The sequence below is a fragment of the Piscibacillus halophilus genome, assembly GCF_900110685.1.
In the GTDB taxonomy this organism is placed as follows: Bacteria; Bacillota; Bacilli; order Bacillales; family Alkalibacillaceae; genus Piscibacillus; species Piscibacillus halophilus.
This window is the reverse complement of the sequence record NZ_FOES01000017.1, coordinates 1-50,257: the sequence shown is the minus strand read 5'-3', so window position 1 is coordinate 50,257 and position 50,257 is coordinate 1. Positions and strand designations below refer to the sequence as shown.

The window sequence follows — 50,257 nt, the reverse complement described above, 5'->3', positions numbered from 1 at the left end:
ATCATTACATGGAAGATGTTGAATCAGTTAATAAATGGAGGAGGTATGAGTTTGTCCCAGAAAAAAGATCAGGATAATTTGTTCGGAGACATCGATGAATGGTTAGAAGATGATCCTTTCGGATTGGATGAAGAAATCAAAATAGTTATATTTAAATGTCTTGACTGTAATGGAACTGATGAAGTACCTGATTATATCATCGGAGAGTTTAGTGTGGATAAAAATAATGATGAAGAGGTTGAGCTTCATTGCCCTCACTGTAATGGCACTATGATTAGAGCGAAGAATGTCCCAAGTGATTAGCACTCACTTGGGACGTAGTAAGTCGCGTTAGCGATTTTGTTCTGGGGTTGAATAAAAGGAAAAGTATGCATAAAATAAAAGTGAGTACTCACTCATTTTAAAAGAGAGGTGAAGCCAATGAGTTTTGTTGAAGTTAGGAATGTTTCGCATTCATTTGGCAGCGAGAACGTACTAAATCAGATTCAGTTAAGTGTTGAAAAAGGAAAAATCTTTGGTTTATTAGGACCTTCGGGTGCGGGGAAAACAACGTTGGTGAACATGATGATTGGTATTTTGACTCCGAACCGAGGTGAGATTTATATTGATTCGAAAAAAGTTCCTTCTTTTGATGTGATTGATATGACGGGATATATGGCTCAATCTGATGCTTTATATCAAGAGTTGACCGCTCGGGAAAATTTGGAATTTATCGGATCGATTTATGGATTGAAGTCTTCCGATTTAAAGAAACGAATCAATGCAGTTATGGAGACAGTTAACTTAATTGATCATTTAGATAAACCAGTTGAAAAGTATTCCGGTGGTATGAAAAGACGACTGTCTTTAGCGACGGCTTTGCTCCATGAACCTAAGTTATTAATTTTAGATGAACCGACAGTCGGAATTGATCCTGTACTAAGAAAAGAGATTTGGGATGAATTTAGAAATCTTCAACGTAATGGGATTACGATAATTGTCACGACTCATGTGATGGATGAGGCGGAAAAATGTGATGAGTTAGGTTTATTAAGGGATGGCGTGTTAATGGCTCAAGGAAGTCCTAGCGAATTAAAAGAAGAATATCAATCCGATTCTATTGAGGATGTTTTCCTATCCGTTGGGGGTGTGAAATAATGAGAGTGTTTGCGATTGTAAAACGTATTGCTAGACAGATGAAACGGGATCGACGTTCACTTGCGCTAATGATGATTGCACCATTATTTGTGTTAACTTTAATATGGTTAGTGGTGGATGGTGATGATTACGAGCCTAAAATTGTTTATGACAACTTGCCTGATCCAATTGTTGAAAGTCTAGAGGAACATACGGGGGAATTGACCACTGGGAGTGAAGAAGAAGCAGTTCAACTGATGCAGGATGGTGAATATGATGCCTATCTATCAATAGATGACCAAGCGCCTCATATTTTGTTAGAGGGTAGTGAGCCATCGATTAATTCTGCGGTGATGAGAGCCGTTCAAGACTCTTTAAAAAGTTTTGATTCATCCTCACAATTAAATGAACACGTGGTAGAATATTTATATGGATCGGCTGAATTAAATTTATTTGATCGTATTGGCCCTGTGCTTATAGGATTCTTCGTGTTTTTCTTTGTGTTTATTTTAGGAGGCATCTCTTTTTTAAGAGAACGAACCCACGGGACTTTAGAAAAATTATTATCCACTCCGATTAGACGGTGGGAGCTCGTAAGTGGCTACGTGCTTGGGTTCGGATTCTTTACGATAATACAATCACTCTTTATCGTGACGTTTGCCATTTATGTATTAGATATGTATATGGTCGGACTTTTTTGGGAACTTTTATTAGTTACGATTTTACTTGCGATGACCGCATTATCGTTAGCGACATTACTATCGACATTTGCCAAAAATGAATTTCAAATTATGCAGTTTATCCCGATCGTCATTATTCCTCAAGTCTTTTTTGCTGGTCTATTTAACCTTGAAACATTAGATCAATGGATTCAAGTAATCAGCAAATTTATGCCACTGACTTATGGGGCTGAAGCTTTGCAACAAATGATGATTCGCGGTGCGCATATACAGGATGTATGGTTTGAGATACTAGTTTTATTATGTTTTGCGTTTGTTTTCTTTGTTTTAAATATTAGAGTATTAAGAGGACATCGGACTTTATAATTGAGGTGCTTTTATGGATGAAAAAGATCTACTACACGAGCTCATGACCAATACAGATGATGAAATAAAATTAACTCCTAAACAAGCGAAAATTTTACAAGCAGCGATGGAAATATTTGCTGAGAAAGGCTACGCATCAACCTCTACAAGTGAGATTGCTAAGAGGGCTGGGGTGGCCGAAGGGACGATCTTCCGTCATTATAAAACCAAAAAAGAGTTATTGTTATCAATTGTGTCACCGATGATTACTAAGTTTGCGATTCCTTTTTTTGCGGACCATTTCATTAAAGAGGTATTCGAAAAAAAAGAAAATGAATCCTATGAGGAATTACTTCGTACTATTATCATTAATCGTTTTAATTTTGTTAAGAGGAATCAAAGCTTACTCAAAATATTGCTTCAAGAAATCAGTTTTCACGAAGAGCTACAAATAAAGTTTAAAGAAATTTTTATCGGAAAAGTTTATCCTCGTTTTACAAAATTAATTAAGCAATACACTGAACAAGGTGAGATATCTAATGACTTTAATCCTAATACGGTAATTAGGTTAATGATGACGACCGTCATTGGATTTATCATTACACGGTTCGTCGTTATGCCAAACCATGAGTGGGATGATGAATACGAAATTGAGCAAACGATTCGATTTATTCGTAACGGACTCCAATAATCGCCAACGACTTGTTGGCGATATAGTATTTTATATAAATGGGGTGAGAATATGGGACATTTTATTTTTGTTTATGGCACATTGCGTCATAATGAACGGAATCATGGACTTCTTAAGGATTCGACGTTAATCTCTCAGCAAGCTTGGACAGCTGGTAGATTAATAGATACAGGTCATGATTATCCAGCGTTACTTTTGGATTCTGACGAGCTCGTTTATGGGGAAATTTATGAAGTGGATGATGGAGTTTTAGCTAAGGTTGATGAGTTAGAAGGCTACACCGGACATCCTGAAAATGACCACTATCAGAGAACGGAACGGGTTGTTTTTAGTGACTTTGGTGAATTTAACGCGTTACTATATTATTATCCAAAAGAGGTTGAAAATGCTCCTGAAGTACCGTATGGCGATTGGCGATTAAAAACATTACTAGATAAAAAAGAGACACCGCTTTATTTTGCTTATGGATCTTGTATGGACCACGAACGGATTGACCAAGCTGGCATGTTGGATCAATTTAGGACAGTAGGAATGGGGCTATTAAAGAATCATGAAGTAAGGTTTACTGTTCGTTCGCATGATGGGGGTCGGGCCGATATTGTCGAAGCGCATGAGCACGAGGTAGAAGGCATTGTTTATGAAATTAGTGAACAAGCGATGGACTATTTATATGAACGTGAAGGGGTTTATATTGGGAAGTATCGCCCAGCGGTTATCGATGTGGAGATTCAGGACCAAATTAAACCTATGCTCACGTTCATTGTTAAAGAAAAGTTAGATGAAATCGCTCCACCTGATCATTATCTTAACGAAATCATTCGCGGTGGAACGCCACATTTAACGGAGTCTTATTTAAGGAAAATTGAACAGCGGGTCAATAGCTTAAGGGTGGGGGAATAGTGCATTATACATATATGCTGCGTTGTTGTGATCAATCATTATACACCGGTTATACCAATGATCTAGATAAGCGAATCGAAAAACATTTAAGTGGCAAAGCTTCAAAATATACTCGAGCTAGACTACCTGTTGAGTTAGTTTATTATGAGACATTTGAAACAAAATCAGAGGCGATGAGCCGAGAAGCACGAATCAAACAGCTTTCGAAAATAGAAAAGGAATATTTAATTAACAGTTTTCAAATGATAAAGTAGGAAAATAGTCATTTTTAAAAATCTATATTATTATTTTATGATGGTAATTGATAAAATTTGATTAGTAAAACGATTACATGATGAAGGGAGAAGGAAGAATGGATTTTTTAAGTACCCTGATTGATTATGGGAATACATTCTTTTGGGACTACATTTTAATTTATTTACTTATTGGTGCTGGACTTTATTTTACGTTCTTTAGTAAATTCGCTCAGTTCCGTTTATTCCCCGAGATGTTTAAAGTCATTACGGAGGAAGCGGTTGAACAGAGCGGGAAACGCGGAACGAACGCCTTCCAAGCATTCAGTATTAGTATTGCATCACGTGTTGGAACGGGTAACTTAGCTGGTGTTGCACTAGCTGTTGCGATTGGTGGACCTGGTGCTGTCTTTTGGATGTGGCTAATTGCTTTAATTGGTATGGCGACTGCATTTATTGAGAGTACGTTAGCTCAAGTTTATAAAGTGCCTGATAAAGATGGCTTCCGAGGAGGACCAGCATATTACATTGAAAAAGCGCTCGGTCAACGTTGGATGGCTGTATTATTCTCGGTTTTGATTACGATTACATTTGGTTTAGTTTTCAACGCTGTACAGGCAAATACGATTTCTGAAGCAGTTGAAAAAGCCTTTAATATTGAACATTATGTCACAGGAATTATTTTAGTTGTACTTGCTGGAATCATTATTTTTGGAGGTATTAAACGAATTGCCATTGTATCAGGTACGATTGTACCGATTATGGCGCTCATTTATATTGTGGTCTCACTCATTGTAGTTGTTATGAACATTAGTGAAGTTCCGCGTATTTTTGGTATGATTTTCTCTCATGCTTTTGGACTTGAACAATTTGTTGGTGGTGGGGTCGGTGCAGCCCTCATGCAAGGTATTAAACGAGGACTATTCTCGAACGAAGCTGGTATGGGTAGTGCGCCAAATGCGGCTGCAACAGCTGGTGTCAGTCACCCTGCTAAGCAAGGACTCGTTCAATCATTAGCGGTTTTCGTCGATACCATTGTTGTATGTAGTTTCACAGCGTTCATCATTTTACTTTACAATGATTTCGCTAGTCATACAGAAGATGGAATCCAATTAACTCAAACGGCTCTAAGTGAACAAATTGGTGACTGGGCAACGATTTTCTTAGCCGTTACGATTTTCTTATTCGCTTTTAGTTCTGTTATTGGAAACTATTACTACGGTGAGTCAAACATTGATTTCTTGAAGAATAGTAAAACTTGGAGAAACATATACCGTATCTTTGTATTAGGTATGGTGATGTTTGGTTCCATGGCAACGATTGATATTGTCTGGAATATGGCAGACTTATTTATGGCGATGATGGCGATTGTCAACTTAGTTGCTATTTTGTTGTTAAACAAAATTGCCTTTGCTATTTTATCGGATTATATGAAACAACGTAAGGAAGGAAAAGATCCATCCTTCCACGTGGATAATGTCCCCGGTCTGAAAAATGTTGAATGGTGGGGAGCGCAGGATCGCGAAAAATAATTATTAACATCAAACGCCCTAATTCATCAGAATAGAATTAGGGTGTTTTTAATACTTAAAGGTACGTTTATAAAAGTCATTGAAGAAAGTGAAACATTTATAATAGATGAGGATTTACATAAAATTTTATTACAAAATTATGGTTAAATGAGGGTAGTAGGTAAACAAAAATGAGTGAGGTCTAATTGAGTTTAATGAAGGCGAACCACGATAAAGCATTATTTGGGATTTGCGGTGGTATAGCGGAATACTTGAGCATTCCCTCTTTAGCTGTCAGACTCATTTTTGTTTTTACATTACCTATGTCGTTTATAATTTATATTTTTCTAATTATTTTAATGAACAACCGAAATCCTTATGAGGTGCGAGTGGCATTTTTTATTGTTTAAAATTGAAAGCTGTAAAATGTTTATTTTTAAGGGGGGTTCATAATGAGCGAGAATAAAGAGAGTCCCGAAGAAAGAAGAGAAAGACTAAGACAACAGGATATTAGAGAGTATGCTTCCAGCGCCTACAGTAGAGGTGGATTGCAAGATTTAGTAGGTGGTTTAAGTTGGAAAGCCACTGGGATGATCGTACTTGTATTGATATTAGGTTTTGTAATATATAACGTTTTCTTTCGCTAATAAAGAAAAATTGAATAAATCGTTTTCCATAATGAGGAAGTAGGAATGGATCCATTTTATTAGTGGGTCTAGAATTGAAGTAGAATAATATTGTTAATGAAAAAATGACAAAAAGACGATCGTTAAAATGATCGTCTTTTATTAAAATGGATAAAATCAAAAAAGAGCATTAAATTGCTCAACAATTTAATGCTCACTTTAACACACATAATATGACACTCTTAATTAACTGCTTCTTGCTCCATCCAATTGTCAGCCCAGTTTTGAATGGCGTTTAAAACGGGTTCGAGTGCTAATCCCTTTTCGGTTAAAGAATACTCAATTCTAACAGGCGTTTCATCGTAAACTGTACGTTTAACGATGCCCTCTTTTTCAAGATCTTTCAACCGCTCAGATAACACACGACCACTAATACCAATTTCAGATTCAATATGACAAAAACGTTGTGAACCGTTTAGTAATTGGAAAACAATTAAGCCGGTCCAACGTTTATTTAATATAGATAAAGCTTTTTCGAATTTTGGGCAAATGTTTGTATCGGCCATGATATTCACCTCTTTGTACCTATTATAACGTAAAAGACCTTTTTTTAAAATAGAAAAACCGACTTGACGTAACTAAATATAAATTGTATACTTACTTACATAAAGTAAGTTAATTATTTCAGAGGAGGAAATTTTAAATGGCTACAGTAAATTTAGACAAAGTACACAGTGCCGTACATTTTTCGGTAAAACACATGATGGTATCAAAAGCAAAAGGTGAATTCCAAGATTTTAATGTGGAGTTAAATGGCGATGTAAACAACCTTGAAGATGCAAGTGTTAAAGTTGTGATCGACGTAGCTTCAATTGAAACCAATAACGAAGACCGTAATGGTCACTTAAAATCCGGAGATTTCTTCGATGTAGAAAATCATCCGAATATCGTATTTGAAAGCAAGTCTGTAAAAAAATTAAGCGAATCTGAATACGAAGTAACTGGTGATTTAACGATTAAAGGAGTAACGAACCAAGAAACCTTCAAAGTTCACCACAATGGTGTTGCGAAAGATCCAATGGCAGGCAATATGGTTGCAGGTTTTGATGTGGAAGGTCAACTTAACCGAGAAGACTACGGTTTAACTTGGAATGCGGCATTAGAAACAGGCGGCGTTTTAATTGGCAAAGAGGTTAACCTAAATGCTTCGTTCGAATTAGTAATTGAAGAGTAAAATGGTAAAGCCAGGGTAAACCTGGCTTTTTTGATAATAAAGCGAACCTACTAATTAGGTTCGCTTTCATTTACAGATTCAAGTTATTTCCTCATTCCTTTTTCTTCTAAAATATCAATCAGCATATCTGGGCGGTCGGTAATAATACCGTCAACACCAGCATCAATCAGTTCTCTCATTGTTTCTTCGTCATTAATCGTCCAATAGTGGATATCCATACCAAGTCGTTGGGCGCCTTCGATAATTTCCTCTGTAAAAAAGTTAAAGAATTTATTTCTGACGGGAAATTGAATGGCATGTCCGTTCGGTTTGAAAAAGTTGCGTACCCATAATTTATTGGTAATGACAAAGTTAAATGCGGACTGTTCTCCTGTTCCTAGAGCGACTCGGCCCTCAGCGTGTTCATTAAATTCATCAATTATTTCTTGATCAAAAGATGAGACTAAGACTTTGTCTTCCATATCGTATTCTTGAATTAAATCCCAAAGTTTCAAGGCGATATCACCGTATAACTGTGGAGGGTTCGTGTGTTTGATTTCTAACATGTATTTCATGTCTGGATATTCCTGAAAAACTTCTTCTAATGTTGGTTTGTAGACGCCTAACCCTCTGAATGAATATTCCCCATTTAGGTCAAGAAAATGGAACCCAGCATCTAACATTTGGAATTCTTCTAACGTTAATTCAGACACAAGTCCAGATCCGTCTGTTGTTCGGTCGACAGAGGGGTCATGCATAAGTACTAAATGTCCATCTTTCGTTATGTGTATGTCGAGTTCAATTAAGTCAACACCGAGCTCTGCAGATTGTTCAATGGCTGCCATAGAGTTTCCAGGCGCGATTAAATCCCCGGCTCTGTGAGCGATGACCAATGGACCTTCATGTTCAGATTGTAATATGTCGTGCTGTACAACATTTGGTTGAGGTTTGATATAGAGTATATAAAAAGCTAAAGCGTAGACCAGAAAGATTGGTAATAGTATTTGGATGATTCTTTTTATCATATATTTCACTCCAGGAAGTTTACATTCGGGTCCAGTTTTTATATCTGTATGATAGCTATATACCTTTTTTCTACGTGATTATAACATTTTTAAATAATTTTTGGAGTTTCTTTAATGAATTGATGTTAAGGTAATGATAAGATATTTCTTAATAGATTAAAATATGAAAGGAGTTAGTCAATATGCAAGAGCAAGTTATTCAATATTTAAAAAACCATCGAGAAGAACATCTTAATCAATTAAAAGAATTTTTAGCTATTCCTAGTATTAGCGCTTTATCTGAACATCATGATGATGTTGTGAAAGCGGCTGAATGGGTAAAAGATGATTTATTAAAAAGTGGATTTGACAAAGCTGAAGTCATGCCAACTGATGGGAAACCAGTCGTATATGGTGAAGTAATAAAAAATTCAGATGCGCCGACAGTTCTAATTTATGGACATTATGATGTTCAACCGGTCGATCCTGTGGAGTTATGGGATTCAGAGCCTTTTGATGCAACGATTCGTGATAATAAATTATATGCACGAGGTGCAACAGATGATAAGGGACAAGTTTTCATGCATATGAAAGTAATGGAAGCTGTTCTGAATACAGTAGACACACCTCCTGTGAATTTCAAAGTATTAATTGAAGGGGAAGAGGAGATTGGAAGCCCGACTTTACCGAAATTCTCTGAAGAGCACCAGGAGATGTTATCAGCTGATTTAATTGTGGTATCTGATTCCGCGTTAATTGAAAAAGGCAAGCCAACCATTACATACGGTCTACGTGGATTAGCAGGTATTCAAATTGATGTTAAAGGTGCTAAAGGAGACTTACATTCTGGTGAGTATGGTGGAGGGGTGATGAATCCAATCCATGCACTCGTTAAAATTTTAGATTCTTTCCGAGATGAAAATAATAAAGTTTTAGTTGACGGGTTTTATGACAATATTCCTGAATTGTCTGGCGAAGAACGTGAAGCACTAGCTTCTGTTCCATTTGATGAGGAAAAATTACGTCAAGACTTAGAGGTTCCTGAATTAACAGGTGAAGCAGGTTACTCATATGTTGAGCGTACTTCTGTAAGACCTACGCTTGAGATTAATGGTATTTACGGAGGATTTCAAGGTGAAGGAATTAAGACGGTTTTACCTTCTGAAGCGACAACAAAAATTACGTGTCGTTTAGTCCCAGACCAAGATCCTGAAGAAATTGTTGAACTGTTAACTAAACATGTTGAGAAAAATAAACCTAAAGGTGTAGAAGTAAAAGTAACACCATTTGATAAAGGGAAGCCTTACGTCACACCATTTGATCACCCTGTGATTCAGACAGCTGCAAAAGCTTATGAAAAAGTTTATAACGAAGAAACAGCTTACATTCGAGGTGGGGGTTCGATTCCAATCGTGGCAGAGTTAGATCGTATTTTACAAGTTCCCGTTGTGTTAATGGGATTCGGTCTTCCTGATGAGAACTTACACGCACCGAATGAACACTTCCATTTAGAAAACTTTGATAAAGGAATGGAAACACTAGCACATTATTGGTTTATGTTAGAAGACGTTAAATAATTTAGTGGAAATAACACTCGATTTATTCGAGTGTTATTTTTTTGATCAATCAAAAGTATATGGATATTTATGTTAAAATAAATCTCAAGATTGCGATAAATGTGAAGTGGAAATATATCTTAGAAGTCGTGGATTATAGGAGGGTTAAAACTGTGAAAAGAGTAGCTGCTATTTATGATATTCATGGAAATTATTCAGCTCTTAACGCAGTTCTAGAAGAAATACAACAAAGTGACGCTGATGCGATAGTAGTTGGTGGCGATTTGGCTTGGGGACCTCAGCCTGCATTGGTTATGGAGCGGATTATGGCACTTGAGGAGAACATATTTATTATTAAGGGGAATGCCGATCGCGAAGTCGGAGAACGACACGGAATTGAAAAAGGGATTGATAAATGGGTTGCAGATATTAATCATTGGTGTTCAGATCAATTAACGGATGCCCAAATTGAGTTTTTAAATAAGTTACAAGATAATATTACTTTAAAGATAGATGGATTAGGTGATGTCTTATTTGTACATGGCTCACCTAGAAGTGATGAAGAAGCCATCCGTCAAGATACTCCTAAAAATGAAATTAAACCAATGATTGAGACAGTAAATCAAGATATCATAGTCTGTGGACATACACATGTTCAGTTTGATAGATCCGTATATGATAAAAGGATAATTAATGCAGGAAGCGTTGGGCTCCCAAGCGCCGCCAGTGGAGCTTGCTGGGTCATGCTTGGTCCTGAAGTGGATTTACGTGAGACAGAATATGATTATGAATTTGCTGCTAATCAAATCCGCCACATGAAGGACCCTGACATTTTTAACTTATCCTATAAATGAAAAGAGGAATCCGGGGAATTTAAAAAACGGGAGAGATTATGCATGAAATACTTAAGTGTGTCACTAGTTGTAGTAATCTTAATATTAAGCGCCTGTTCAAATGATGAAGAGGTTGTAACCTTTGAGAACAAGGATTTTGCTAATACATTAATAGTACAAAAAGTCGAAAACAGCTCATCCTCTAGTGATAAGAAAAAAACTGTAACCGATAAAGAAAAAATTGAAAAGGTATTATCGAAGGTCGAAGGTCTAAAAGTTAAGAAAATTAGCGTCGAAGATTCCATGGATCAATTACAAGGACAAGAAGTATATACGTTTGGTTTTTTTAAAGACCCTGAATCTGCTGAAAATGGGGAATATGCTTTTAACGTTTTAGAAGATGGAAAGATCCTGATTAATTACGACGATGTTGCTAATCCAAACACTCCTCTTATCACGCTGGACACACATTAGGATTTATTGAATGAAACAGTTATTAGAGATAGACTTTAAGTAAGATGAGCTATGTTCTATCCGGAAGTTTTTGATTAAAAAAATACATTTTCTACTGTAATTGAAGCATTATATAAATAAACATACAATGAATGGGGGGTAGTGACTATAAATAATTTAACTTCAGCAGAAATGGGAAAACTTTGGACAACATACAATGGCAATACGCTTGGAGTATGTGTGTTAAGTTATTTTATGGATAATGTCCAAGATAAAGAAATAAAAAAAGTTGTAGAGTTAGCCCTAGATTTATCTAAATCTTATAAACGAGATATTGAAAAAATATTTAATAAAGAAAGTTTTCCTGTTCCAATCGGATTTACCGTAGATGAAGATGTTAACTTTGAGGCACCACGGCTATTTGATGATGAATTTTATCTTTATTATTTACAATATACTGTTAAAGCAGGGCTGAGTCTTTATAGTGCTGCAATTCCGATAGTAACTAGGAAGGATATAAGAGAATTTTTTGTAAGAGTAGAACATGAAACAGCTAAATTGGCAGGCATTCTTCATGATGTTTTAAAGGCAAAAGGATTGTTAATGAATTCGCCCACTATGCCAAACCCCAAAAAAGTTGAGTTTGTAAATAATCAAAGTTTCTTAAATGGTTATTTCGGTGATAAAAGATCACTTCATGGACTAGAAATTGCACATTTATTTGATAATATTAACAACGACGTAATAAGTAAGGCACTAGTTTTGGCGTTTAGTCAAGGTGCTCAAGATCAAAAGATCAAAAAGTTTCTGGAACGTGGGGTAAAAATTAATCAAAAGCATATTGAAATGTTATCGAAAAAACTAACGGATGATAATTTGCCTTCTCCATCACTGCTTGATCATTTAGTTACGACATCAACCACCCCGCCATTCTCAGATAAACTAATGGTAGCTCATAAACTTGATATGTTTTCAATGAAAATAAGAGCTTATGCAAATGGAGCATCGTTAAACGGCAGAAGAGATCTTGGGGCATTATATTCACGTTGTATTTTAGATGTATCATTATATGTAGAAGATGCCGCTAACATTATGATTAATCAGGGTTGGTTGGAGCAACCTCCAATTGCGGTAGACAGGGAAAAATTGCATTAAATTAAGGTATGATTTATATGGACGTAGAAAGGCGATCATTATTTTGATCGCCTTTTTCTTTTGCCTTTTTACTATGAAAGATTCTCGACCTCATTCGGCGAAAATCTACAAATTTATCAGCATCATATCGTTCTTTTCGAGGTTTATCGACAGACCTCCCTATATCCTTCATTATTTTAAAGCGTTCATTCTTTACACCAAGTTCTTGCAGGAATAGAATAATTATTTAAACTGAAAATTAGGAATATTTATAAAAGGAGTTGGTGTTATGAATAAGCGTCGTACAGCGGAGCCTTACAAAATTAAAGCAGTAGAACCCCTTAATATGTTATCGAGAGAAGAGCGAGAGGAAGCACTAAAGCGAGCAGGTTATAATACGTTCCTGTTAGATTCAAAAGATGTTTATATTGACCTTTTAACAGATAGTGGTACGAGTGCTATGAGCGACCAGCAATGGGGGGCTCTAATGGTTGGAGATGAAGCGTATGCTGGAAGTAAGAGCTGGTATCGTCTTCGTGATGCCGTTCAAGAGATTTATGGTTATAAATATGTTTTACCGACCCATCAAGGTCGTGGGGCGGAAAATTTATTGTCTCAACTCATGATTAAAGAAGGCGATTATGTTCCTGGAAACATGTATTTTACGACGACGCGAACACACCAGGAGTTAAACGGGGGAACTTTCGTTGATGTTATTATTGATGAAGCTCATGACCCTTTTGCAGAACTAGATTTTAAAGGAAATATTGATATAACGAAATTACAAAAATTAATTGATGACGTCGGTGCAGATCGTCTTCCTTATGTTTGTTTAGCGGTGACGGTTAATATGGCGGGTGGACAGCCGGTGAGCATGGCTAACATGAGAGAAGTTTATGAACTTTGTCAGCATTACGGTATTTCTGTGATGTATGATGCCACGCGTTGTGTTGAAAATGCTTACTTTATTAAGGAGCGTGAAGATGGTTATCAAGATAAGACTATTAAAGAAATTTTAAAAGAGATGTTCTCTTATTCTGATGGTTGTACAATGAGTGGTAAAAAAGATGCTCTCGTCAATATCGGTGGTTTCTTAGCGATGAATGATGAGGAATTATACATTCGTTCTCGTGAACTCGTTGTGGTGTATGAAGGTATGCCAACTTATGGAGGTATGGCAGGGCGTGACATGGAAGCGATGGCACAAGGGATCTATGAAGCGGCAGATGATCATTTTATCGAACACCGTATTCAACAGGTACGTTATTTGGGTGAACAATTAATTAACGCTGGGGTTCCAGTTGTTCGACCAATTGGTGGTCACGCAATTTACTTAGATGCGAGACAATTTTTACCTCATCTAGAACAAGAACAATTCCCAGCACAATCGCTTGCAGCAGCTCTTTATTTAGACTCTGGTGTCCGAGGAATGGAAAGAGGTATTGTATCAGCTGGACGTAATAAAGAAACGGGTAAACATAATAAGCCGAAGCTAGAGTTAGTTCGCCTAACTATTCCACGTCGAGTGTATACAAATAATCATATGGATGTGGTTGCTGACTCGGTGATTGAGCTATATCAAAAACGTGATCAAATTACGGGCTTACAAATGGATTATGAACCACCAACGTTAAGATTCTTTAATGCACGCTTCTCACCATTAGTCGCGAGTAAAACGTTAATTTAAAGTTAAACGCCTCCCAAACATATTGGGGAGGCGTTTTTTAATGAATGGGACCCAATCATTCGTGTCACACTAAGTTCAAACATAGTAAAGAAGTGGTAAGTTTGGTAAAAAACAGTCATGTATTGTTTAATTGCTCTTTTCTTAACAGTCGGAATTATATTAGTAGATTATGATTATTACAATGGAATTGATCGTTACATACCTGAGTTTTTCTATACCAATGCCGAGCTTGGTAAGGATATCTTAGGGGTGATTGCTGGGGCACTTTTAACGATGACGGCGATTACGTTCTCCACGATCATGATTGTGCTGACGACTTATTCCTCTCAATTCTCACCTCGAACATTGCAAAATTTTTTAACTGACCGAAGAACATTAACGGTGCTTGGGGTATTTATGGGTGGCTTTCTATATTCAATTATTTCCCTTTTATTTCTTCGAGTCGAATTCGAAGATAAACAAATATTAGCAGCAACGTTTTCGGTTATGTTATCCCTTATTTGTCTAGGATTTTTTGCATTTTTCATTCAACACGTCGCCACGTTTATTCAAGTATCAAATCTTATCTCAAGTATTACTGAAGAAGCTAAGCGCAATTTAGAAACGTATCACCAAAAAGTAGAGAAATCCGAGGTAATTAAGGAAAAAGCTAACCCTATTATACCGAGCGAATTTAAAATAGTATCCAAAGTTGTTAGTCCAAGGTATGGATACCTTCAAATTATTGATTACGATCATCTTTTTGAAATAGCTAAAAAGGAAGATTGGATTATTCAATTAAAACAAGAAATTGGGAGTTTTGTTGTTGAATCGACAGTGATTGCAGAAGTTTTTCAGAAGGAAGAAAGTAGAGTTCCAGATGAGTTAATAAATGCGTTTACACTTGGAAGAGAGCGTAATGCGAGTGAAGATGTACAGTATACGATTCAAAAGTTAGAAGAAATTTCGCTTCGTGCGATTTCAAGCGGTATTAATGATCCTCATACTGCGATTGATTGTATTCAACATTTGGGAAAAATTTTATTACTTATCATTAAATATCATAAAGAACATTTGGTGTATGAAGATCATAAGCAGGTTAGGGTGATAACAAAGCAGCGACAGATGAGAGACATTTTATACCAGTCGTTTTATCAAGTCATTGATCATATGGGTAAAGACGTTTCAATCTTATTCGTAATTATGGATACGCTTATTTTAATTGGTGAGGAAAGTGATGAGAGAGTGAGGTTGATTATTCGAGATTTATATGATTATTTAAAATCTCATTTCAAAATGTCAGAACTGAAGGCATTTGATCGTTACTATTTTGAACAGAAGGAACATCGTTTGCTTCAATTATAGACAAAAGTTCTAAATATTCTAAATTGACTGTTTCTCATTTTCATCATTATAATACAAGTATAGTTATGTCAAAGCATATAGGTGATGAGAATGGGAATTGCGATGCAAGATGTCGTTCAGTTAAATATAATGGAAGAAGCAAATGTGATTACAGGTCATAACCATCTTCAGGACACAATGGTAGAGTGGGTATCTGTTATGGAAGTTCCTGTTGAGAACTTTGTACGTAAGCATGAGTTCGTGTTAACGACAGGGATTGGGTGTGCAGATGATCCTGCTCTATTTGAAAAATTTGTTCAAGATGTGATTCATTCGGGAGCTTCTGCTTTAACGATTTCTACAGGGCGTCACATTTTAGATGTGCCCGAGAGAGTTGTAGAATTAGCGGAGGCTTCTAATTTTATTTTAATAGACATCCCTTGGAAGGTTCGGTTTTCAGATGTGATTCAAGAAGTGATTGATGCGATAAATCGTGAGAATGAATGGGAACGTTTGAAAGCGGAAGAACTGCGACAACAGTTAACGGATTGTGTATTAAGTGGAGGTTCTTTAAAGGATATTCTTGCCCTTTTGCATCAAAACATAAAAATACCTGTTGCTATTAGTGACCAGAGGCAAATAGTTCGGGCTAATTATGAGTTTGACACGGAAGTCATTGATGTTTTAAATGGTCATGCGAATGGTGAAATTCAGAAGCTGGATAAACCAGAGGTCCCTTTAGATGAGCACCCTTTGTACCATCACCTTGATCAATATTATGTAAATGATAAAACGTGCTATGAGTTAAGTATTTTTTCGAATGATAAAAAACAAGGTTATTTATTGTTTGAACCAGAGAAGCCAGAGGATTTATCGTGGCTCACGATGAATGCGTTGGAACACGGTTTAACCGCGTGTGCTCTTTACTTTTTAACGGAAAATGCGATCGAGACAACGGAAATTAGACTGAAGGATAATTTTATATTAGATTTGGCAAAAGAAAAGCAAGAGCTAACGACGAAGATTTTATCTAAAGGAGAATTGTTGGGGTATGATTTAGCGAAGTCGTATGCGTGTATCGTAGGTGATTTTCGTACTATCGATTTGGAAGAACATGAAAATGACCGATCGATGCAATCCTCTCTACATAGCTTGAACTACTATGTTCAAAAGGAAATTACACATGCGAGCCAGCAGCTGAATCGTAAGACAATGTCCACGTTTGATGATGGGGAAGTCATCATTTTTATTGAAACCGATGATTTTGCTTATCAAGAGAATGTGAATCATTTTTTGGATATGGTGGAAAGACGGCTGCACGATCAGTTAACGAATTTAGACTTTGCATGGGGAGTAGGATTTCACCGTGGTGATGGAAATGTTTTTTATGAAAGTTATCAGCAAGCCAGAACCGCTTTGGATATTCATACGAGGCAATACGGTTTCGGTGAACGTACATTTTTTGAAGAAACTCGAGTCAATCGTTTGTTACTCATGTTGACGAAGGACAATCAAGTCGTGAATCACGTGCAAGAAATTCTGAAGCCTTTAGTGGAATACGATCAAAAAAGAAAGACTGATTTGATTCAGACCTTCATGACCTATCAGAAATATAAGGGGAATGTGAGTCAAACCGCACGAGCACTGAACTTGCACCGCCAGTCATTACTGTACCGGTTAAGAAATATAGAAAAATTGACTAAGCTGTCGTTGGTGGATGCCGATGATTCTTTTTTGCTGGAGTTTAGCGTTCGGTTGTGGATGTTGAATCAGTTTAAAGATTAGTGAATACACCTATAGAATGATGAGATACACTTATAGAGCTGAAAAATACACCGATAAAAAAAGAAACACACCCATAGAATTGAAAAATACGCTTATAGAAAACGAAAATACCCCTATTGGCTAAGGAAAAACACCTATAGAAGTAAGAAATCCCTCATAGAATGGCAAACATGCCGATAGAAAAAAGAAACATGACCATAGAAATTACAAACATGCCGATAGAATCGAAAAACATGACCATAGAAAACGAATACATGCCGATAGAATCGAAAAACATGACCATAGAATTTCAAAACATGTCGATAGAATCAGAAAACATGACCATAGAATTTCAAAACATGTCGATAGAATCAGAAAACATGTCCATAGAAAACGAATACATGCCGATAAAATCAAAACTTAAGTCCGTCATTTGGCGGGCTTTATTATATTATTCAAAGTGTATAAAACATGAGCAAAAAACTTCATACACTTTGAACATTACATTTATAGCAGGTTCTTCGTACAATATAATTAAGAAAACTAAAAATTCAGTCATTTAACGAAGGGAGGATGTTGGCGTGTTGGATTTTGATATTGTGGAGTATCAGCATCGGTTAGAGAGAACAAAAAAGAGTATGAATGAAAAAGGGATTGAGGTTCTGTTAATTACCGATCCCGCGAACATGAATTATTTATCTGGGTATGATGCTTGGTCGTTTTACGTACACCAAATGTTAATTGTCATCATTGATGAGCCACAGCCAGTTTGGATTGGACGGTATATGGATGCACCTGGGGCTAAGGCTAAAACATGGATGTACGACGAAAACATTATGGCTTATCCAGATTATTATGTTCAATCAGAAGATCACCACCCAATGGAGTTTATCGCAGAGATATTAGAACAAATTGGGCAAGGGAATCGGGTGATTGGAGTCGAGAAAGAACAGTATTACTTCACGGCTAAGGCATATGAGGTGTTAAAAGAAAAACTTCCGAATGCCACTTTTAAAGATGGGTCTTGTCTAGTCAATTGGGTTCGGATTATAAAGTCGCCTCAAGAAATAGATTATATTCGAAAGGCAGCTCAAATTGCTGAACGGGCAATGAATGCTGGTTTAAAAAGTATTCATACAGGTTCGCGTGAATGTGATGCGGCTGCGAGTATCTTTTTTGAACTGATCAGGGGAACAGAAGAGTACGGAGGAGATTATCCATCGATCGTACCAATGCTTCCAACAGGAGAAAACACATCTACGCCTCATTTAACTTGGAGTGATCAGTATTTTAAAGAAGATAATTCCGTCATTATTGAGCTAGCAGGGTGCTTTAAACGTTATCATTGTCCATTAGCACGAACAGCTCATATCGGACAGTCACCTGAAAAATTGGAACGGCTTGCACAAATTGTGGCGGAAGGAATCGAAGACGTCATGTCGATTGTGAAACCGGGAGTCGTATTAGAAGAATTAGAGGAGGCTTGGCGAAAATCAACAAGACGTTACGGAATCGACAAAGAATCTCGATTAGGTTATTCCATGGGGTTAAATTACCCACCTGATTGGGGAGAGCATACAGCCAGTATCCGTAAAGGTGATCAGACAGTTCTAGAACCTAATATGACCTTTCATTTTATACCAGGAATTTGGTTAGATCATTATGGTTTGGAAATGAGTGAATCATTCCGGGTGACTGAGACAGGAGTAGAGATGTTTACGGACTATCCGAGAGAACTACTCATTCAAAGCCCGTTTCAATTACCAGATGGAAGTGATGGAATTATCAGTTAGGGAGGAGATTATATGATGAAAGAAATTAATAAGGGAACTCAAGCACTGTGGGCTGGTGAAAAAGATCAACTCGTCCACGGTGCAACACAAGTACCGGTTGTGCACAGCGTATCGTTTGGTTATGACGATATGGACGAATGGTATGAAGTGGCTGTTGGGAACAAAACGGGTCACATTTACGGCCGGAACACGAATCCAACCGTTCAGGCATTTGAAGATAAGGTCAAAACGTTAGAAGAGGCAGAAGCGGCAACAAGCTTTTCTACCGGAATGGCAGCTATCAGTAACACATTAGGCACATTCTTATTCCCGGGCGATCGCATTGTATCGATTAAAGATACGTACGGTGGTACCAATAAAATTTTTACTGAGTTTTTACCGAAACAACATGTTGATGTGGAGCTTTGTGAAACAGGAAATCATGAAGCGATTGAAGAAGAAGTGGCTAAAGGTTGTAAGGTTCTTTATTTAGAAACACCAACGAATCCTACTGTAAAAATTACAGATATTGAGCGCATGGTTAAGGCAGGGCATGATGTTGGGGCTTTGGTCATTATAGACAACACATTTGCGACTCCGATTAACCAAAATCCAATTGAACTTGGTGTTGATCTAGTGATTCATAGTGCAACAAAATTCCTCGGTGGTCATGCAGATGCCTTAGGCGGTGTTGTCTGTGGACGCGAAGAATTAGTGGAACAAATATATCATTACCGTGAAATTAACGGTGCAACGCTTGATCCAATGGCTGCTTACCTTTTACTACGTGGGATGAAAACGCTTCATTTACGCATTGGACGTCAAAATGAAAACGCGCAAAAAATTGCAGAATACCTTAAAACAGTTGATATGGTGGATGATGTGTTTTATCCAGGACTTGAAGAACATCCAGGACACGACATTGCGAAAAAACAAATGCGAGGATTTGGAGGAATGCTGAGTTTTTCAGTAAAAGGTGGAATTGATACAGTGCGACACCTTCTACCAAAACTTCAATTTGCCAATCGTGCGGCTAACTTAGGAGCTGTTGAGACGATTGTTGGGCCAGCCAGAACCACGAGCCACGTGGAATGTACACCTGAAGAACGTGCGGCTATGGGGATTCCTGAAGGCCTCATCCGTTATTCAGCAGGAATTGAAGACATCGACGATTTAATCGCTGATTTAGAGCAAGCATTCGCATCATTACCAGAAAATATGTTAGCGAAATAAAGGGGGAGTTTGATGAAGGTCGCATTTATCGGATTTGGCGGCGTCGGTCAGGCGCTAGCTGAAATTCTACAAGATAAAAAAGAGTCGCTAAAACTCCAGTATGGTTTAGAACCAACTGTGGTTGCTGTGTCAGATGTGATGAAAGGGTCCGTGTATGACCCAGACGGATTAGACATCTCTACTTTATTAGATGCCGTTAGGGAAAAAGGGCGTGTGGATGCTTACCCCAATGCACAAGAATATGATTGGAATAGCTTAGAGACGATTGAAAAGTCGAACGCAGACATGATCGTAGAAGTCACGTTTACGGATGTTCAAACGGGCCAGCCAGCGATTGATCATTGTGTAGCAGCTTTTAAAAATGGGAAAAGTGTGGTCACTACCAATAAAGGTCCAGTCGCTTTAAAACTAGATGAATTACAAGCGTTGGCGGATGAAAACGAATGTTTCTTTGGATTTGAAGGAACCGTTATGAGTGGGACGCCAGCATTACGTTTACCGAGGACCACCTTAATGGGAAATGACATTTATGAAGTTGTGGGAATTTTAAATGGAACGACCAATTATATTATTACCGAAATGGAGAAAGGGTTATCTTTTGATCAAGCGTTAAAGCAAGCTCAAGAGTTTGGCTATGCTGAAGCGGATCCAACGAGTGATATTGAAGGTTATGATGTGCGATACAAAACGGCTATTTTATCTCATTATGTGATGGGCCAAAAAGTGAGCGCGTTAGATATTCCGTGTCAGGGAATTGCTGATTTAACAGGAGAGATGGTTCAAGAAGCATTAAGCGAGGGTAAACGTTGGAAACTATTGGCGAGAATTAAAAAAACAGAGGAAGGTATTGAAGCGCAAGTAGCACCGGAAAAAATAGACATAACTCACCCTTTAGCAGGTGTTCAAGGGGCTACAAACGCAATCTTATATGAATGTGATTTATCTGGCCCAATCATGTTAACGGGTGCTGGTGCAGGTCTTAAGGAGACGGGTTTTTCATTGTTAATTGATATGATTCACGCTTACCAAGTGAATCCAAAAATACGTGTATAGTGAGGTGATATCAGTGAAACAACTTCAGGTGAAGGCGGAAAAGATGTTGTTAGCTGGGAAGTGGGTAGATGCTGCGCAAACGTTTGGTGTGTATGACCCTCAAGATAATCGTTTAATTGCTCACGTCCCTTTATCAACTAAAGAGGACATGAAAAGAGCGATTGATGAAGCAGAAACAGCATTTCAACGACACAAAGATTGGCCGACACACGAACGTATTAAAGTTCTTAAAGCTACGGTTGAATATATGAACGAGAATAAAGATTTGTATGCTCAGACGATTGCCACTGAAGGTAGTAAGACGATCACAGAAGCTCGCGGTGAAGTTAAAAGGGCGATGCAAACCTTAGAAATTAGCGCTGAAGAAGCTCGGCGATTAAAAGGAGAAACAATTAATTTTGATCAAAATGAAGGAAGTGAAAATCGAGTTGGTTATTATTATCGGTTTCCTGTAGGTGTTGTTGGAGCTATTACTCCATTTAATGATCCATTAAATTTAGTTGCTCATAAGGTAGGTCCTGCAATCGCTTCTGGAAATGCTATTGTTGTGAAGCCAGCATCGGTCACACCTTTAAGTGCATTGTTATTGGCAGACGCTTTTGAAGCTGCAGGTTTACCAAAAGGAATGCTTAGTGTGATTACTGGATCGGGTAGTGAATTAGGAGAGACTCTTGTGCAACATCCAGCGGTTAAAATGGTGTCCTTTACAGGAGGATTAAATGCAGGTGAAAAAGTAGCTGAACAATCAGGAATTAAACATATAGGAATGGAATTAGGTTCAAACTCACCTGCCATTGTTATGAGTGATTGCGACTTAGATGATGCTGTTTCATCTTGTGTCGCAGGTTCGTTTGGAGCAGTCGGTCAAAATTGTATAGGAGTCCAAAGAATTTTTGTAGAAAGAAATGTGTATGATGAATTTGTTAAAAAAATGGTTTTTCAAACGAAAGCTCTAAAAGTCGGCGATAAATTATTACATGACACGGATGTTGGTCCACTGATCACGGAAAAAGAAGCGATGAGAGTCGAAGATTGGGTCAATGATGCTGTGGATCAAGGTGGTCAAATTTTGGCAGGCGGTGTACGGAAAGGAGCCTTTTACTCACCAACTATTTTAGCGGATGTGCCAGAATCGGCAAAAATAGTGAAAGAAGAAATTTTCGGTCCGGTAGTCTCCGTATTTCCAGTTGACTCATTAGAAGAGGCAGTTGAAAAAGCAAACAGTGTTGACTACGGGCTTCAGGCAGGGATTTTTACTAAAAATTTAGATCATGCTTTTTATGCCATTCAACATTTAGAGTGTGGCGGCGTTATGGTTAATGATACGAGTGATTATCGAATTGATGAGATGCCATTTGGTGGCGTGAAAAATTCAGGGTTAGGGCGCGAAGGCATTCGATTTTCGATTGAAACGATGACGGAGCCTAAAGTCGTCGCCATTAAGCTCTAATTGATTAGAGGACTCAATCTTAAAGGTTGAGTCCTTTTTATATATTTTTATCCATTTTTTATGCCATAATAAAAAGAAAATGGGTTAAGGAGAATACGTGATGAATAAAGTATATCAAGTAGGCATTATAGGACTAGGTGTTGTAGGTGAACGTGTATTAAAACAATTTATTGATCATCCACGTTTTAAAGTAACTGATTATTGTGAGCCAAATGAACAGCGTCTTGATCACATTCAAAAGAAATACGGAGAAGTTCAAACGCACGCTTCTCATAGTGATTTATTAAATCAAGATCATATTGATTTAGTTTACTTAGCTGTTCCACCTAAGTTTCATCATGAGATAGCTCTAAATATCATCTCACATAATAAACATATTTTATGTGAAAAGCCTTTAGCCAATAGCACAGATGAGGCAAGAGAAATGTATGAAGCGGCTGAAAACAAAGGTGTCATCAATGCGATGAATTTTCCATTACCATACCATCATGAATTTCTTAAAATGAAAGAGGTCATAGCTCAAGGTCAATTAGGTGAGATTAAGCGTGTTGAATTTCATATGTATTTCCCAGAATGGCCAAGAGCTTGGCAACAAAATAATTGGATTGCAACAAGAGAGCAAGGGGGATTCATAAGAGAAATTGGACCGCATTATTTGCATTTAACAACTCGTCTAATTGGAATACCTTCATGTAGACAATCTTTTGTCGATTTTCCTGCTGATCCTAAAAAATCAGAAGTCGGTTTCATGGCAAGATTAAATATTGAGAACATTCCAGTTTTGTTTAATGGGGTAAGTGAAGTAGGACAAAAAGAATATTTATCTTATAAGATTTATGGTGAACAGGCTGTATTGGAATTAAGAAACTGGCGTGAATTATATATTCGAACAAAAGAAAAAGGAAAAGAAAAAATTAATGTAAATATAAACCAACACGTTTCATTAATGGATGAATTAGCTAATGCTTTAGATGGTAAAGAGGCGCAACTCGTCACTTTTGAAGAAGGTTATCAAGTTCAAAAGGTCTTAGAAGATATCTTAAAAATGAGTTAACTACCAACGCTCCCTATTATTGGGAGCATATTTTTTTACCTCCGATTTAAACTAAACTCGAACATGAAAAAAGGAGGTAAGAAGTTTATGAAATTTCATATAAAGTGGTTCTTCGTCTTCATATTATTTGCAGGTATCTTAACGGGATGTAATACAGAGGATGGAGCAAATGATGCAAACGACGATCTACAAAATATCGGATATGGACCTGGTCAAAATAACCAAGGGGATCAAAATACAAATTTTAATAACCAAGGAAGAGATCGTAATGATTTTCCTTTCTTCGATGGAAACACGGACGATAATTTAGATTTCCCTTATAATACAGATCGAGGGTACAACCACCGAAATAATGAAGTGGAAGAAGATAACCGAGGTCAAACGACTCGTGACCGTCAAGGACAGCAAGGACAACAACAAGAGAATCAACCACAAGCTGAACAAAATGGTGAAGCCGCAGATCAAGCTGATACTGAGCAACCACAAGATGTTAGGCAAATCGTTCAAGAAGTTGTTCGTTTAACAAATGCGGAGCGTGAAAAGGAAGGACTAAATGCATTAGAAATCGACCAAGAACTTAACGAAGCAGCTCAGGCTAAATCAGTGGATATGGCTGACAATGGTTATTTTAGTCACACATCACCGACATACGGATCACCGTTTGAAATGTTAGATCAATTTGGTATTGATTACACAGTTGCAGCTGAAAATATCGCGGCAGGTCAACATACGGCTGAAGAAGTTGTTCAACAGTGGATGAACAGTGAAGGGCACCGTAAAAACATTTTAAATGACTCAGTTACTCATATTGGTATTGGTTATGAACCAAGTGGTAACATGTCACCATATTGGACACAATTATTTATTGCAAAGTAATGAAAAACGGAGAGCGTTTAATGACGATCTCGGTTTTTATTAATTAATCTAAAAACTTATGCTTATATTCTGGTCGTGGCAGCATGCATTCATTGCGCTTTCCGAACCATTTGTATCGATTTTTGGCTATCCAATTATAAATAGGGTCTCTCATAAATTTTGGTACAATAATTAACGCATACAAGAGCTTCCATAACCCACCTAAATCTCTAAATACACGTAATGCAGCTGATGATTTAGTAAATGCTTTGTTTTGATATACATAAACAAATGTTTCTAAGTTATGACTTAAATGATACTGTTTTAGTACATTTTGACTCGTATTGCTTTGTAATGACGAGAATTGAAAATGATCGTGTTGGTCTCGTTTTAAAATAAATTGTACAATTCCGTTACATAAATTACATACACCATCAAATAGAATGATTCCACGTTCTTTTACCACAACGGTTCTTCCTCTTTTGTTAATTTCGTGTATAAAGGCAATGTTAAAGTCAGTATCCCTAAGAACATTAGAATGATGAAGGATACAACTGTCATTGATAAGTTCAATAATTCACGAAAAATAATTATCGTAATGGGTGTGATAATCGTGACTAACGTCAATTTCTTTTTACTACTGGCTGACTCAAAAGATGTTTTTTGACAATTTGAACATTCGACCCCAACCCTACTACTCCAGGAAATACGTAACAATTGTTTATACATAAATGGTTGATGACAGTGAGGACATTTTGGCATAATACCACCCCTATCTAGTTATATGGTATCATACATTTGAGTGAAAATTAGACCTGAATGTTGAAAGAGGTGTTTGGATGTCAGACACAAGTATTTTAGTCATAGAAGATGAAGAAAAAATTGCTCGAGTTTTAGAGCTTGAATTAGGTTATGAAGGGTATACAGTTAGTAAAGCTCACTCAGGGTATGATGCTTTAGAACTGTATCGCTCTCAAACATGGGATTTAATTTTATTAGATATCATGCTTCCGGAAATGAGTGGGATAGAATTATTAAGACGAATTAGAAAAAATGATACTCATACTCCGATTTTATTACTAACTGCAAAAGGATCAACAGAAGATAAAGTAACAGGGTTAGATCTTGGAGCGAATGATTATATAACGAAGCCTTTTGAAATTGAAGAGTTGTTAGCACGTATTCGAGCGGCATTAAGGCAGGTTCAAACAAATCAAGTTGAAGCAGAAGATGAATGGTTAAGCTTTGAGAATTTAAAACTTAATCAAACGACTCGAGAAGTCTATAGAGGAGAGCGTTTTATCGAATTAACACCACGTGAATTTGATCTGTTAGTATACTTTTTGAATCATAAGCGACAAGTTTTAACTCGTGATCAAATTCTAGATCAGGTATGGGGCTTTGATTATGTAGGTGATACGAATGTAGTGGACGTATATGTTCGTTATTTAAGAAAAAAAATTGATGCCGAACAAGACCATGATTTAATTCATACAGTTCGTGGAGTCGGCTATGTTTTGAAGGATGCATATGAAACTAAAAAATAAGATTTTTTTCTACTCAACATTTTTATTTGTCATTTTAGTGATACTGTTGTCTGCCACGATTTATTTTACTTTCATAAATATTACATATGATCGTGAATTAAATCGAGTTGAATCGAATGCACAGAATATCCTTTCAGGGCTAAGAAATGAAACGGATGAATTCTCTGTCATCGATTTGATGAGTTTTTATGTACCGAATGATGGTATGCTAAGGATTGTCAATCAAGATGGGCAGTTAATGTCACCTGCTGTGTTATCAGGAGAAGTCCCTAATACCTTAAAGGATTATCAAATAAGTTTTGAACGCGGAAGACAATCAGGGGTTATTACCCATTCAGATGTCTCGTATGGTTTTGTCCAACTTCCTACGATATGGCGAGACGGTCAAGTTGTTTATATGCAAGTGTTTGAAAGCTTAGAAACAGTAGATAATAATTTAGATATTTTAAAACTGGTGTTATTCCTAGTAACGATCATTGCATTAATACCAGTATTTGTTTCAGGTAAGTTATTGTCGGATCTAATTATTCGTCCGATTCAATCACTCATTCAAACCATGAATGAGATTAAAAGTAGTCAAACGTTTAAACACATTCCATTAAATAAACAATCTAATGATGAATTATATACAATGGGGCAAACATTTAATGAGCTGATGGATTTACTTAAGGAAAATTACGAGAAACAAGAAGCGTTCGTTTCAAATGCATCACATGAGTTGAGAACGCCATTAACAGTGATTGAAAGTTACGCTAGCTTAGTTAAAAGACGTGGGCTTGAGCGGCCTGAGGTGGTCCAAGAATCGATTGACGCGATACATTTAGAGGCAGTACGAATGAAAGATTTAACGGAGCAATTGTTATTACTCGCGAGACGAGATCAAGACTGGAAATTAGATATTACAGAAATTCAGTTGAACCAACTCATAGAAGGTGTTGCGAAAAATATGGAGCGAGTTTATCGACGAAGCATTCACATGGACGCGGAAGAATCAATTATTATTCAATCTGATAAACAGAAGTTGAAACAGCTTATTTATATTTTCATCGATAACGCCTGCAAATATAGTGATGAACCAGTTCGTATTGAATTAAGTCATGGTTCAAAACCTATAATCAAGATAGAAGATCAAGGAATCGGAATTCCCGAAGATTCACTAGAAAAGGTATTCGATCGTTTTTATCGAGTCGATGAAGCGCGTAATCGAGACCATGGTGGAACTGGATTAGGTTTAGCCTTAGCTAAAGAGTTGGCTGATTCCTTAAATATTGATATTGAGCTCGATAGTCGTGTCGGTGAAGGTACAACGGTCATTCTAAGTTTAAATTCATTGAGTTCTCATTAAATTTTAATGTCAGATGTGTATGATATATTAATAAAATGATCATTTAAGGATGGATATAGATGAAAGAACGAATCATCTGGATGTTGGGAGGAGCGATTATTACCGTTGTGGTATTTGTGTTGGCACAACAGTTCTTATTCGGAACAACGTCCGCTGAACAAATATCACAAGAAGAAGCCGAACAAATTGTGTTAGATACCTATTCAGGTGATATAGAAGAAGTGATAGAAGACGTTAAACATTATTCAATTAAGGTCAAACTGCCTTCAGGTTCTTATATTGTCATCGTCAATAAACAAAGTGGTGAATTAGAGGAGATAAGATCTCACCAAACCGCTCAATCAGATGAGAAAGAACAAGATTCCGTTGGTGAAGAAGAAAAAACGGAAGAAGATGTGGAAGAACCAAGCAATGAAGATGAACAAGAAGAATCCAATAGTGTCCCCGATAAAGAAAATAATGGGGATCATGAAATCGTAAAGGAACCTGAACAAGAATTTTTAACCAAAGATGAAATATTAAAAGAACTTCAAGATGAATACGAAGGTGAATTTCAATCGATTGAATTTATGGATGAAGAACGACCTTACTATGGTGTAGAAATTGAGGATAAAAATGAGTTTATCCATTTAATGATTGATGCACAGACGGGAGAAGTAACTGACGAACAGATTGAGTTAAAAACTCAGACCCCAATATCACAAGAAGAGGCAATTGACATTGCATTAGATAAACAAAGCGGTGAAATTGAAGATTTTGAATACAAGGAAATTAACGGCACCTTATATTACATCATTGAAATTGAAACAGAAAATGATCAAGACGTTACCATGAGAATTAATGCATTAAATGGAGAAGTAACTGTAATTTGGGATGACAAAGATGATGACGATGATGATCAAGATCAAGAAGAAGATTAAGGGACAGAGCGATATGCTCTGTTCTTTTTTTAGCATCATTTCATGTTTGGTAGGACAAACATTGGAAAAAAGCTATTTTTTTAGGTCATAAATGCCTTTTTTGAAAGGTTAATTAATTTTTATGAAATTCTAATCGTTTTCTAATATTCTGTTCTAAGTTTTCTCAGATTGAAAAGATATATTAAGACTAGAAACATATTAGGAGGTATTTATATATGAGAAGAAAAATAATTGTTGGTGCTTTAGCTAGCTCAATAGCTGTTGGTGGTACTGTTGGGGCAGTATCATACAGTGATTCATTGTCATCCAAAACCTCTGATAAAGAAATGGATGTGAAAGGCGATATGGAATCCCAAGTAGCAGTAAATACAAATAAATTAATTGGTGTAGAAGAATTAGAGGACATTGTACTTAGTAAAGTTAATGGAACAATCGAAGAGGTTGAATTAGAAACAAAAGGTGAAGGTAAGGCATTTTTTGAAGTGGAAGTCATTAAAGATAAAAAAGAATATGAACTAATAATCGATGCCTACACCGGGAAAATTGTAAATGTTGAAGAAAAATTTGACGATGATCAAACCGAAAAAGATAGTGACCGAGATGAAGATGACCAAGACGATGATCATAGAGTTGATGTGGACCTTCAAGCAGAATCACAAACAGAAACAAGCTCTAAAGATGTCATTGGGAAAGAAAAAGCTATCAAACTAGCATTAGAAGTTGCTCAAGGTAAAATTTCTGAAATTGATTTAGATGAAGATGATGGTCATTATGTATACGAAATCGAAGTGATTGGGGAACAAGAAACGGAAATCACGATTGATGCCTATACTGGTAAAATATTAGAAGTAGAAATGGACTAAATACAATAACACGCGAAAAGCGTGATGAAATAAAAGAGGAGTGGCGAATAGTGCCACTCCTCAATTTATTTAAATAACTTTCTTAATGCTTTACCTGTTGTTTTTCCTGCGACACGTCGACCAACTCGCTTTCCAACGCGCCCTTTTTTAACGGCGTCGACGTCATTCCAAATTCTTAAAATCTTATAAATATTGGACTTTAATCCCAACGATTTCCGCCTCCCTTTGTAAAGAGGATTTACTTTAATTATATCATGCCGAGCGTTTAAATATAAAGAAGGCCTAGATTTTTGCTACAATATAATAAAGAGTTTAAAAGGCGGGATGGTATGGAGGAACTGGTTGGTTATTGTCACAGCTGTCATAAACCCGTGTATTGTGAAAATGGTTTCTTAAATGGGGTACATCATCATGGTCAGCTTTATTGTGATCATTGTTATCAAAATAAGGAAAAGAAGGTGTTTGAATGAGTGTATATGATTTACAAGTTGAAAAAAGTAATGGTGAAATGGAATCGTTAAGCGAACATAAAGGACAGATATTACTCATAGTGAATACAGCTAGTAAATGTGGTTTTACACCACAGTTTGAAGGTTTGCAGAAATTGTACGAGACGTATAAAGACGAAGGGTTTAAGGTGTTAGGGTTTCCATCAGACCAATTTATGAATCAAGAGTTTGAACAACAAGAAGAAATATTAGAGTTTTGTCAAACCAATTACGGTGTCACGTTCCCGGTTTATAAAAAAATCGATGTGAAGGGTGACCATAAAGCACCGCTATTTAAATACTTAACAGAAGAAAAGAAAGGGTTATTAGGTGGGGAGATAAAATGGAATTTCACTAAATTCCTAGTGGACCGAAATGGTAATGTAGTCGAACGTTATTCACCCCAAACAAAACCGGAAAAAATAGAAGAAGATATTAAAGCATTAATAAAAGGAAGCTAAAATGCTTCCTTTTTTCATGGTTTAAAATTCTTTTTTAATATCTTTATCTTTAAACATAATCGCGGAATCGTTAAAGCTTAATGTTACATGTCCACCGCTAATATTTAATTCGTCTTGAATCTCACTTATAATTTGATCGAGTTTTTCCTCATCATCATCTTCCTGTCCGCGGTCCAATGTAATGCGGATGACTGGCTTTAAATCGTGTTCGGTAACTGATGTAACATTTGTATGATCTAAGTTAAGCTGCTGACCGGCATCTTTTGGATAGGTTAGCCATAATTCTTGAACATTGTCTTCACCATAAGCTTCATTTAAAAGTGGCTGTAAAACAGATTCTAACTCATATTCAAAATGCTCAGCTACATAACTATCGGTCAATTCATTTGTTTCATTATGTTCAAAAACTAAAAACTTAAAACGATCGTCATTTTCTAATTCAACAATAGCAGCATAACTAAACGTATCGTATACATCTACATTATCGTATAACGTATCGATGATTTCATAATCTTGTTGAAAATGTTCTTCCATATATTGATTGGCTTGTTTTTCAACCTCATCTACACGATCAGAGTCTGGTGATAAACCTAAATAGCTTAAATATAAAATGATTGCTCCTAGTAATACGGCCCCGATAATCCCTGCGATTAAAGCCTTCTTTTTATTAGTCAAAATAGTTCACCTCAACGATAAAAGTAAATGTGGTCATTCCAATAATCGTCCCAGTTGATAGACTTATAATTAATAAGTTCACATACGTCTCCTAGAAAAATAAGAACAGACGAACGTTAATAACAATGTAATCGGAACTAATATCTAACCACAGTGGATTTATAAAGAATAACATTAATAATGCTAATGTAAATATGATGATTAAAGCTTTATATGTATCACCCTTAACCATTTTAAACGAGATTAAGAGTTTAAGGAAATAAAAAGGGTAATCGTTCATAAATTGTTAAAATGTCAAAATTTTTGTAATATAATAAAATAGATAAAAACATAATATCGGGGGAGAAGGTATGGAAACAGTACGAGAAGAACATATTGAGAAAAGTGTACATAAGAAAAAGATGAAACCATGGATTAAGTGGACTTTAATTTCATTAAGTGCGTTATTCATTATCGCCATTTCTTTATTCATTTATGTAAACGCTTACGTTAATCGGTCGCTTCCTCAAATAGAAGGGGAACAAATACTAGGTGGACTAAATGAAGATGTGACAGTATTGAGAGATGAAGATGGTGTTGCGCATATCTCAGCTCAATCGAATGAGGATTTATTTTATGCACAAGGTTATATAACGGCACAGGATCGTCTATTTCAAATGGAAATGTCGAGAAGGCAAGCTTCAGGAAGGTTGAGTGAAGTTGCTGGTGAGGCGGCATTGACTCAAGATAAGTATTTTAGAACGTTAGGGTTAAGACGTGCAGCGGAAGCCTCTTTAGAGTTATATGACGATGAAGCACAACAGGCTTTAGAAGCTTACGCGAATGGTGTAAATGAATATATTCGCGAGGTTGAAAAAGAGAATAAATGGCCGGTTGAATTTAAATTAATGGGAATGGATTCCATGGAAGAGTGGACGATTATTGATTCTTTAACAATTGGTAAATATATGGCTTACGATTTAGGAGGGCATTGGGAACGTCAAGCTTTTAACTATTATTTAATTCATCATTTTAGTGAGGAAGAAGCTTATGAATTATTTCCAACTTACCCCCAAAATGCTTTAACGAATATTTCAGATGAGGAATATGTGGACCTGTCTAAAAGCATGGCGCAAGCTCCTAAGACACATGAATTTAATGGGAGTAATAACTGGGTGGTAAGTGGAGACAAGACGGAAAGTGGAATGCCAATATTGGCTAATGATCCGCACTTAGGTCTGCAAACACCATCTATTTGGTATCAAGTTCACTTAAAATCCGGTGAGTACGATGTATCAGGTGTTATTTTTGCTGGAGTTCCTGGTGTCATTCTCGGACATAATCAAGATATCGCTTGGGGTGTCACCAATGTTGGCCCTGATGTTCAACAATTATATTTAGAAAAACGTCATGATGAAAACCCGCATCAGTTTTTATATGATGAGGAGTGGGTCGAAGCTGATGTGATTAATGAAGTAATACACGTCAAAGATGGTGAATCTGTTGATTTAGAAGTAGTGGAAACGGTCCATGGTCCAATTATTTCAGAATTTACGAATGGAATAGATCCAGAGGAAACTTCGACTGCTTTTTCAGTTGATTGGACGGCGTTAGATCCCACTCCCGAACTTTCGGCAATTTTAAGCATTAATAGAGCTTCTAACTGGGATGAATTCGAGCAAGCATTAGAAGATTTTCACGCTCCTGCACAAAACTTTGTGTTTGCATCTAAAGACGGAACGATTGCTTATAAAGCGAATGGTAAAATTCCGAAATATCAAGACCCAGATCACGCTTTATTACCTTTGCCAGGATGGGAATCGGAATATGATTTAAATGAGCATGTCCCGTTTAACGAATTACCGACTTTAATTAACCCAGAAAAAGGCTTTATCGCAACGGCCAATAATAAAGTTATATCAGATCAATACCCATATCATATTAGTCATATGTGGGCGCAACCTTACCGTTACACTCGAATCTATCAAGTATTAGAAAAACAGGATCAATTAACAGTTGAAGATATGATGAAACTTCAAATGGACCAAATGAACTTACAGGCAGAATGGTTAGTACCGATTATGGTTGATATTCTAGAAAATCAAGATTTATCAGAAGACGAGAAATCCGCGTTATCTTTATTAAAAGATTGGGATTATAATGACGATAAAAATGATCCACAACCCTTAATCTTCCATCAATTCTTTGATGAGGTAGAAGAGCAATTATTCTCTGAACATATCCCGGAAGATATTTATTCAATGTTTAGTGGAAAAGGGCAAAATGTCGATCAACTCATTGCTAATGTTTTGAGTGGCGAGACGTCCCTTTGGTTTGATAAAAACGGAGGATTAGAGAAAGTGTTTAAAGATTCGTTTACCATTACCGTTCAAAACTTAAAGGATGAATATGGTACTGATATGAACAATTGGGCGTGGGGGGATTACCACCAAGTATATTTTGCGCATCCTTTATCCAACATTTCATTTTTAGATCGTTTCTTTAATAAAATGGATCCTGTTCAAGTTGGAGGAAGCCATGTAACCGTTATGGCTACTTCATTCAGAGATGATGGCACGGTTGATCATGGTGCTTCATGGAGGTTCGTTATAGACATGGATCGTATTGATCAATCCTATCATATTGTGGGACCCGGTCAGGCAGGACATTATCGTAGTAAGTGGTATGATGATCAAATAATCGATTGGGTGGAAGGAAATTATCATTTAACCGATACAAAAGCTGATTCAGGCAGTACATTACATTTAATAGCCGATTAATATAAAAAGCTTTGGGGTAAATAAACATTGTCCCAAAGCTTTTTTATTTTACGACTAATAAAATTCGAGGTGTTGCTACAAAGTATAGTTATAGGTATTTAAAGGAGAGTATGCGATGAACCGAAAATTAATCGATTGGCCAACGTTTATAGCATCATTTGTTTTACTGCTTGCGGTTGTCATTCCGTTAGTTATATATCCTGAAGCTGGTGAAGCATTCGTTAACCGATTAAATGATTTTGTTGCTGGTAACTTTGGTTTCCTATATTTAATAATGGGATTAGGAATCTTCTTTTTCTTAATATTTGTAGCCTTTAGCCAAAATGGACATGTCAAACTAGGTGAAAAGGATGAAAAGCCTGAGTTTGGAACTGCATCTTGGGCTGGTATGTTGTTCAGTGCAGGGATTGGTTCAAGTATTTTATATTGGGCAACGATTGAATGGGCCTATTATTATCAAGGACCCCCATTTGGAATTGACCCATCTGAAGCACAAATCGAAACTATTCAGTGGGCATCAACGTACGGTATTTTTCACTGGGGACCTATTGCTTGGGCAATTTATACCTTACCTGCCATCCCGATGGCTTATTTCTTTTATGTGAGAAAAACACCCGTTATAAAAATAAGTGAAACTCTTAGGCCCATACTTGGGAATACATCAGATTCAATTATTGGTAAAGTGATCGATGTTTTATTCATATTTGGTTTACTCGGTGGTGCTGGTACAACGCTAGCTCTTGGTACACCTTTAATAACAGCTGGTGTATCTGATATTACTGGTCTAGAAGATACCATGTTGTTAAGAACAATCATCTTATTGGGTGTAACCGTCATATTCGGTATTAGTTCATATTTAGGATTAAAAGAAGGTATTAAACGATTAAGTGATTTCAACTTAGCATTGGCTGTATTTTTATTGGTTTTCGTCTTCATTACAGGTCCAACGTTATTTATCTCAGAAGCGACTACTAATAGTATTGGGTTAATATTAGATAATTTCTTTCACATGAGTACCTGGACGGAGCCGTTAGCCAATATATCTAACTTTGAAGAAACAGGCTTTCCAGAGGCATGGACCGTGTTCTATTGGGCATGGTGGTTAGTTTATGCACCCTTTGTTGGTCTGTTTATTGCTAGGATTTCTAGAGGACGTACAATTAGGCAAGTTATTGTCGGAACAATTGTCTACGGATCATTAGGGTGTTTATTATTCTTTGGAATCATGGGTAACTTTGGTTTGTACCTTCAATTAACGGGTGCTTATGATGTTGTCTCGGTATTAAATGATCAAGGGGCACCTATTGCGATTATATCGATTATTAACCAGTTACCATTAGCTAAACTCATGGTTATAATATTTGTTATTTTATCCATCGTCTTCTTAGCTACAACGTTTGACTCAAGTTCGTATATTCTTGCTTCCGTTACACAAAAAGAAGTTGATGATGGAGAGCCTGAACGTTGGAACCGTCTATTTTGGGCATTCACACTCTGTATTTTACCTTTAACGTTAATGTTCTTAGGTGGGTTAAGTACGTTACAGACCGCGAGTATCGTCGGTGGTTTTCCGTTAATATTTATCATGTTTATGTTAGCCATATCGTTCATGAAAGCTTCGACTGGTGACCTTAAAGCAGAAGATAAATTTAGACCGAAAACTGTTGTATTGGATTATAGACGAATTAGGGAACGACTGCGCAGAAGAAGGTTAAAGTTAAAAGAACGAGATGAAGAGAAAAATCAAAGAGATGAATAAAAAGAGGGCAAAGTCGCAGACATTCGGCTTTGCCCTCTTTTTATTCAGAACGCGTTAATTTTCGAAGAGCGTCGTTCGATTTTTCAATTTCTGTATGCAGTAAACGGTTGTGTTCAACTTGCTCTTGGACAGAGGCACTGATTTCTTCGATGGACGCAGATGATTGCTCAATTGTGTAAGTAAACTGGTCAATTGTTTCTTCTATAGCTTGAGTGTTTTCATCAGCGACTTGAGCTTTTTTTACAAATTGACTCAATTGATCTAGAAGTTGCTTAGATTGGTTTTCAAACTGTTGAAAAATGGAATGGTTCTGATTCACAGTTTCAATGTTTTCTTCTAATTTCTGGGTCATCGTCTTAATTTTATGTTCCGTTTTCTGATTTGTATCTTTTATACTAATTAAGTTACCTGAGATTGTTTTAGCAGTCTTGTCAGTGTGTCCTGAGAGTTTTCTGATTTCATCTGCAACCACTGCAAATCCTTTGCCGTGTTCACCCGCTCTAGCAGCTTCAATAGACGCGTTTAACGCAAGTAAGCTGGTCTGATCAGTAATATCTTGAATATCCTTTAATGAGTTAACCGAAGAGTCAACTTTATCACTTAGTTCACTAAATGTCATATTCACCGAGTTCAAACTACCTTTTAAATCTTCAATTTGAGTGATCAGTTTATTAGAACTTTGTAAGCCATGATTAGCATGATGTTCATTATCAATGGTTGATTGATGCAACGCTTTTAGCTCATCTGTCATTTCATTCACAATGGAGTATGTATCTTTTACCAATTGATGAATAGTGCCGATTGAATTAGAATGATGTTCCGTGCCGCTGGCGATTTCTTGAATGGCATGGTTCATTTCATCTAATGATTGGCGATGGTCATTCGATTGTTTAGAGATTTCTGACATGCTTCGTTGAATACGGTTTGCTTGATTTTCTATTTGTTCTTTTTGTTTTGCTTCTTGTAAGTAACTTTGCTTATTTAGTTCTTGGAGTTCTTCTAACTTCTCGTTCATTTGTTGTGCAACAATCTGTTGGCAGTACAAGACGATGCCAGCTAATACTAAAACCAAAACTGAGATTCCATAATCAAAATTAAATTCTTGTCCATATTTCATAATAAAAGAGATTAGTAAAATTGTACTGATACTAAATCCATAAATGAGAGTGCTCTTCGTTAAGTATAGGGCACTACTAATAAGTAAGAAATAAATAAGTGCGACATTTTGCCCTGAAGTGGATACTGATAAGATAATGGCTCCTATAATTGAACCTAAGCCTAATATGCTTATGTAAGGATAAATCTTCATAGCTTTATTAAGCTTTAATAAAATCCCTAGTATACAAATTAAAGTCAGTGATCCAATTCCAATAATAGAAATCACAATCAACCTTTGTCCAATAGCGATATTCACCACTAGACTTAGAGCGGTTACGATGGTGAGAAAAGCAAGCATAATCTTATTCTTTTTAATAAGAGATTCCAATGCTAAATCTGACTGCTGCATGAACGACCCTCCTGAAAATTCAAAAAATTTAATAATATTATTTTATCACATATTTTGTAAAATTGAGTACTTCTGATCATTCGATGTTTTTAAAAGCTATTTTATTGCGAGAAAATTTTAGAGAGGGTATGCTTATGAAAGTGAAAGGCGAGGGGAAAACATGAGTGATCAAAAAGTAGAAATACGTAATCCTAAAGCATTATTATTTTCGTTATGTTTTGTTTTAATGTTTTCAGTGATGAATGGGACGATGTTTAATATTGCGATTCCAGATATCGCAGAAGCGTTTGACTTAATGCCGTCAGAAGTCAGTTGGGTTATGACGGGGTATATTATGGTTTATGCTGTAGGGGCATTAGTATATGGGAAATTAACGGATTCCATTTCTTTAAAAACACTGATTACCTTTGGATTATTAGTATTTTCAGTCGGCTCACTATTAGGATTTGTGGCTCCTAATTATGCGGTGGTCTTAATAGCTAGAATGATTCAAGCCATTGGCGGTTCCATGATTCCGGCGATTGCATTTATTGCACCGATACGATATTACCCTAATGAAAGAGGAAAAGTATTAGGAATAATTGCATCTGTTATGGCATTTGCATCTGGTATCGGACCTATATTAGGTGGGATGATCGCTGGTTTTTTAAGTTGGCAATTTTTATTTTTAACATCAGCGCTCATTGTGGTGACATTACCGTTTTTAAGAGCGAATTTACCAGATGAGAAGACTGAATGGGTTAAAATTGATTATCTTGGAGGCGGATTGGTCGCAGGATTCATTGTGTCGTCATTAATGGGAATTACTTTAGAGCAGGTATGGAGTTTTGGAGTAGCCATCGTCTTGCTTGTATTAGTAATCTTAAGAATGAAATGGGCACGTCATCCCTTTATTCCGCCACATTTATTTAAAAATAGTCGTTATGGCGTCACGTTAATGGTTAGCTTTATTGCTGTTGCTTGTCTTTTTGGATTAATGTTTTCAGTTCCGATCATGTTGAGGGATGTCTATAGTTTAACAACACTACAAATTGGTATAGCAATGTTTCCGGGTGCAATGAGTGCAGCATTGATCGGTCGAAAAGGTGGTAAGTTAGTTGACCAAAAAGGGTCTAGAACGATATTTTTAGTTAGTTTATTATTACTATTAGCTGGATTCCTTATAGTTTCTACAACTGTGGGAACTCATCCGGTTATTTTAAGTGTAAGTCTTATTTTCCCAATGCTTTGTTTCCCGCTTGTTCAAGCTTCAGGTGCTGATATATTAGCAAATATTTTAAGCAAAAGTGAAACAGGAGTTGGAATGGGAGTCTTTAATTTATTAAACTTTGTTTCGGGTGCACTAAGTGGAGCCCTAGTTGGAAAAGCATTAGATCTATATCGACCGGAACACCCCATTAACCCACTAGGTATTTCTGGTTCAGGATCAGTCTATAGTAACGTGTTTATCATATTTATGACTTTAATTTTAATCGGGTTTGTATTGTTTAAAACATTACACAAAGAGAATTCAATCCAAGAAGCTGAATCGTCATAATTGACGATTCAGTTTTTTATTTAATAAAACAAATAATTAAACGTAAATTTTTTGTAAGAATTATTGCTTGTTTGTTTAATACCACTTACAATGTTTTTAAAATTATGGTTAGTGTTTCCTTAAATAGTATTGATTTTTACTTAATTAATAATAATATTATAGACAGTACTAATCTTTTAACTTCCTATTTTTCCTATAATGATGCAGAGTTTTAGAAAGGAAGGTTTTAAATGAAAACTTTTAAATTGATATCTATTGAAGTATTAGAAAAATCCGGAGATGAATTACATAACAAAGAAATAGACATCATAGACGGTTTAATTATTGATCGTGAAGTTAGTGAAGATCGTTGGTTAATTGAATGCTTAGTACCACGTTCTTATCTAGATTATTTTAAAGATAAACAGGAACAAAATCGTGAACTAGTGGTTCAAGTGAGAATTACGAAAGCCGCAAATCCCAAAGCGACTATTGTAGCTAAGATTAACTCTATAAATGATATAGAAGATGATATAAACCTTATTTTAAGAGGTAATTTAGTTAATCGTGAGCGTGAACAAGTCGAACAAATGCTGCAGGAATTAATAGAGGCAGGTTATCAAGGTGCCTCTTTATTAAAAAAGTTTAAAGAGAAAAACCAAGAAAGCTTCTTCTAAAACGACAATATTAAACAAATTTCTACTAAAATCGATCGATTTTACCATGTATATTGAACTATTAGGCAGGAATTGTAGCTTACAAAGGAGAAACAACTATGTATGGAGAGAAAAAAGAGATAAGGGTAAAAAGATTATTTGACAGACTTTCTGTCGTACAGCTAATTTCTTTGTATTACTTAGCCGCTGTAACACTTTTTACCATTTTACTGTCCTTGCCAATCGCACATAAAGACGGTGTTGACCTTACATTTATGGATGTACTATTCACTTCGGTAAGTGCAGTAAGCGTCACAGGACTCACCGTGGTGTCGACTGCAGACTCATTTAGCATTTTTGGAGTGTTTGTCATTGCACTAGCTCTTCAAATTGGTGGACTTGGAGTCATGGCACTTGGTACGATGATTTGGCTAATATTAGGAAGGAAAATTGGGTTCCGTGAACGACGATTAATTATGACGGACCAAAATCAACAATCTATTTCAGGCATCGTTCGATTAGTAAAAAATATGCTGTTTTTAATCTTAACAATCGAGTTTATTGGTTTCATCATATTAGGTACTTATTATTTAAATTATTACGATTCCATCCTTGAGGCCTATTATCAAGGGTTCTTTTCGGCGATAAGTGCGACTACTAACGGTGGTTTTGATATAACAGGAACATCATTGCATATGTTCCAACATGATTATTTCGTTCAGTTTGTACATATTTTATTAATCATAGCTGGAGCAATTGGATTTCCTGTCTTAATTGAAGTGAAGGAATATTTAAAAATAAATCCAGAAGAACGTAATTTGAAGCGTTTTTCCCTATTTACAAAACTGACAACCTTTACTTACTTTGTTTTATTAGCTTTTTCATTTGTCGTCATTATAATTTTAGAATTTAATCATTATTTCTCGGATAAAAGTTGGCACGAAATTCTATTTACAAGTTTATTTCAATCTACTACAGCTCGAAGTGCGGGATTATCCACCATGGATGTGAATGACTTTACTGAGCAAACTCAAATTTTCTTATCCAGTATGATGTTCATTGGAGCGTCTCCAAGTAGTGTAGGTGGAGGGATTCGAACCACTACCTTCGCATTGGTTATTATCTTTATTTTGACATTTGCGAGGGGACAAACCCACATTAAGCTTTTTGGCCGTCAAGTAGAAAATGAAGATTTATTTAAAGCTGTTGTTGTCACATTATTGGCCATTGTTATGTTTTTGGTTTCATTAATTATTGTGACAGCTGTTGAACCGTTCTCATTAACCAGTATTATTTTTGAAGTTAATTCTGCATTTGGAACAACCGGTTTATCCATGGGAATAACATCTGATCTTTCTAACTTTAGTAAAACGCTTTTAATGGCTTTGATGTTTATTGGAAGGATTGGTTTGTTAACGTTCCTATTCACTTTTAATAAACAAAAACGTAAAAGTAACTATCGCTATCCTAAAGAAAGAATTAATATTGGGTAGATATGAGGGGGCATATTTTTGGGAAAAAGGAGTCGAGGTAACTTAGATCAACCAATTCATCATTGGATTTTTGAACATATATCTGATGCTGTGTTGTTTATAAATAAGGATGGAAAAATAGAAGCGTCTAACCAACCAACCCATTCGCTACTTAAAATGACAACTGACAAGATCTTCATCACAGATTATCTGAAACTAAATACTTTAACACCAACAGATGGTAAAGAATTAATGGTTAGAACTAAGACTAAACCAGAACGACTTATATTATTTAGAAGCATGCAAATTGGTGAGTACGTTTGTATGATTTTGAGAGAAGGCGGAATACAAGCCAATAAGGAAGCAATCTATTACTCGTTAAATAATATGTTAAACGGTCCATATGAAGGGGTCGTCATGCACGATCGTGATCAAATTATCGATTGTGACCAAGCATTCGCCAGTCTTTCAGGGTATGAAAGAGAAGAGTTGTTGGGTATGAGTATTTTAGATTTAATTCATCCTAAAGACCACGGTAAGATGATCAAAAGTATGCAGTCGATTAAACATGCCCCTTACACGGTAAAAGGGATTAAAAAAGACGGTAGTATCATTTATGCAGAAATTGTACCAGAAACATTAGATGTTAATGATGGTGAATTGAGCATTGCGATGATCCGGAATATTACTGAACGTATTGAAAATGAAAAACAAATTGAATTTATGGCTTATTATGATGAGTTGACGGATTTACCAAACCGAAACTATTTTCAGAAAGTCCTCAATGATGAAATTAATATATCGAAGTTAAAAGAAAGAAATTTAGCGGTTCATTTTATTGATTTAGATTATTTTAAACATATTAATGATACGCTCGGCTATCATTTTGGGGATCAATTATTAAAAGCTTTTGCTAAACGACTTAAGAAGTTAATTTATGAAGATATTTTTGTTGCTAGAATGACTGGAGATGAATTTTTAATTCTTCAACGAAATATTGAGGAAAAAGAGGAAGCAACGAACTTTGCTGAAGAAATAATCAATAGTTTAAAACAGCCGTTAAATGTAAATGGATATGAAATTTATACATCAGTTAGCGTGGGAATTAGTATTTACCCAGAATTAGGTCAATCCGGTTCTCAGTTAATTAAACAAGCTGATACGGCTATGAAATTCATAAAGGAAGAAAATAAGAACGATTATGTTGTTTTTCAACATTCATTTACTGAAGGATTTAAAGAAAGATTAACGTTGGAAACAGAGTTACATAAAGCCATTAAAAATAAAGATTTTGTATTATATTTTCAACCTCAAATTGATATCAAAAATAATCAAATCATTGGTTTCGAAGCCCTTTGTCGTTGGGAACACTCTGAACGGGGATTAGTTGCTCCTAGTGAATTTATTCCGCTAGCAGAAGAAACGGGTTTAATTGTCGAATTAGGTGAGTGGGTGATTCGTGAGGCTTGTCAACAAAATAAAAAGTGGCAAGAATTAGGGTTACCAAAAGTGAAAGTAAGTGTTAACTTATCGGCGAAACAATTTTTACAACGAGATCTAGTACATAAAATTGCTCAGATACTAGAGGAGACAGGATTAGAGCCACAGTATTTTGAAATTGAAATCACTGAAAGTATGGCTATGAGTAATGAGAAATATATCATAGAAACGTTAAATGGTTTTCAAAATCTTGGTGTAAATGTTGCTTTAGATGATTTTGGAACGGGATATTCGTCACTAAAATATTTAAGTCAATTTCCATTAAGTAAATTAAAAATAGATCGATTGTTTATTCAAAATAAAACAGAACAAAATAAAGCGATTGTGAAAACCATTATACACTTATCACATTCATTAAACTTAAAAGTGATTGCAGAAGGGGTTGAAAATGAGGAGGAGCTTCATTTTCTCAATAGTGAAGATTGTGATGAGGTCCAAGGACACTATTTCAGTAAGCCTGTTCCAAACCAAGAAGTTTTAGCTCTCTTTAAGAAAAAAATATCAAAATAATGTTAAAAGGCTGCCTAAGGTAAATTATTTAGAGGCAGCCTTTTATTATGAATCATTTTTAGATTAGCAGTAAAAAGCAGCACCAACGATGATGAGTAGGATGAACAATACAACAATTAACGCAAAGTTGTTGCGACCATGACCACAGTGTCCAACATTACCAACATTTCCGACATTACCAACATTTCCAGCGTTTCCTCCGTACATAAAATCACCTCCATAAGCGCTTTCAAGTTATGTATATGTTAGGGCTTTTATAATTGTAAGGATATTAACCTAATTTCAAAAAGAAAAAGGATGGCATCATGCCACCCTTTAAATTTTATTCGCCTTCAGAATCGTTTTCCTCTTCATTTTTTTCTGCATCTTCTTCATCTTTTTCGATTTTTTGCTCAGTTTTGGATAATAATTCTCTTTCGAGTAATAAAATCTTTAATTGGTCATTTTCATAGCCTACTTCAAATGTTGTTTTATAGTGATGTATTTCTAATGTATCGTCATCCTTGCGTATATGGTGATCAGGAAATACATTAACTTTGACCTGTTCACCCTCAGGTTCGTCTATTTCAAAGTTGTCGTCAGGGAGTTCAATATCGATAGACTTTACGCTTAAATCCCTAAACTCTTGATAACTTCGCTTGATTTGTTCATTACTTCCTAATAAGGAATAGGCAGCAAAGTAATCACGAACATTGAGTGTATCATAATAATACCTGACGATATATTCAGCATCTTCGACTAAAGAATCAGGGTTAACAGATTGATAAGAATTTGGATCAACTTCGAAGCTGAGCTCTTCATCATCTGCCACATCGGACCACATTTGTATTAAGTCATATACTTGAGAAATAGGAATGGTAAAACCAAAATTCCCTTCCTTACTTGCTGCGGCATTAATTCCAATGATTAATCCCGTATCTTTGTGAATAAGTGGACCACCACTGTTACCTTGCGAAATGCTTGCGGATACCTGGTATAAATTCTCGTATTCGGAATTATTAATGGAAAAGTTCCTGTTCTTTGCTGAGATAATACCGTCCGTAAAAGAGCCTTGGAACCCGTGTGGGGAACCAACTGCTATAATTTCATCTCCAATATTAGGTTCAAAATTAGGATCAATCTCCATTGTACCTTGGTTTTTTAATTGTGGAACTCGAATGACTGCAACATCTTTTTTCTCATTTAAATCTATTAAAGCGCCTGGATAGGTGGAAGTACCATCCGATGTCTTAACATAAATATCTGTTGCATTTTTTACCACGTGGGCATTGGTAACAATGTCACCTTTGTCATTAAAAAGGAAGCCAGACCCTTCACTGGTACTGGAAGAATTTACTGCTTCTATATATACAACATTTTTTTCTGCTTCGTGGATAATGGTTTGAAGATCTTTCTTTTCGTGATCTTCTTCATTTTCAACGATTTCAATCATACCATCTTCAGTGGCTAATACGTCATCTTCCCAATAGTTATAATAAAGGAAGATGGCTAAGATACCTAATATTAAAATTGCGACTGAAAGACTGATGGGGAGGACTTTATTTTGTTTTTTTAACATCTGTATCAACTCCTATTGCCCCTCTAGGTACCACTTAATCTGTTCGACCGTAATCTCTACATCTTCTTCTATATCATAATGAGCATATTCAAATTCACCTGTTTCTTCAGGGTAAAGCGTATCTGGATAAAGGAATGTTTCATTCTCTAAGATTTGTTCACCGTCTTCATTATGCAATGTATATTTTACCGATAATGAGTAGATTGGAACTGTAGCAACGCTTTTTAGCTCACCCGAAACAATAATTTGATTGTCATCTTCTTCGTCTCGAGTAACATCAATTGATACCACTTCTACAGCATCATTAGCGTTGTTTTCTTGTTCAATTTCGTATTGATTTAAGGCCTGCTCAATTCGTTTATTTTGCTCTGTTTCAAATGCTACTTGTTGTTTCTCAATTGTAGTCTTTAAGCTTTCCAATTTTTCATTATCAGGTACAAATCTTAGAGCATCTTTAACAATAGCTAAAGCAGAAGAGAAGTGATTTTCATTTAACTCTTCATTTGCATGATTAAATGAATAATTCACAATACGTTCCTTCATTTGTTTTTCTAATTCTTCAGCTTCTTCATTGTCAATCGACTCAATTTGCCAAAGTTGCATTTTTAGTTCATCTATTCCATTATCTTCATCTAATTGACTTCGTACTTGAGCAACTTTTATTTCATTTCTTTTATCTACAATGTTGGTTAATAAATGGTTAACGACTTCACCATTATAGTGATTTAATTGACTCTCAATATCGTTTGTTAGATTCATAGCTTGTTGATAAGATTCAGCATCAACTAATTTGTCAATTTCATTTAGCGACTTTTGTACATTGATGGCCACATCAATAAACTCAAGGCTATTGGAAGCGGCTTTATAATTACTCTTGTAATCTAGTGATTCATTAAATTTATCTTTTGCATTATTGAATTGACCATCTAATGCTAGTTCTACACCTTCTTTATAAGCATCTACAGCTTGATCTTCTTGATATTCTAAGTAAAGGTGCAACGCGATTGATAAAATTAATGTAAAAATTAGAACTGATATTGGAGCGAACCACCATCTATTAAACCCTTCTGGTTCAGATTGTTCTTCGAATCGATCATGGATATCTTCTGGTAATTGTGCACCACATGAGACACAGTAACGTTCATCCTCATGTGCTTTTGCACCACATCTAGGGCAGTAAGACATAGTTATCACCTAATCTATTATTTTATGAATAAGGGCTTCTACATTATTTTACATCAAGTTGTATCATAAAAAAATGAATATATATGATATAATTTATTTGGTAAAATAATAATAACAAACATACTTGAATTAAGAGGAGGATATTGAATATGGCGACAGCAATGGGAATCATCAGTTTAGCATTATTAGCTACATTCATTGGGTATTGTGTGTTTGATAACGTAAAACATTAATCCTTTAAGGCGGCTTTTGCCTATTTCAATTATTTGACGAATGGAAAGTGTGGAATGTTTCAATCATTCCACACTTTTTTTATTTCCTTTCGATTTTAAGAGTGAAAGGAGGTTGAGACTTATGGCAACTGAAATTAAAACCAAATCTCAATTACAATTAGTGTTTGATGCAGGCGTAAGTGAAGATGGAAAAGCGGTGTTAAAGCGTAAGTCTTTTAATCAGATCAATATGAACTCAACACCTGATCAACTGTATGATGTCAGTCATGCTTTAGCATCACTACAGTCACTACCATTATTAAACATTGTTCGTAATGATTCATTTGATGTGAATGAAGTTTAATGAACCAATGATCTTAAAAAGAGGGAGGGAAATTAGATGGCAAAGAGGCTTGAATTAAAATTTAGAAACGAACTAGGAACGATTGCGACCATTTCATTAGATAATCCTGTTGATCCAGCCGACCCTGTAGCGATTAAACAGGCTATGGATACGATTATTGCGAATAACGTCTTTGTATCGAACGGTGGAGCATTAGTTGAGATTGACCGTGCTCAAATTGTTGATCGTACTGTGACAGAAATTCCATTAAGTGAATAATCACATTTTGAAAAAGGCCTTATTCATTAAGGTCTTTTTCTTTATATAAAAAGGGGTGAGATGCGTGGAAGCATGGGTTAATTGGATTCCAGAAGTTGGTTTTCCAATCTTGGTAACGTTTTATTTGTTACACCGAATTGAAAAACGACTTGAGGAATTAAATGATTCCATTCTTCGTTTGCCTGATCATTTAAATTAAATCTGAAAATGAATGGTTAACGAGGCTAGGACAGAAGGTAAATTGATCATTGATTTCGTATAGACATGAGAAGTAGCAGAAGTATCTTAAACTATAAGAAGAAAGAAGCCGAACTTTAGGTATTAAATATAATCTAAAGTTCGACTTCTATTATATGAAAATGATTTGTCTCGACGCTTAATTATCAACGAGTGAGGGATATTTGGTCAAAAGGAAAAATGATAACTTCCGAACGTCCAATTATATCATCTTCATGAATATATCCTAACCCGTTTCGACTATCTTTACTAATGTCTCGATTATCTCCCATTACAAAATAATGATGTTCGGGAACTTCTATTGGCCTAAAATCTGAAGTGGCCTCTTGTTGTTCAGGGGGAAGAAAATCCTGTTCGACTTCTTCACCGTTTATATATAACACACCGTTTTGAACTTCTACGGTTTCATTTGGTAAACCAATAACTCTTTTTACGTAGTTTTTATTTGGGTGTTGAATAATCACGATATCTCCACGTTCTGGTTCATCAAACAAATAGACAGCTTTGTTAAAAATAACTCGTTCTCCGTTGTGTAATGTTGGATCCATACTTGTTCCTTCAACGATAGATGTTGCAAATATATAAGTTCTTAGAAAGAAAGCCAAAATCACTGCAATAATAATGGCTTTTGTCCATTCCCATATTTCTTTTTTCAAGGAAATCTCCCTCTCAATCAGTCTGGATATTATTATCCTAACACAATATTTTACTAAGTACTTGTTAATTAATTATAATTGTTTTACATCTATTTAAACAGAGTATAAAATAATGAAATCATTACATTTTTACAAATTTTATAGTACTATATAACTGTTCACCTAATGTGACATTTATGCTAGATTGTTTATACATCCATTAAGGAGGAACTAGTCAGTGACATCATTTTCGAGAATCCATCAATTACAAAAAGAAATTGAACAACTTCGTAGCAAAATGGTCGATATTGCAACTAGGTATGGATATACCAGTAAAGAGTCCATCCAATTATCCCAGGAGCTCGATTGTTTATTGAATGAATATCAAACGATTATTTCAGATAGTAAAAAAGGGGTCTATTAAAAATAATCATTGTGATTGATTTAAAAAATGCTCCAAACGGTCTAACCCCATTTTTAACACATCTTCATGATAAGCATATGAAATCCTCATATATCCTTGCCCATAAGAAGAGAATGCATCTCCTGGAACTAGAGCAAGCTTGGCTTGATCAACTAATGTTAAACCAAAATCAAATGACGTTTGATTAGATGGAGTTAGTTTTGGGAAAACATAAAAGGCACCATCTGGTTCGACAACGTCAACTCCCATTTGGTTTAGTCTGCTAAGTACGTAATCTCTTCGTTGTAAGTAAAATTCTCTCATATGTTTTGGATCTTCTAAACCATTTTGCATGGCTTCTAATGCAGCATACTGACTTGTAGAAGTGGCACATGATACATTATATTGATGCACTTTTAAAACATGCTTCATTACCTCTGAATCTCCCAATAAAAAGCCAATTCTAAAACCAGTCATAGAGTGCGATTTGGAAACCCCTTGAACGATTAAGGTTTGTTTTTTTACTTCTTCAAAAGTGCCAATCGAGACATGAGGCTTTTCATAAGTAAGTTCACTATAAATCTCATCCGCTAGAATAAATATTGGCTGATCATTCAATAACTCTGCGATGTCTTTTAATTCATCATGAGTCAAGGAAACACCTGTTGGATTTGAAGGATAAGGTAAAATGACACATTTAGTGCGTTCAGTTAAATGTTGTTGAATTAAATCAGCTGTAAATTTAAATTGATGATCCCTCGTATCGACATAAACGGGTGTACCACCGGCTAATTTAATCAGAGGTTCGTATCCAGGATAGACAGGCCCTGGAAGTAATACTTCATCACCTGGTTGAATAATAGTCCTAAGTGTAATGTCTATAGCCTGTGAGGCACCTACCGTTATAATAACCTCATCTTCAGGATTATAATCGAGTTGGAAACGTTTGTTTACATATTGAGATACAGCATTTCGAAGTTCAGGAACACCAGCGTTAGGGGTGTATGTTGTGAAATTTTGATCGATTGCTTTTTTAGTTGCTTCTTTAATATGTTCAGGAGTTTGAAAATCTGGTTGCCCAATCGTCAATGAAACCATATCTTTTTTCCCTTGTACTAGATTGAAAAACTTTCGAATACCAGAGATTTCAATATTTTTAACGCTTTGATTTAAGTATTGTTCCATGTTCTTCACCGTGCTTTCTTTAGAAGATATTAATTAAAGTTAGCATTAACAATATACCAATTATAAAGGAATGAGTAGCTGGTCGCTCATGACCATCACCGTGACTTTCAGGGATCAGTTCTTTATATATTATAAACAACATAGCTCCTGCTGCAAAAGCTAAGCCATATGATACTAACCCTTCAAATATATTAGTAAGGTAAAAACCTAATAAAGCAGTTATGACCTCGACCAATCCGGTTAACGTAGCGATAATAAAAGCAATAAATCGATTGATTTGTTGGTGTATAAGAAATAATGCTACTAGAAATCCTTCGGGAGCATTTTGGGTCCCAATCGCTATGGCCACAACTTCGCCCAAGCCTTCTTGACCACTTGCATAGCTAACGCCAGTAGCTAATCCTTCGGGTAGATTGTGTAACGTAATCGCAGCTATGACTAACATCGCTTTTTGATCAATTTTGATCGATTGATTTAAATTTTCCACGTGTATATGTGGGATGAAATGTTCCAATAATGATAATACAACTGCGCCAATAACTAACCCGATGATTAAATGAATAAGCGTACCATGATCTAAGGCTTCAGGTACTAAACTTAGTAAAGCGGCAGCCATCATAACTCCTGCAGCGAATGCGAGGAGTATGTCACGCCATTTATGGGTTAATCTCTTTATAAATAGAACGGGAATAGCACCGACACCGGTTGCTAAACCTGCTAAAAGACTGCCTATGAATACATCATTCATGATGATAATCCTTTCTTTGTAAAACTAACCAGTAGGAGTTGATTTAATGGTAAATCAATTAGATTCAATTATGATTCAATATGTCTATCAATGCCTGATATTTTTAGTACTCATTTATTGTGCTTATTTAATCTTAAAACCAATCATCATAAAATTAATTAAAAACAAATGCGTTTACACATTGAGTTATTTAATTGTTTCATTATGTATAACGATGATTACTTTATTGACGATTGTTTTATCTGAATCATTGGTCACAGATTACAATCAAAGAATGGCAATCGTTGGATCATTATGGCTTTCTATCATTATAATGGGCTGCATATTCTTCATTACATTCATAGGTAAAATTTTATCACATTATATTAGAAACAAAAATATTTCAACTTAATGTGGGTTGTATATTCTTCACATTAAAATCATATTATTTTATGATAGAGGGGAAGAGAGGGGAATTACCGTGGAGATTTTTGCTGGCTTTTTATTTTTTATTTTACTTTTATTTATTTTAAATATCGTAACAAGTGTATGGGCATATCGTGATTCAATTAGAAAAGGAAATAGTAAGGAATATGCGATTGTCATTTTAATAGGAACATTATTTTTTCCAATCATCGGTTTAATTGTGTACTTAGTGATTCGGAATGATTAAAAAATGAGGCTGGGACAAAACCCAGTAAAATAAAAAATCGTGGAAGACATCAAAATTGATGTTCTCCACGATTTTTTTATACTCTTTTTTAATTTTAGATAAACAAAAAGGATCCCCTTTGATAGAATTAAAGTAACCACACCATAACCCCAAAGGAGGATCCTTATGTTTAAACATTATAACATGAATCAAGTGGTTTTGCCTTTAGATTTAGAAATAAAATTAGACAAAGATGATATGGCTTTTGTTGTGAATGATTTAGTCGAACAAATTCCGGAAGAAGCTTTCGCAAGCTTTTCACGCGACACCGGCTGCCCTGCTTATCACCCTAAAATGATGATGAAAATAATCTTATG

Annotated in this window: 53 protein-coding genes; 40 read left to right on the top strand and 13 right to left on the bottom strand. The window is 35.8% G+C overall.

Annotation, left to right across the window (positions count from 1 at the left end; genetic code table 11):
• The 9 genes from BMY57_RS09135 to BMY57_RS09095 all read left to right on the top strand — a co-directional run.
• Positions 1 to 303, top strand: a 303-nt coding sequence (locus BMY57_RS09135) for a hypothetical protein (protein ID WP_256205286.1), incomplete at its 5' end; no start/stop codon positions are given.
• Between the two features lie 117 nt (positions 304 to 420).
• Positions 421 to 1,137, top strand: a complete 717-nt coding sequence (locus BMY57_RS09130; protein WP_091773710.1) for an ABC transporter ATP-binding protein — start codon at positions 421 to 423, stop codon at positions 1,135 to 1,137.
• A complete protein-coding gene (locus BMY57_RS09125) occupies positions 1,137 to 2,162 on the top strand; it encodes an ABC transporter permease (protein ID WP_091773709.1) in 1,026 nt (341 codons plus the stop codon). The genes BMY57_RS09130 and BMY57_RS09125 overlap by 1 nt, the downstream gene beginning before the upstream one ends.
• Before the next feature lie 13 nt (positions 2,163 to 2,175).
• The gene (locus tag BMY57_RS09120; protein ID WP_091773708.1) at positions 2,176 to 2,832 is read left to right on the top strand and encodes a TetR/AcrR family transcriptional regulator; all 657 of its coding nucleotides are present in this window, start codon (positions 2,176 to 2,178) and stop codon (positions 2,830 to 2,832) included.
• 51 nt (positions 2,833 to 2,883) lie between these two features.
• Positions 2,884 to 3,732 (top strand): gamma-glutamylcyclotransferase family protein, encoded by an 849-nt coding sequence (locus BMY57_RS09115; RefSeq protein ID WP_091773707.1) that lies wholly within the window; start codon positions 2,884 to 2,886, stop codon positions 3,730 to 3,732.
• A 14-nt stretch (positions 3,733 to 3,746) separates the two neighbouring features.
• Entirely contained in the window at positions 3,747 to 3,986 is a 240-nt protein-coding gene (locus tag BMY57_RS09110; protein ID WP_175615524.1) for a GIY-YIG nuclease family protein, read from the top strand.
• Between the two features lie 98 nt (positions 3,987 to 4,084).
• Entirely contained in the window at positions 4,085 to 5,497 is a 1,413-nt protein-coding gene (locus BMY57_RS09105; RefSeq protein ID WP_091773705.1) for an alanine/glycine:cation symporter family protein, read from the top strand.
• A gap of 194 nt (positions 5,498 to 5,691) precedes the next feature.
• Positions 5,692 to 5,886, top strand: a complete 195-nt coding sequence (locus BMY57_RS09100) for a PspC domain-containing protein (protein ID WP_091773716.1) — start codon at positions 5,692 to 5,694, stop codon at positions 5,884 to 5,886.
• Positions 5,887 to 5,928: 42 nt separating this feature from the next.
• Entirely contained in the window at positions 5,929 to 6,123 is a 195-nt protein-coding gene (locus BMY57_RS09095) for a DUF6366 family protein (RefSeq protein ID WP_091773704.1), read from the top strand.
• Positions 6,124 to 6,344: 221 nt separating this feature from the next.
• Here BMY57_RS09095 and BMY57_RS09090 read toward each other — a convergent pair whose 3' ends face one another.
• A complete protein-coding gene (locus BMY57_RS09090; protein ID WP_091773703.1) occupies positions 6,345 to 6,668 on the bottom strand; it encodes a winged helix-turn-helix transcriptional regulator in 324 nt (107 codons plus the stop codon).
• 137 nt (positions 6,669 to 6,805) lie between these two features.
• Between BMY57_RS09090 and BMY57_RS09085 the strand changes: the two genes are divergently transcribed.
• Positions 6,806 to 7,336 (top strand): YceI family protein, encoded by a 531-nt coding sequence (locus BMY57_RS09085; protein ID WP_091773702.1) that lies wholly within the window; start codon positions 6,806 to 6,808, stop codon positions 7,334 to 7,336.
• 83 nt (positions 7,337 to 7,419) lie between these two features.
• Here BMY57_RS09085 and BMY57_RS09080 read toward each other — a convergent pair whose 3' ends face one another.
• Positions 7,420 to 8,340, bottom strand: a complete 921-nt coding sequence (locus BMY57_RS09080; protein WP_091773701.1) for a glycerophosphodiester phosphodiesterase family protein — start codon at positions 8,338 to 8,340, stop codon at positions 7,420 to 7,422.
• A gap of 182 nt (positions 8,341 to 8,522) precedes the next feature.
• On the opposite strand from BMY57_RS09080, the gene BMY57_RS09075 reads away from it, so the two are divergent.
• From BMY57_RS09075 to BMY57_RS09010, 13 genes are all read left to right on the top strand, one after another.
• Positions 8,523 to 9,896 carry a dipeptidase gene (locus tag BMY57_RS09075; protein WP_091773700.1) on the top strand — a complete coding sequence of 458 codons (1,374 nt, stop codon included), beginning with the start codon at positions 8,523 to 8,525 and terminating at the stop codon, positions 9,894 to 9,896.
• A gap of 152 nt (positions 9,897 to 10,048) precedes the next feature.
• Entirely contained in the window at positions 10,049 to 10,729 is a 681-nt protein-coding gene (locus BMY57_RS09070) for a metallophosphoesterase family protein (RefSeq protein ID WP_256205285.1), read from the top strand.
• Positions 10,730 to 10,771: 42 nt separating this feature from the next.
• Complete coding sequence (locus BMY57_RS09065; protein WP_091773699.1) at positions 10,772 to 11,182, top strand: hypothetical protein; 411 nt, start codon at positions 10,772 to 10,774, stop codon at positions 11,180 to 11,182.
• A gap of 141 nt (positions 11,183 to 11,323) precedes the next feature.
• The gene (locus BMY57_RS09060; protein WP_256205284.1) at positions 11,324 to 12,316 is read left to right on the top strand and encodes a DUF3231 family protein; all 993 of its coding nucleotides are present in this window, start codon (positions 11,324 to 11,326) and stop codon (positions 12,314 to 12,316) included.
• Positions 12,317 to 12,584: 268 nt separating this feature from the next.
• Positions 12,585 to 13,982 (top strand): tyrosine phenol-lyase, encoded by a 1,398-nt coding sequence (locus BMY57_RS09055; protein WP_091773697.1) that lies wholly within the window; start codon positions 12,585 to 12,587, stop codon positions 13,980 to 13,982.
• A 117-nt stretch (positions 13,983 to 14,099) separates the two neighbouring features.
• Positions 14,100 to 15,326, top strand: coding sequence for a DUF2254 domain-containing protein (locus BMY57_RS09050; protein WP_091773696.1), 1,227 nt, complete (start codon positions 14,100 to 14,102; stop codon positions 15,324 to 15,326).
• 90 nt (positions 15,327 to 15,416) lie between these two features.
• On the top strand, positions 15,417 to 17,090 hold the full coding sequence (locus BMY57_RS09045; RefSeq protein ID WP_091773695.1) for a PucR family transcriptional regulator: 1,674 nt from the start codon (positions 15,417 to 15,419) through the stop codon (positions 17,088 to 17,090).
• A gap of 563 nt (positions 17,091 to 17,653) precedes the next feature.
• On the top strand, positions 17,654 to 18,862 hold the full coding sequence (locus tag BMY57_RS09035; protein WP_091773714.1) for a M24 family metallopeptidase: 1,209 nt from the start codon (positions 17,654 to 17,656) through the stop codon (positions 18,860 to 18,862).
• Positions 18,863 to 18,877: 15 nt separating this feature from the next.
• Positions 18,878 to 20,074, top strand: coding sequence for a cystathionine gamma-synthase family protein (locus BMY57_RS09030; protein ID WP_423809556.1), 1,197 nt, complete (start codon positions 18,878 to 18,880; stop codon positions 20,072 to 20,074).
• Between the two features lie 12 nt (positions 20,075 to 20,086).
• Positions 20,087 to 21,127 (top strand): homoserine dehydrogenase, encoded by a 1,041-nt coding sequence (locus tag BMY57_RS09025; RefSeq protein ID WP_091773692.1) that lies wholly within the window; start codon positions 20,087 to 20,089, stop codon positions 21,125 to 21,127.
• A 43-nt stretch (positions 21,128 to 21,170) separates the two neighbouring features.
• Complete coding sequence (locus tag BMY57_RS09020) at positions 21,171 to 22,577, top strand: aldehyde dehydrogenase family protein (protein ID WP_091773713.1); 1,407 nt, start codon at positions 21,171 to 21,173, stop codon at positions 22,575 to 22,577.
• A gap of 100 nt (positions 22,578 to 22,677) precedes the next feature.
• Entirely contained in the window at positions 22,678 to 23,631 is a 954-nt protein-coding gene (locus tag BMY57_RS09015) for a Gfo/Idh/MocA family protein (RefSeq protein ID WP_091773691.1), read from the top strand.
• 87 nt (positions 23,632 to 23,718) lie between these two features.
• Complete coding sequence (locus BMY57_RS09010) at positions 23,719 to 24,507, top strand: CAP domain-containing protein (protein ID WP_091773690.1); 789 nt, start codon at positions 23,719 to 23,721, stop codon at positions 24,505 to 24,507.
• Positions 24,508 to 24,550: 43 nt separating this feature from the next.
• Here BMY57_RS09010 and BMY57_RS09005 read toward each other — a convergent pair whose 3' ends face one another.
• A complete protein-coding gene (locus tag BMY57_RS09005) occupies positions 24,551 to 24,952 on the bottom strand; it encodes a thiol-disulfide oxidoreductase DCC family protein (protein WP_091773689.1) in 402 nt (133 codons plus the stop codon).
• On the bottom strand, positions 24,946 to 25,248 hold the full coding sequence (locus BMY57_RS09000) for a TIGR04104 family putative zinc finger protein (protein WP_091773688.1): 303 nt from the start codon (positions 25,246 to 25,248) through the stop codon (positions 24,946 to 24,948). The genes BMY57_RS09005 and BMY57_RS09000 overlap by 7 nt, the downstream gene beginning before the upstream one ends.
• 77 nt (positions 25,249 to 25,325) lie before the next feature.
• Here BMY57_RS09000 and BMY57_RS08995 point away from each other — a divergent pair, with 77 nt between their 5' ends.
• From BMY57_RS08995 to BMY57_RS08980, 4 genes are all read left to right on the top strand, one after another.
• Positions 25,326 to 26,033: a response regulator transcription factor gene (locus BMY57_RS08995; protein WP_091773687.1), complete on the top strand. Its 708-nt coding sequence runs from the start codon at positions 25,326 to 25,328 to the stop codon at positions 26,031 to 26,033.
• Positions 26,017 to 27,378, top strand: a complete 1,362-nt coding sequence (locus tag BMY57_RS08990) for a sensor histidine kinase (RefSeq protein ID WP_177176362.1) — start codon at positions 26,017 to 26,019, stop codon at positions 27,376 to 27,378. The genes BMY57_RS08995 and BMY57_RS08990 overlap by 17 nt, the downstream gene beginning before the upstream one ends.
• Positions 27,379 to 27,437: 59 nt before the next feature.
• Positions 27,438 to 28,298: a PepSY domain-containing protein gene (locus BMY57_RS08985; protein ID WP_091773685.1), complete on the top strand. Its 861-nt coding sequence runs from the start codon at positions 27,438 to 27,440 to the stop codon at positions 28,296 to 28,298.
• A 215-nt stretch (positions 28,299 to 28,513) separates the two neighbouring features.
• The gene (locus BMY57_RS08980; protein WP_091773684.1) at positions 28,514 to 29,161 is read left to right on the top strand and encodes a PepSY domain-containing protein; all 648 of its coding nucleotides are present in this window, start codon (positions 28,514 to 28,516) and stop codon (positions 29,159 to 29,161) included.
• A 65-nt stretch (positions 29,162 to 29,226) separates the two neighbouring features.
• Here BMY57_RS08980 and BMY57_RS16095 read toward each other — a convergent pair whose 3' ends face one another.
• Positions 29,227 to 29,370: a hypothetical protein gene (locus BMY57_RS16095; RefSeq protein ID WP_175615336.1), complete on the bottom strand. Its 144-nt coding sequence runs from the start codon at positions 29,368 to 29,370 to the stop codon at positions 29,227 to 29,229.
• 257 nt (positions 29,371 to 29,627) lie between these two features.
• On the opposite strand from BMY57_RS16095, the gene BMY57_RS08970 reads away from it, so the two are divergent.
• Positions 29,628 to 30,110, top strand: coding sequence for a glutathione peroxidase (locus BMY57_RS08970; protein ID WP_091773682.1), 483 nt, complete (start codon positions 29,628 to 29,630; stop codon positions 30,108 to 30,110).
• A 21-nt stretch (positions 30,111 to 30,131) separates the two neighbouring features.
• On the opposite strand, the gene BMY57_RS08965 is transcribed toward BMY57_RS08970, so the two are convergent.
• Positions 30,132 to 30,785, bottom strand: coding sequence for a hypothetical protein (locus tag BMY57_RS08965; RefSeq protein ID WP_091773681.1), 654 nt, complete (start codon positions 30,783 to 30,785; stop codon positions 30,132 to 30,134).
• 350 nt (positions 30,786 to 31,135) lie between these two features.
• Between BMY57_RS08965 and BMY57_RS08960 the strand changes: the two genes are divergently transcribed.
• Together BMY57_RS08960 and BMY57_RS08955 are read left to right on the top strand one after the other, a co-directional pair.
• Positions 31,136 to 33,544 (top strand): penicillin acylase family protein, encoded by a 2,409-nt coding sequence (locus BMY57_RS08960; protein ID WP_091773680.1) that lies wholly within the window; start codon positions 31,136 to 31,138, stop codon positions 33,542 to 33,544.
• 115 nt (positions 33,545 to 33,659) lie between these two features.
• Complete coding sequence (locus BMY57_RS08955; RefSeq protein ID WP_091773679.1) at positions 33,660 to 35,303, top strand: BCCT family transporter; 1,644 nt, start codon at positions 33,660 to 33,662, stop codon at positions 35,301 to 35,303.
• Between the two features lie 40 nt (positions 35,304 to 35,343).
• On the opposite strand, the gene BMY57_RS08950 is transcribed toward BMY57_RS08955, so the two are convergent.
• Positions 35,344 to 36,810: a methyl-accepting chemotaxis protein gene (locus tag BMY57_RS08950; RefSeq protein ID WP_091773678.1), complete on the bottom strand. Its 1,467-nt coding sequence runs from the start codon at positions 36,808 to 36,810 to the stop codon at positions 35,344 to 35,346.
• A gap of 160 nt (positions 36,811 to 36,970) precedes the next feature.
• On the opposite strand from BMY57_RS08950, the gene BMY57_RS08945 reads away from it, so the two are divergent.
• The 4 genes from BMY57_RS08945 (at position 36,971) to BMY57_RS08930 (ending at position 42,464) form a co-directional block, all read left to right on the top strand.
• On the top strand, positions 36,971 to 38,347 hold the full coding sequence (locus tag BMY57_RS08945; protein ID WP_091773677.1) for an MFS transporter: 1,377 nt from the start codon (positions 36,971 to 36,973) through the stop codon (positions 38,345 to 38,347).
• A gap of 230 nt (positions 38,348 to 38,577) precedes the next feature.
• The gene (locus BMY57_RS08940; protein ID WP_091773676.1) at positions 38,578 to 39,003 is read left to right on the top strand and encodes a YwpF family protein; all 426 of its coding nucleotides are present in this window, start codon (positions 38,578 to 38,580) and stop codon (positions 39,001 to 39,003) included.
• Between the two features lie 98 nt (positions 39,004 to 39,101).
• Entirely contained in the window at positions 39,102 to 40,475 is a 1,374-nt protein-coding gene (locus tag BMY57_RS08935; protein WP_091773675.1) for a TrkH family potassium uptake protein, read from the top strand.
• 18 nt (positions 40,476 to 40,493) lie between these two features.
• Complete coding sequence (locus BMY57_RS08930) at positions 40,494 to 42,464, top strand: EAL domain-containing protein (protein ID WP_091773674.1); 1,971 nt, start codon at positions 40,494 to 40,496, stop codon at positions 42,462 to 42,464.
• A 63-nt stretch (positions 42,465 to 42,527) separates the two neighbouring features.
• On the opposite strand, the gene BMY57_RS08925 is transcribed toward BMY57_RS08930, so the two are convergent.
• The 3 genes from BMY57_RS08925 to BMY57_RS08915 form a co-directional block, all read right to left on the bottom strand.
• On the bottom strand, positions 42,528 to 42,671 hold the full coding sequence (locus BMY57_RS08925; protein WP_091773673.1) for a YjcZ family sporulation protein: 144 nt from the start codon (positions 42,669 to 42,671) through the stop codon (positions 42,528 to 42,530).
• Positions 42,672 to 42,786: 115 nt separating this feature from the next.
• Positions 42,787 to 44,022, bottom strand: coding sequence for a S1C family serine protease (locus BMY57_RS08920; RefSeq protein WP_091773672.1), 1,236 nt, complete (start codon positions 44,020 to 44,022; stop codon positions 42,787 to 42,789).
• A 12-nt stretch (positions 44,023 to 44,034) separates the two neighbouring features.
• Positions 44,035 to 45,207: a zinc ribbon domain-containing protein gene (locus BMY57_RS08915; protein ID WP_091773671.1), complete on the bottom strand. Its 1,173-nt coding sequence runs from the start codon at positions 45,205 to 45,207 to the stop codon at positions 44,035 to 44,037.
• Between the two features lie 354 nt (positions 45,208 to 45,561).
• Here BMY57_RS08915 and BMY57_RS08910 point away from each other — a divergent pair, with 354 nt between their 5' ends.
• From BMY57_RS08910 to BMY57_RS08900, 3 genes are all read left to right on the top strand, one after another.
• Entirely contained in the window at positions 45,562 to 45,783 is a 222-nt protein-coding gene (locus BMY57_RS08910) for a DUF1659 domain-containing protein (RefSeq protein ID WP_091773670.1), read from the top strand.
• Between the two features lie 36 nt (positions 45,784 to 45,819).
• Positions 45,820 to 46,041 (top strand): DUF2922 domain-containing protein, encoded by a 222-nt coding sequence (locus BMY57_RS08905; RefSeq protein WP_091773669.1) that lies wholly within the window; start codon positions 45,820 to 45,822, stop codon positions 46,039 to 46,041.
• A 64-nt stretch (positions 46,042 to 46,105) separates the two neighbouring features.
• Complete coding sequence (locus BMY57_RS08900; RefSeq protein WP_091773668.1) at positions 46,106 to 46,240, top strand: YvrJ family protein; 135 nt, start codon at positions 46,106 to 46,108, stop codon at positions 46,238 to 46,240.
• A gap of 184 nt (positions 46,241 to 46,424) precedes the next feature.
• Here the strand turns inward: BMY57_RS08900 and lepB are convergent, their stop codons facing one another.
• Positions 46,425 to 46,940 (bottom strand): signal peptidase I, encoded by a 516-nt coding sequence (gene lepB, locus BMY57_RS08895; protein ID WP_175615796.1) that lies wholly within the window; start codon positions 46,938 to 46,940, stop codon positions 46,425 to 46,427.
• A gap of 211 nt (positions 46,941 to 47,151) precedes the next feature.
• Between lepB and BMY57_RS08890 the strand changes: the two genes are divergently transcribed.
• Entirely contained in the window at positions 47,152 to 47,337 is a 186-nt protein-coding gene (locus tag BMY57_RS08890) for an aspartyl-phosphate phosphatase Spo0E family protein (RefSeq protein ID WP_143063812.1), read from the top strand.
• Between the two features lie 6 nt (positions 47,338 to 47,343).
• Here the strand turns inward: BMY57_RS08890 and BMY57_RS08885 are convergent, their stop codons facing one another.
• Positions 47,344 to 48,501, bottom strand: coding sequence for an aminotransferase A (locus BMY57_RS08885; RefSeq protein ID WP_091773666.1), 1,158 nt, complete (start codon positions 48,499 to 48,501; stop codon positions 47,344 to 47,346).
• Positions 48,502 to 48,520: 19 nt separating this feature from the next.
• Positions 48,521 to 49,249: a ZIP family metal transporter gene (locus tag BMY57_RS08880; RefSeq protein ID WP_091773665.1), complete on the bottom strand. Its 729-nt coding sequence runs from the start codon at positions 49,247 to 49,249 to the stop codon at positions 48,521 to 48,523.
• A gap of 460 nt (positions 49,250 to 49,709) precedes the next feature.
• Here BMY57_RS08880 and BMY57_RS08870 point away from each other — a divergent pair, with 460 nt between their 5' ends.
• The gene (locus tag BMY57_RS08870) at positions 49,710 to 49,901 is read left to right on the top strand and encodes a hypothetical protein (protein ID WP_246247613.1); all 192 of its coding nucleotides are present in this window, start codon (positions 49,710 to 49,712) and stop codon (positions 49,899 to 49,901) included.
• A 165-nt stretch (positions 49,902 to 50,066) separates the two neighbouring features.
• Positions 50,067 to 50,257: transposase (locus BMY57_RS08865; RefSeq protein WP_143063811.1), on the top strand; the 191-nt coding region annotated here is incomplete at its 3' end.

Excerpts from the sequence above, each read along its gene's own strand:
- BMY57_RS08950 (WP_091773678.1), bottom strand. The coding sequence starts at position 36,810 with ATGCAGCAGTCAGATTTAGCATTGGAATCTCTTATTAAAAAGAATAAG.
- BMY57_RS08920 (WP_091773672.1), bottom strand. The coding sequence starts at position 44,022 with ATGTTAAAAAAACAAAATAAAGTCCTCCCCATCAGTCTTTCAGTCGCA.
- BMY57_RS08935 (WP_091773675.1), top strand. The coding sequence starts at position 39,102 with ATGTATGGAGAGAAAAAAGAGATAAGGGTAAAAAGATTATTTGACAGA.
- BMY57_RS09095 (WP_091773704.1), top strand. The coding sequence starts at position 5,929 with ATGAGCGAGAATAAAGAGAGTCCCGAAGAAAGAAGAGAAAGACTAAGA.
- BMY57_RS09100 (WP_091773716.1), top strand. The coding sequence starts at position 5,692 with ATGAAGGCGAACCACGATAAAGCATTATTTGGGATTTGCGGTGGTATA.
- BMY57_RS08970 (WP_091773682.1), top strand. The coding sequence starts at position 29,628 with ATGAGTGTATATGATTTACAAGTTGAAAAAAGTAATGGTGAAATGGAA.
- BMY57_RS09085 (WP_091773702.1), top strand. The coding sequence starts at position 6,806 with ATGGCTACAGTAAATTTAGACAAAGTACACAGTGCCGTACATTTTTCG.
- BMY57_RS08885 (WP_091773666.1), bottom strand. The coding sequence starts at position 48,501 with ATGGAACAATACTTAAATCAAAGCGTTAAAAATATTGAAATCTCTGGT.
- BMY57_RS08980 (WP_091773684.1), top strand. The coding sequence starts at position 28,514 with ATGAGAAGAAAAATAATTGTTGGTGCTTTAGCTAGCTCAATAGCTGTT.
- BMY57_RS09105 (WP_091773705.1), top strand. The coding sequence starts at position 4,085 with ATGGATTTTTTAAGTACCCTGATTGATTATGGGAATACATTCTTTTGG.
- BMY57_RS09010 (WP_091773690.1), top strand. The coding sequence starts at position 23,719 with ATGAAATTTCATATAAAGTGGTTCTTCGTCTTCATATTATTTGCAGGT.
- BMY57_RS08910 (WP_091773670.1), top strand. The coding sequence starts at position 45,562 with ATGGCAACTGAAATTAAAACCAAATCTCAATTACAATTAGTGTTTGAT.
- BMY57_RS08915 (WP_091773671.1), bottom strand. The coding sequence starts at position 45,207 with ATGTCTTACTGCCCTAGATGTGGTGCAAAAGCACATGAGGATGAACGT.
- BMY57_RS09030 (WP_423809556.1), top strand. The coding sequence starts at position 18,878 with ATGAAAGAAATTAATAAGGGAACTCAAGCACTGTGGGCTGGTGAAAAA.
- BMY57_RS08925 (WP_091773673.1), bottom strand. The coding sequence starts at position 42,671 with ATGTACGGAGGAAACGCTGGAAATGTTGGTAATGTCGGAAATGTTGGT.
- BMY57_RS08990 (WP_177176362.1), top strand. The coding sequence starts at position 26,017 with ATGAAACTAAAAAATAAGATTTTTTTCTACTCAACATTTTTATTTGTC.
- BMY57_RS09015 (WP_091773691.1), top strand. The coding sequence starts at position 22,678 with ATGAATAAAGTATATCAAGTAGGCATTATAGGACTAGGTGTTGTAGGT.
- BMY57_RS09020 (WP_091773713.1), top strand. The coding sequence starts at position 21,171 with ATGTTGTTAGCTGGGAAGTGGGTAGATGCTGCGCAAACGTTTGGTGTG.
- BMY57_RS09120 (WP_091773708.1), top strand. The coding sequence starts at position 2,176 with ATGGATGAAAAAGATCTACTACACGAGCTCATGACCAATACAGATGAT.
- BMY57_RS09050 (WP_091773696.1), top strand. The coding sequence starts at position 14,100 with ATGTATTGTTTAATTGCTCTTTTCTTAACAGTCGGAATTATATTAGTA.
- BMY57_RS09110 (WP_175615524.1), top strand. The coding sequence starts at position 3,747 with ATGCTGCGTTGTTGTGATCAATCATTATACACCGGTTATACCAATGAT.
- BMY57_RS09130 (WP_091773710.1), top strand. The coding sequence starts at position 421 with ATGAGTTTTGTTGAAGTTAGGAATGTTTCGCATTCATTTGGCAGCGAG.
- BMY57_RS09080 (WP_091773701.1), bottom strand. The coding sequence starts at position 8,340 with ATGATAAAAAGAATCATCCAAATACTATTACCAATCTTTCTGGTCTAC.
- BMY57_RS08945 (WP_091773677.1), top strand. The coding sequence starts at position 36,971 with ATGAGTGATCAAAAAGTAGAAATACGTAATCCTAAAGCATTATTATTT.
- BMY57_RS09025 (WP_091773692.1), top strand. The coding sequence starts at position 20,087 with ATGAAGGTCGCATTTATCGGATTTGGCGGCGTCGGTCAGGCGCTAGCT.
- BMY57_RS08880 (WP_091773665.1), bottom strand. The coding sequence starts at position 49,249 with ATGAATGATGTATTCATAGGCAGTCTTTTAGCAGGTTTAGCAACCGGT.
- BMY57_RS09090 (WP_091773703.1), bottom strand. The coding sequence starts at position 6,668 with ATGGCCGATACAAACATTTGCCCAAAATTCGAAAAAGCTTTATCTATA.
- BMY57_RS08985 (WP_091773685.1), top strand. The coding sequence starts at position 27,438 with ATGAAAGAACGAATCATCTGGATGTTGGGAGGAGCGATTATTACCGTT.
- BMY57_RS09115 (WP_091773707.1), top strand. The coding sequence starts at position 2,884 with ATGGGACATTTTATTTTTGTTTATGGCACATTGCGTCATAATGAACGG.
- BMY57_RS08995 (WP_091773687.1), top strand. The coding sequence starts at position 25,326 with ATGTCAGACACAAGTATTTTAGTCATAGAAGATGAAGAAAAAATTGCT.
- BMY57_RS08905 (WP_091773669.1), top strand. The coding sequence starts at position 45,820 with ATGGCAAAGAGGCTTGAATTAAAATTTAGAAACGAACTAGGAACGATT.
- BMY57_RS09075 (WP_091773700.1), top strand. The coding sequence starts at position 8,523 with ATGCAAGAGCAAGTTATTCAATATTTAAAAAACCATCGAGAAGAACAT.
- BMY57_RS09055 (WP_091773697.1), top strand. The coding sequence starts at position 12,585 with ATGAATAAGCGTCGTACAGCGGAGCCTTACAAAATTAAAGCAGTAGAA.
- BMY57_RS08955 (WP_091773679.1), top strand. The coding sequence starts at position 33,660 with ATGAACCGAAAATTAATCGATTGGCCAACGTTTATAGCATCATTTGTT.
- BMY57_RS08960 (WP_091773680.1), top strand. The coding sequence starts at position 31,136 with ATGGAAACAGTACGAGAAGAACATATTGAGAAAAGTGTACATAAGAAA.
- BMY57_RS09045 (WP_091773695.1), top strand. The coding sequence starts at position 15,417 with ATGGGAATTGCGATGCAAGATGTCGTTCAGTTAAATATAATGGAAGAA.
- BMY57_RS09125 (WP_091773709.1), top strand. The coding sequence starts at position 1,137 with ATGAGAGTGTTTGCGATTGTAAAACGTATTGCTAGACAGATGAAACGG.
- BMY57_RS09065 (WP_091773699.1), top strand. The coding sequence starts at position 10,772 with ATGAAATACTTAAGTGTGTCACTAGTTGTAGTAATCTTAATATTAAGC.
- BMY57_RS08940 (WP_091773676.1), top strand. The coding sequence starts at position 38,578 with ATGAAAACTTTTAAATTGATATCTATTGAAGTATTAGAAAAATCCGGA.
- BMY57_RS09000 (WP_091773688.1), bottom strand. The coding sequence starts at position 25,248 with ATGCCAAAATGTCCTCACTGTCATCAACCATTTATGTATAAACAATTG.